Origin of the sequence: Rothia sp. HMSC075F09 (genome assembly GCF_001810515.1) — a bacterium.
Classification (GTDB): domain Bacteria; phylum Actinomycetota; class Actinomycetes; order Actinomycetales; family Micrococcaceae; genus Rothia.
This window is the reverse complement of the sequence record NZ_KV801798.1, coordinates 35,432-93,102: the sequence shown is the minus strand read 5'-3', so window position 1 is coordinate 93,102 and position 57,671 is coordinate 35,432. Positions and strand designations below refer to the sequence as shown.

Sequence of the window (57,671 nt, the reverse complement as noted above, 5' to 3'; positions counted from 1 at the left end):
CGCAGCAGCGCCATGGTTTCCACCAGGGTGCCGAAGGCTTCAGCCGCGCGGGCGGCAGTGTCCTGAACGTTCTGCGCCGCAGAAGCCTCAGGAGTATTAGAGGTATCAGTCATAACAATCTTCCTCATCGAAAAAATGACAAACATAGCGCGCCGCGCCGACCCCCACACGGGGAGCCGGCGCGGCACACCTTACAAGGTTTTAGAGGTTCCAGTGCGAAAGCGCGCTCGTCATATGAGCCGGGATCTTCGAACCCAAACGCGGGAACATACGCAGCTCCTCAACGTAACGCTCAGCATCCAACGGACGCGGGTAGGTGACAAACGCCTGCTCATTCGCATAATCGAATGCCGCCTGAACCGGCACGCCCGGGGTGAAGGTCAGGCTCATAGCCAGCGGCGAGCCCTCGCCCTCGCTGTACGAGTCGGTCTTCAGCGCCGGAATGTCCAGCAGGGTTTCGGGAATCAGCTCGAAGGTACGGACCTGCTCCCAGAAGCCGTTGCGGCGCACGTGGGTCAGGGCGTCGTAGTAGGAACCGAGGGCGCGTACACGAATCAGCACGGTAGTGGCGTCCTTTGCGGTGCCGTTCTCGCCGAAGAGGTGCTCGACGACCGGCGCCAGACGCTGAGCGACCTGAGCCTCGGTCAGAACCAGGTTACCGGCTGCCAGCTGAGTCTCCGAGGGAACCAGCGGGCTCTGCACCGCGGCGGAGGGGGTGTCCGGCTCAGCCACGATGGTGGGCAGCTGGTTGAGCTCGCTCAGCGCGGATGCCGAGATGCTGGAGGAGATACCTGCCGGGGTGCTCTCCGGCAGGGCAACCGGGGTGGTCGCCGCAGCGGGTGCCGCCTCTGCTACAGGTGCTGCCGGTGCAGTCTGAGCGGTAGCCTCGGAGGCGGGCGCAAGCGCTACGGGAGCCTCAGCAATCTTAGCTGCGGGGGTCACCTCAACGATCTTGAGCTCAGCGACCTTCTCAGCGGGCTCTTCCTGAACGCCGGTAGCCTTCGCAGCGGCACCGGCGGTGCCCACTGCGGCAGCTGCGGCAAGAGCACCAGCCAGGCCGGGTGCCACAGATGCGCTCTCAGCGGCAGGCTCAACGTCTACGAGGGCAGGTTCCTCGGCGGGCGCTTCAGCGGAAGCGGCGGAGGTTTCCTTCTCGGGCAGCAGTTCAGAGTCGTCCAAGAACGCGGGCAGGGCGGGTTCTTCGGAGCTCTCTGCGACCGGCTCTTCTGCAGCTTCTTCAACGGGCTGGGTGCGGTCCAGGGTGAAGGACTCTGCGACCACGGGAGCGGCAGCCTTCTGCTCCTCGACAGCCGAAACTTCCTCAGCAGGTGCTTCCTCAGCGTCCAGCTTCTTCTGAGCGTTGGCAACGATGGCTGCCAGGGCGGCTTCCATATCTTCGCCGGGCTCATCAGAGTCCTCGGCGGATACCTCGGTTGCCTCAGCGGCAGACTCTTCAGCCTGCTCAGTCTCGGGCTCTACGGTAGCCGCACCGAAGACCGGGTCGTTCTCGTAATCGTGCTCGAACTCAGCCTCAACCGGCGCAAACTCAGTCTGGTCAGACTGGACAGGCTCGTCGGAAGCTTCAACAGCTTCCTCTACGTCTTCCTTCTCCTGCGCAGAAGCAGCAGAACCAGCCACTGCAGTACCAGCAGCGGCAAGACCTGCAGCAGTCAGCAGACCCGCGGAGGCGCCCTCTTCAGCAGTCTCAACGACAGGATCTTCAGAAGCTACGGCAGCTGCCTCAGCCTCGTTCGCAGCCTGCTTCTCAGCGAGTTCAGCCTCAAGCTCACGCTCAATAGCCTCACGTTCAGCCTCAATCGGGTCAACACTCTGAACAGCAGCTTCCTGAGACTCATCCTGCGAGGTAGCCTCAGCGGCCTCAGCGGTCGCAACGGGCTTAGCCTCAACAGCGACACCTTCCAGCAGGAAGCTCTCGCTAATAGTCTGACCATCCACAGCACCCAGGTACGATGCGTGAACCTCCAGACCGTCACCCAGGCGCGGCTTCAAAGAGACAGCCGCACGGTTCCAGGTTGCGCCGGCCTGCTGAGCCTCGGTGTACAGTGCCGCCACGGGTGCGAACCAGTCAATGCCGGGCACCACAATGCCGGTTTCGACCTCGCGACCGCGGTGCAGCAGACGGTAGTGCATATCCTCATCCACCTGGCGCAGTTCCAGGCTCATGGTGCCCGAACCGCGGGTGCGCATGAGCTCCGCCAGGCCATAGAGGGCACGCTGCTTGGGGAGAGCGGGCAGGGTTGCCGCACCCTCTGCGGGCTCGCTCAGGATGATGGACTCGGCAACCAGCTCTGCCTCGTCTTCGCTGAGCTTCTGCTCAGCTTCCTTCAACTCTGCAGCGGGCTCCTGAGCGGACTCTTCACGAGCGGAAGCCTCCTGCTTCTCGGCTTCCTTCTTATCGATGGCCTCTGCGGTCAGAGCGACCCCCTGAGAGGTACCCTTTTCTGCCTTCTCCTCAGCCTTATCAGCCTTTGCGGCGGAGGCAACAGCAGCGGCAGCAGCCACGGGTGCAGCAACAGCGGCAAGAGCAGGAGCTACAGAGGAGCTCTCGACGGGCTCGTCGTCCTCAGAACCGGAGCCTTCAGCCGCGGAGTCCTCAATCTTGGTAGCAGGCTCTTCCGTAGCGGTTTCTTCCGCGGTGCTGTCCTCAACAGCGCTTTCTTCAACAGCGGAAGTGTCAAAGATCAGCTCTGCGGTGTTCTCTTCTTCAGCGTCGAAGTCCTCAGCCTCGAGCGATTCAGAGACGGACGCTTCGTGCTTCTCCTCAACGGATACAGCGGAGAGCAACTCGGTCTCATCAGAGACCGCGTCTTCTTCCTCAGTAAGTTCAGATGCCAGCAGTTCAGGTGCCTCAACGACAGCCTCAATCGGCTCTTCCTCACCAGCGGCAACAGGCTCTGCAGCCTCTTCTACGCCTGCGGTAAGGTCAATGGTCTCCTCGGATTCGAAGTCTTCAGTAGCATCAGCAACAGGTGCGGGTGCCTCAGAGGCCTCAGCGTCTTCGACAGATTCAGCAGCTTCAGTGGACTCGGGTGCCTCAGCGGACTCTGCTTCCTCAGCAACTACCTCATCAGCGGGAGCTTCTTCAGCGATTACCTCATCGGAGGCGACCTCGCCGAAAGTCTCCTCTTCGCTATCGAGGGTGATGCCCAGGCGAGCAGCGTAGGCTGCCGCCAGGTCGTCCAGGCCGGCGTTCTGTGCCTCGGTGACAGCGGCGCGGGTGCGGGCAGTCTTCAGGTCTTCTGCGGTCAGGGAGTCTTCAGCACCTGCAGATACGTCCTCAGCGGCAGATGCAGAATGAGCGTTCTCAGACTTGTTCTCAGTAGCTTCTACAACAGCGTCGGCAACCTCAAGCTCTTCGCCACCCTCTGCCTCGTCTGCAGCCGCTTCAGCGACCTCAGCGGCAGTATCTTCGACATTCTGGGCACGCAGAGCACGCAGGTGCTCTTCAAACTGGGAACGTGCATCCGCTGCGACGTCCTTAGGCTCCTGCGCCTCGATAGATGCGTCCTCAGCTTCGGACTCTTCATCATCGCGCAGGAACGCGGGGGTAGCGGGCTGAGCAGCCTCAGCAACCGGGGCGACTTCTTCTTTAACGTCCTGGTCCTCAGTATTCTGCTCGACCTCAACAGGCTCCTCAGATTCCTGCGGGAAAGCACCAAGCGCAGCCAGCAGGCTACGACGCTCCTGCTCCTCCGCCTGTTCCTCGGTCAGCTCCTCAGCAGCGGAAGATTCTTCAACCTTCTCATCGCCGTGCAGGAGGGCACGCTTGAGATCCTCAACAGCGCGGTGCTCTTCATTCTGCTCTTCGTCGTGGTTCTGGTGGCGTGCGCTTTCAGACTTCACGAAGCGGCGCAGGGAGTCCTCCCACTGCTGCTGTTCCATAATCTTTTCGCTCAGTCGCGCGCTCTTAGGAGCGTCTTCGCTTGCCTGTTCTTTCTGAGCCTTAGCGGTTTCGGCGCTCTGTTCTTCGCGCGACTGTTCATCCAACTTCTTCTTGCCGATTCCAAAGAAGCTCATTGGGTGTCCTCCTCCGGCGTGCGCCGTGTGATGGTGCGCCATCTCCTTCAACCCCCGCAGGTGTGTGGGCACGGAGTCGGGAACATGACGCAGATGTCCTCATAATCCTTTTAATTCTATCGTGTGCATAGAGTTTCACCCCGCTACTCGGTGAGAGGTAACGGGGTGAAACTTGTACAGTTTTCAAGGCTTGATGCGGCTATATAGTCGTACTTTCAAGCCTGACTTATAAGCTTTCGAGAAGCTCTTTAGCGTGCCTCATCGCGGATGGGGTTCGCCGCCTTCGCAGCCTTCGCCAGCTCAAAACGGACGGCGCGCAGGGCAGTTGCCGCCATGACGCGCACACCAATGCCGATTGCCTGCTCGCTCGGGGCGTAATCGCCCTGGTGCAGATCGTAGGTGGGGTCGCCGGGGGCACGGGTGCCCAGGCGGAACATGGAGCCGGGAACTTCCTGCAGCATCCACGCGAAGTCTTCGCCGCCCATGGACTGCTCAACCAGCACAATGGAGTCTTCGTCCAGTTCGGCGCGAGCCGCGTTCTCCAGCATGGTGGTTTCCAGGTCGGTGTTCACGACCGGGGGCACTCCGCGGATGTGCTCCACACGCGCGGTCACGCCGAAGGGTACGGCAACCTGCTCGATGACTTCATCCAGCATGTTGCCTGCCTGACGCCAAACCTCAACATCCAGGCAACGCATGGTGCCCGCCAGGTAGCCCTCGGCGGGAATAGCGTTGGGAGCAACACCAGCACTGACCTGGCCCCAGGCGACCAGCACGCCCGAACGCACGTCGGTACGGCGGGTCAAGACTGCGGGAACCTGCACAGCAATCTGGCTCATGGCGTAGATGAGGTCCTCGGTCAGGTGCGGGCGGGAAGTATGGCCGCCGTGACCGCTCAGATGAATCTTGATGGTGTCAGATGCGCTGGTAATCGCGCCGATGCGGGTACCAATCTGACCCAGGTCCACCTTCGGGTCGCAGTGCAGGGCAAAAGCACGCGGAATGTCCTTGAGCAGACCCTGAGCAATCATCTGCACGGCACCGCCGGGAAGCTGCTCCTCAGCGGGCTGGAAGAGAATGCGGACGCTACGGCCCAGCGGGGTCTTCTCGTTCAGCTCGTGCAGTGCCAGCGCCACACCGAGCATAACGGTCTGGTGAATATCGTGACCGCAGGCGTGCATCACGCCGGGGACGGTGGAAGCGTAGGGCAGACCGGTCTGCTCAACAATGGGCAGAGCATCAATATCGGCGCGCAGAGCCACGGCAAAGGGACCGCTTCCGATATCGACGTAGCAGCCGGTGCCTTCGCAAGCAACAGGATTCATGCCGGCTTCTCGCAGTCGGTTCATGAGGCGCTCAGTGGTCACCACCTCGCGGAAAGAAAGCTCCGGGTTGGCGTGCACTTCGCGGCGGAACTGCACGAGGGTACCCATCATGCGCTCCACCCAGTCATCGAAGACGGGGGTGGACAAATCGTAGCGAGAATTAGCAAAAACCATACACAGTAGAATAACGCCGCTCGCCGGGGTTTACCTACCCGTTCCCTCTTTCTGACAGCCCTCGAGAATATCTATGACTTTATGACAGATTGTGAAGAGTTTTTGTGCGCGCCCGAGCCCCCGAAAATGCTCTGCCCCATCATTTCCCTCAGCCCTTTTCTGTCAAACAATTCAAGCCGCCACCCGGTGTGGGTGACGGCTTGAATCGTCAATGCTGTATCAGCTGATACCGCGTACTCAGATTAGAGCGAGCGGCTCAGGATTGCCTGCTTCACCTCGGCAATAGCCTTGGTGATCTGGATGCCACGGGGGCAAGCCTCGGTGCAGTTGAAGGTGGTACGGCAACGCCATACGCCTTCCTTGTCGTTGAGGATCTCCAGACGCAGGTCGCCTGCATCATCGCGCGAGTCGAAGATGAAGCGGTGTGCGTTCACGATAGCGGAGGGGCCGAAGTACTGACCGTCGGTCCAGAAGACCGGGCAGGACGAGGTACATGCTGCACAGAGGATGCACTTGGTGGTGTCATCGAAACGTGCACGGTCCTCAATGGTCTGCAGGCGCTCACGCTCAGGCTCGTTCGAGTCGTTGATGAAGAACGGCATGATTTCGCGGTATGCCTGGAAGAAGGGCTCCATGTCAACAATGAGGTCCTTCTCGCAGGGCAGACCCTTGATGGGCTCAACGGTAATCGGCTTGGACAGGTCAAGGTCCTTCAGCAGGGTCTTGCAAGCCAGGCGGTTACGGCCGTTGATGCGCATTGCGTCCGAGCCACAGATGCCGTGTGCGCAGGAGCGGCGGAAGGAGACGGAGCCGTCTACTTCCCACTTGATCTTGTGCAGAGCATCCAGCACGCGGTCGGTGCGGTACATGGTCAGCGGGAATTCATCCCAGTACGCCTCGGAGGAAACTTCCGGGTTGTAGCGACGAATCTTGATGACCACATCGTACGTGGGGATGGAGTCGGAGTCGCCGCCGGTCATACCCTCAAACAGCTTGACGGATTCCGGTTCGGGGAGTTCGTTTTCAGCCATTTTAGTACTTACGCTCCTTCGGCTCGTAGCGGGTGTAGACAACGGGCTTGGTTTCGAATCGCAGGCCCTTGACACCCTCAAACTCGGATTCGGGGTCGAGGTAGACCATCGAGTGCTTCATGAAGTTGACATCGTCACGCTTGGGGAAGTCCTCGCGGTAGTGACCACCACGGGATTCCTTACGGTGCAGTGCACCAACGGACATGACCTTTGCCAGCTCAATCAGGAAGCCGAGCTCAACAGCCTCGAGCAGGTCGAGGTTGAAGCGCTTGCCCTTGTCCTGGATGGCGATGTTCTTGTAGCGCTCTTCCAGTTCAGCAATAGTTGCCAGTGCTGCGCGGATGGTCTCGTCGGTACGGAACACCTGCATGTCAGCTTCCATAGCCTTCTGCAGGTCTGCGCGGATAGCGCCGACCTTCTCGGTGCCCTTACCTTCGAGGATGCCGTTGAGCATGTTGAGAACGCGATCTGCTGCGTCGTCCGGAACCGGTACAAACTCAGCGGATGCTGCGTACTCTGCTGCCTTGCGGCCTGCACGCTTACCGAACACGTTGATGTCCAGCAGGGAGTTGGTGCCCAGACGGTTTGCACCGTGGACGGACACACAAGCAACCTCACCAGCTGCGTAGAGGCCGGGGATGGTCTCTTCGCTGTTGTGGTAGACCTCGGTCTCGTTGTTGGTGGGGATACCGCCCATTGCGTAGTGCGCGGTGGGGAACACCGGGATGGGCTGGTGGTGCGGTTCCACTGCCAGGTAGGTACGAGCGAACTCGGTGATGTCCGGCAGCTTCTCGTCGATGTGCGAGGGCTCCAGGTGGGTCAGGTCCAGCAGCACGTAGTCCTTGTGGGGACCGCAGCCGCGGCCTTCGCGCACCTCGTTTGCCATTGCACGTGCCACGATATCGCGGGGTGCGAGGTCCTTAATGGTGGGTGCGTAGCGCTCCATGAAGCGCTCACCGTCAGCGTTACGGAGAATACCGCCTTCACCACGAGCACCCTCGGTGACGAGAATGCCCAGGCCAGCCAGGCCGGTCGGGTGGAACTGAACGAATTCCATGTCCTCCAGGGGCAGGCCTGCGCGCAGTGCGATAGCCATGCCGTCACCGGTGAGGGTGTGCGCGTTGGAGGTGGTCTTGAAGATCTTGCCACAACCGCCGGATGCGAAGATCACGGACTTAGCCTGGAAGACGTGAACCTCGCCGGTTGCCAGGTCGTAGGAGACGACGCCGGCGGGGCGGGGCTTGCCCTCTTCGTCCTTGACCAGGATTAGGTCGAGAACGTAGAACTCGTTGTAGAACTCCACATTGTGGCGAACGCAGTTCTGGTAGAGGGTCTGCAGAATCATGTGGCCGGTACGGTCAGCTGCGTAGCATGCGCGGCGCACAGCGGCCTTACCGTGGTCACGGGTGTGGCCACCGAAGCGGCGCTGGTCGATGCGGCCTTCGGGGGTTCGGTTGAAGGGAAGACCCATCTTTTCCAGGTCGAGCACAGCGTCGATAGCTTCCTTAGCCATGATTTCTGCTGCGTCCTGGTCAACCAGGTAGTCGCCACCCTTGACGGTGTCAAAGGTGTGCCACTCCCAGTTGTCCTCTTCAACGTTAGCCAGAGCGGCGCACATGCCACCCTGTGCCGCACCGGTGTGGGAGCGGGTGGGGTATAGCTTGGTCAGTACCGCGGTGCGAACTCGCTGACCGGCCTCAATGGCGGCACGCATACCTGCGCCGCCGGCACCGACGATCACTACATCGTACTTATGTACCTGCATGATGTTCTTTCTGTGTTTTAGATGTTTTCGTTTGTCTCGGATACGTCGCCGTTAGCGTGCCGAGCAGAAGCTGGGGAGCAGTTCAGCCGCTGCGCCGGAGGGGCAGGGGTCGAACGCGAAGATGGTGAGGGTACCAACCAGCAGGACGAATGCGCATGCTGCGAAGAGGATGACCTTCAGCCAAACGCGCAGGCGGTCCTTCTCTGCGTAGTCATCGATGATGACGCGGATGCCGTTAGCACCGTGCAGCATAGCCAGCCAGAGCAGCAGCAGGTCCCAGACCTGCCAGAAGGGGTTCGCCCACTTGCCGCCCACGAAGCCGAAGTCGATGGCGTGGATGCCGTCGCCGACCATGAGGTTGGAGAACAGGTGACCGAAAATCAGCACGACGAGTACGACGCCGGACAGGCGCATACCCAGCCAAGCGAACATCTCAAAGTTGTTGCGCTTGGAGGAGGAGCGGTTGTATTTCACACCGTCGATGCGGTTGTCACGCAGACGGGGTACATAGGTGCGGGGCTTAAGCGGAGTAGCCATAGTTTAGTGACCTCCCATGTGCGAGAAAACGATCGGCAGGTGACGTGCTGCGAAGCCAGCAACGGTGATTGCCCAGAGGAAAAGCACAACCCAGAGAATCTTGATGTGCGTGTAAGTTGCCTTCTGGCTGATTTCGACGTTGCCGTCCTTGTTCTTCGCCTGGATGTGCTCCACGTGTGAGTTGGTTGCCTTACCCCAGAAGTCAATGAGGATAATGCGGATACCGTTGAACGCGTGGTAGACGATGGCGGCGACAAGCGCGGTCTCACCCAGACCCATGATGGGGTTCTTGTACAGGCTCAGTACGCCGTTGTAGGCCTCCGGGGAGATACGCACGACGGCAGTATCCAGGATGTGTACAAGAAGGAAGAAGAAAATCGCGATACCGGTAATGCGATGAGCAACCCAGGACCACATGCCCCAGCGGCCGCGGTAGAGGGTTCCTTTAGAACCATTCAACACTGAATAACCTCCTGCTGCGACGGCGAGCTTCCGGGTTCTGAGGGGTCATTGTGACCCTCAGCTTCCGGGCACAGCTGTGTGCTCACCGACTGCTTTTGTTCGTCTGTTACTTCCAAGATATCAGGTAAATTCACAGCTTATTGACACCCTGTTTAGGGAATTTTTACAGGTTCTAAAAGTGAATTAGGGCATGTTTTTATTACCATATCGCCTACTTCCCTGTGTTTGTGCGGAACTTACCTTAACCTAACCTCAAACATCGCCTAAATGAGAGCCGCCTGACACTTTTTTGTTAAAACCTAAAAGAATTCGATATATGACAAATTGACCCGCTATTCTTGAAGCGATGAATACTGCACTCACTCGATTCCGCCCGCTCATTCCCGCCGGCGGTGTTGGCTCGCGTTTGTGGCCCCTGTCCCGCGCGCACGCCCCGAAGTTCCTGCTCGACCTCACCTCGTCGGGCAATTCTCTGCTGCGTGACACCTACGACCGTCTCATCGATCTCAGCAACGGTTCCGTCATGGTGGTTACCGGCACTTCGCACGCCAATGCGGTTACCCAGCAGATTCCTGAACTGCGGGCCGCTGACCTGGTACTGGAGCCCTCCCCCAAGGATTCGGCTGCAGCTATCGGCTTGGCTTGCGCCATCATCCACCGCCGCGAACCGGACGCTATCATCGGCTCCTTCGCAGCTGACCACGTCATCAGCCCGGTGGACGAGTTCCAGCGCGTGGTGACCGAGGCTGTCATCACCGCGGCAACCGGCAAGATTGTCACCATCGGCATTACCCCCACCGAGCCCTCCAGCGCATTTGGCTACATTCACGCCAGCGAGTCCCTGGGCATCGAGGGTGCACCCAACGCTCACGCGGTGGACACCTTCGTGGAGAAGCCGGACACCGCTACCGCACAGAAGTACCTGGATTCCGGTGAGTACACCTGGAACGCAGGCATGTTCGTGGCACCGGCAGCCCTGATGCTCAAGCACCTCGAGGCGAACGAACCCGAGCTGTACGCGGGCATCATGGAGATTGCTAACGCATGGGACACCCCCGAACGTGAGACCGTCATGGAGCGCGTGTGGGAGACCCTGCCGAAGACCGCTATTGACTACGCAGTGGCAGAGCCTGCCGCAGCTGCAGGCGACGTTGCAATGGTTCCCGGCTCCTTCAGCTGGGACGACGTTGGAGACTTCGACGCCGTGGCACGCCTGAACACCGAGAAGAGCGGCGAAGAGCTGACCATCCTCGGCGAGAAGGACAACGTCATTAACCACGGTTGCTCCGGCATTGTTGTTGCGAACACCGACCGTAAGATCTCTATCATTGGTCTCGATGACATCGTTGTGGTGGATACCCCCGATGCTCTGTTGGTCGCTCCGCGCTCCAAGGCTCAGGCTGTCAAGGACGCTGTGGGTGAGGTCAAGGCGCGAGGCCTGAACAACCTCCTTTAAGTTTTTAGCCCCGAGTAGGTACGTGAACCCTATTCGAGCAAAAGACACCTCTAGAAACCGGCTCTCTTCTTTTCAGAAGGGAGCCGGTTTTTCTTATGCCCTGATGAGACACTTCGCGGGTCGGTTCAAGGCTTTCGCATAGTGGGGCCGGGAAGGAATCCCCCTTCGAATGAGAAGAGCGCAGGACGCCCTGCAGGCCCGACGCAGACTGCACTTCCAGACTCTGATATGAGCCAAGGAGTAGCTTCTATAGAGAACCATTCTCATGTTAATCTTGGTGCATGCACATGACCCGTAAGTTTTTCCTCACCCGCGCCGGCGCACTCGGCGCAGTAGCCGCCCTCGCCCTGACCGCATGCGGCTCCCAGACCACCCAGAACGCACAGACCAGCCCCAGCGCTTCCACCTCCGCGAGCGCAACCCCCGCACCCATCACCGAAGGCAAGGGCGCGGCAAGCCGAGTCGCCATCACCTACGACGGCGGCGTACTCGTCTACGACGCTAAAGATATGAAGTTGCTCGCCGACATCCCCAAGGAAGGCTTCTTGCGCCTCTCCGACGCTGGCGATAACCGCCACCTCGTCGTTGCAGACGGTAACAGCTACACCTTCCTGGACACCGGCGTATGGTCCGTAGCGCACGGCGACCACTCGCACTACTACACCACGTCCCCGTCGCTGTCCTCGCTGTCTCTTGCGGCTGACCACACCGGTCACGTCATCAAGGACAACGGCAAGGTCGCGGCATTCGCTGACGGCACCGGCTCCTTCGCCGTGTACGACCCGGCGAAGCTGACCCACGATAAGCGCACCGCTTCCTCCCTGGAGACCACCACCGTCACCCTGCCGCAGCCGCACCACGGCTTCGCAATCCCGCTGCCCAACGACCAGTACCTGGTAGCGGTTGGCGACTCGAAGACCCGCACTGGCGCCGCTGTTGTGGACGCACAGGGCAAGACCGTCATCGAGAGCCCCGCCTGCCCCGGCGTTCACGGTGAAGCCATCGCCAAGGACGGCGCGTTCTCCATCGGTTGCACCGACGGCGCGCTGGTCTACAAGGACGGCAAGTTCACCAAGATCACCAACCCCGAGGACCCGTACTCGCGCTCGGGTAACCAGGCCGGTAAGGCTGACTCCCAGTACGTTCTGGCGGACTACAAGACCGACAAGGACGCTAAGCTGGAGCGCCCCGAGAAGTTCTCCATTATCGACACCGTTGCGGCAACTCGCACCGTCTACTCCCTGCCTTCTGGCGTGAGCTACACCTTCCGTTCGCTGGCTCGCGGTCCCCAGGGTGAGGCGCTGCTGCTGACCACCGACGGTAAGCTGCGCGTCTTCGATCCGGCAACCGGCACTGAGCTGGAATCCGTACAGCTAATGGAGGCGTGGACCGAGTCTGAGACGTGGCAGGATGAGCGTCCGGCACTGTGGGTGGACGGTAAGACCGCCTACGTGACCGACCCGGCGACCAAGAAGCTCATTGCGGTATCTCTGTCGAACCCGGCAGCGCCGAAGGAGCTGATGAGCGTGGAGCTTCCGAAGACCCCGAACGAGATTCTGGGTGTCTCTTCCTCGAACGCTGCACCGGTTGAGGCTGAGGCACACGGCGCTGAAGCGCACGGCTCTGCTTCCTCCTCGGCTTCCGCTGATGCGCACGAGTCTGGCGAGGCTCACGAGGGCCACTCCCACTAGGGCTCTCACGCTGAGGCAAACCTAGCGAAAACGTAAAGAGAGATGCGACCGATAAGTTATCGGTCGCATCTCTCTTTACGTATGCCGGGTTTATGCGCCAGCCACTAACGCAGCGGCAGAACCCCAATCTCTTCCCAGTTCTGCCCGTCGTAGGAGTAGCAGTGCAGGTGATCCACGGTGAAGGTGCGTTGCTCGGCGGGCAGAGCATCAAACACCTCACGGGCGTTCGCCACCTGCTCTTCCGTGAGCCCGTGACCCAGGGTCACGTGCGGCACATAGGGGAAGGATGCCGCACCGGCACCGAATAGCTCAACCAGCTTCTGGTGAATCTGCTCGAACTCGGCCCTACCCGCCTCCAGGTTCAGGTACTCCACCTCGGTGACCGGGCGGAAGGAGTGTACCGAACCCCAGCGCGCCTCAAAACGCGGCATGTCCAGCGCCTCGCGGAACTGCGGGGAGTGCACCTCAGCCATTAGAGACTCGTTCAGCTCCGTCAGGTACACGGTCACGTGGGTGCTGATAGGCGCCACCGCACCACCGGCTACCGCGCGCTTCCACTCTTCCAGGCGCTGAACATTCTCACCGCTCACGTGCGCAATAACGCTCAGGTAGCGGCGACCGGGTTTCAGGGTCGGGGATACAGGAGCCGTCGTGGGGCTCGAAGAGTTCTCTTGTGCTGTCATCTCAATCGTGCAGGTAATGCGGCGTCTCAGCCGGGCAGGCTGAACAGCGCGCTAGATTGCGGCGGCAGGCAGGAAGCCAACCTTCTTGTACACGTTCTCAATGGTGACGGTAGCGATCTCGCGGGCAGCGGATGCGCCCACAGCCAGCAGGCGGTCCAGCTCGGCGGGGTCGTCCATCAGCTCGAGGGTACGCTCACGCACCGGGGTGAGGCGCTCCACCACAATATCGGCAAGGTCGACCTTCAGGTGGCCGTACATCTTGCCCTCGTAGCGTGCCACGATCTCGTCGATGCTCTCGCCGGTCATTGCCGAGTAGATGGAGAGCAGGTTGGAGACGCCGGGCTTAGCCTCGCGGTCGTAGGCGATGACGGAGCCGTCATCAGTCACGGCGGACTTAATCTTCTTCTGGGTTGTCTTGGGGGTGTCCAGAAGCTTGATCAGGCCCTTGTCGGTGGCTGCAGACTTGGACATCTTCGAGGTCGGGTCCTGCAGGTCGTAAATCTTAGCGGTTTCCTTCAGAATCACCGGCTCGGGTACCACGAAGGTCTCACCGAAACGGGAGTTGAAGCGCTGAGCCAGGTTACGGGTCAGCTCCAGGTGCTGACGCTGGTCCTCGCCCACGGGCACGCCGTCCACCTGGTAGAGCAGGATGTCGGCAGCCATCAGAATCGGGTAGGTGAACAGACCCACGGAGGCGTTCTCAGCGCCCTGCTTCTGAGACTTGTCCTTGAACTGGGTCATACGGGACGCCTCACCGAAGCCGGTGAAGCAGTTCAGAATCCACGCCAGCTGGGCGTGCTCGGGCACGTGCGACTGCACGAACAGCGGGGTGCGGGTCGGGTCGATACCGGAGGCGATGTACTGCGCCGCGGTCAGGCGGGTACGCTCACGCAGCTCCTCGGGGTTCTGAGGAACGGTGATGGCGTGCATATCCGGGATAAAGAACAGACATTCGTTATTCGGGTCGTCCTGCAACGCCACCCAGTTGTTCACAGCACCAATGTAGTTACCCAGGTGCATCGAATCAGCCGACGGCTGCGCACCCGAGTAGATACGCGCCTTCTGCTGAGAGGCGTTAGGGATGAGGGACTTATCCTGCTTCTTTTCGTCTGCCATAGTTATTTCCTGTGCAGTTCTTCCTGTGCGGTGCTGCGGACGGTGCAGCACATCTTCAAAAACTTATCTGTAGGTGGGTCCGCGTCTTACTCACCGATGCGGTAGTCAACCACGAGCGGCGCGTGATCGCTGAAACGCTCATCGTAGCTTGCCGCACGGTCCACGACCGCTTCCACGGCGCTTTCGGCGAGCGCCGGGGTCGCCATGTGGTAGTCGATACGCCAGCCAGCGTCATTATCGAACGCCTTACCGCGGTAAGACCACCAGGTGTAGGGGCCGGGCACCTGACCCGCCAGCTCACGAGCCACATCGCGGTAGCCGATATCGCCGAAGAAGCGGTCAAAGTAGGCGCGTTCCTCCGGCAGGAAGCCGGCACGCTTCTGGTTAGCCTTCCAGTTCTTAATGTCCAGCTCGGTGTGGCCCACGTTCAAATCGCCCACGATGAGCACGTGGTCCGAGTGCTTTGCCAGCTCAGGCATGCGCACCAGCATGCGCTCCAGGAAGCGGTACTTATCGTCCTGCTTCTGGGTACCGACCTCGCCGGAGTGAACGTAGGCGCTGACAACGGTCAGGGTCTTACCGTTGGGCAGAACGTAGTCCGCCTCAACCCAGCGGCCCGAATCGTCAAAGTACTCTTCGCCAATATTCGAGCGGGTCGCCACCGGCTGGTTCTCCAGAACTTCACCGGCCGAGTTCGGGGTGCGGCGGGTCGCCACCAGCACGCCCGCACGGCCCTTCGCGGCAGCCTCCGCGTGCAGAATATGCCACTGGGATTCGTCCAGCAGCTCACGCACGATAGCGTCGGGGGCGCGCACCTCCTGCAGGCAGAGAATGTCGATGTCACGGCTCGCCAACCACGCCGCCATATCCTTCTTGTAGGCGGCTCGGATACCGTTCACATTCACGCTCGCCACGCGAAGCAGACCGCTCGGGCGCGGTGCAGGGGTGTTAGAAAAATGCATAGTCTTAATTATGCCAGTTTGAGGGAAGAGAAATTTTCACTCGTGCGCGTTTTTTCTCTGGCTGAACGGTAAACTATTGGGTGATGAATTCACACTCCTCACATACCACCGACCACGGTGCCCCCTCACATTCTGCGGGCACCACCGCATCCGAAAGTACCGCTCACAACGCTGAGAGCCGCTACGAGCTACCCCCGATTCCCGGCCCGAAGTACGAGCAGGTCATCCACTACATTGAGCAGCGCTACATTATTCCCGGCAAGCCCGGCGATAAGCTACCCACCGAACGCATGATTCAGCAGAACTTTGGGGTGAGCCGCCAGACGGTTCGTAGCGCCCTGAAGGTTCTGATTGAACGCGGTCTGCTCTACAACGTGCAGGGTTCCGGCACCTACGTTGCCGAGCGCACCGACGCCACCTACATTCCGCGCGTGGACACCTTCGTTGACGATATGCGCCGCCGCGGTTTTGAGGGCTCCACCCGCATGATTGCGACCCGCTGGGTGGACGCCACCGAAGAGATCTCCACCCACCTATCCGTGCCGGTGGGCGAGCAGGTGCTGTTCGTGCGTCGTCTGCGTCTTGCCAACCACGAAGTCATTGGCTTTGAGCGTTCCTACTTTGTCAAGGCCGCCGCAAGCAGCATCCTGGACGCCATGATGGCGGAGATGTCCGGTGCGATGAGCTCGCTAGACCAGCTTGCCGACACCCCCAACGCCATTAAGCACGCCCGCGTACGCACCAGCGCGGCGCTCTTCACCGACGCCGACGCCGAGGCGTTCAACCACCAGGTTCCCGTGGGCGAGGCGGCGTTCAAGGTCTGCGCGACCGGCTACACCGAAGAAGGTAGCCCCGTCGAGTACGCAGAGACCCTGTACCTTGCCGATGCTTACTTCTACGAGATGATTCTCTAGCATCTGCCTTTTCGATTGTGATGACAGTGTGAAGGGCGGTGCCCCGGTAGAACAATCTACCGGGGCACCGCCCTTTTGAGTTATCAGCTCTGAAATGTTGCGAGCCTTACGCCGCCTGACGCTCCGCAGTCTCAACCACGTTCACCAGCAGCTCCGCGCGGGTCATCGGGCCCACGCCGCCGGGGTTCGGGGAAACCCAGGACGCCTTCTGCGCAGCTTCCGGGGAAACGTCGCCGAAGAGCTTCTTCTTGCCGGTCTCCGGGTCCTCAGCGCGGGAAACGCCAACGTCCAGCAGGATTGCACCGTCCTTGACCTGGTGAGCCTTCAGCACGTGCGGAACACCCACAGCGGCAACAATGACGTCAGCCTCGCGCAGCACCTCGTCCAGGTTCTCGGTACCGGTATGCGCCAGGGTTGCGGTTGCGTTCACCTCGCGGCGGGTCAGCAGCAGACCCAGCGGGCGACCCACAGTAATGCCGCGGCCGAGCACCACAACGTTCTTACCGTTCCAGTCGATACCGTGGCGCTTCACCAGCTCAATGACACCGTTGGGGGTGCAAGGCAGCGGGGAATCCAGCGGCTCAGAAACGTTCAGCACGAGCTTGCCGAGGTTGGTCGGGTGCAGGCCGTCAGCGTCCTTCTCGGGGGCGATGCGCTCCAGCACGCGGTTGGTGTCCAGGTGCTTGGGCAGGGGCAGCTGCACAATGTAGCTGGTGCACGCCGGGTCGTTGTTCAGCTTGTCGATCTCTGCGTCGAGCTCTTCCTGAGTGATGTCACCGGGCAGGTCCACACGGATGGAGTTAATACCGATCTCTGCGCAGTCGCGGTGCTTAGCGCCCACGTACGAGCGAGATGCGGGGTCGTCACCGACCAGCACGGTACCCAGGCCGGGGGTAATACCCTTAGCCTTGAGCGCCTCGACGCGCTCCTTCAGCTCTTCCTTGATGGCTGCGGCGGTTGCGTTACCGTCTAGAATCTGGGGCATTGTTTTTCCTTCCATAGATTGCGGCGGGTTCGCCGAAACGGACGGTCTGTGTGTTGGGCTCTAGGGTGTGCCCCTAGAGGTACCACTCCCCCGCTACGTCCCTCGACGGGTGTAGCGGGTAGAGCGGCAAAAAGTAAGAGGGCGAAATAACCCCGCCCGCTCAGCACTCGCGAAGGGATGTTGAGCGAACGGGGTCATTCATGGGTCTACCAGTTCTCGCTGCCCTGGTAGAGGGGGTACTTGGCGCACAGTGCCTCAACGCGGGCACGCAGCGCAGCGATGTCCGGGTTCGGCAGCAGTACGGAAGCGATAATGTCAGCAACCTCGGTGAAGCCCTCGGCGTCGAAGCCGCGGGTCGCCAGAGCGGGGGTACCGATACGCAGACCGGAGGTCACCATCGGCGGGCGCGGGTCGTTCGGCACGGCGTTACGGTTGACGGTAATGCCAGCGGCGTGCAGCAGGTCCTCTGCTTCCTTGCCGTTGAGGGCGTGGTTGCGCAAGTCAACGAGCACCAGGTGAACGTCGGTACCGCCGGAAGCGATCGACACGCCGGCGTCCTTCATGTCCTGCTGTAGCAGGCGGTTCGCCAGGATCTGTGCGCCCTCAACGGTGCGCTTCTGGCGGTCCTTGAACGCATCAGATGCGGCAACCTTGAACGCGGTAGCCTTCGCAGCGATCACGTGCATGAGCGGGCCACCCTGCTGACCGGGGAACACGGCCGAGTCAATCTTCTTCTTCAGCTCCTCGGTGCAGAGGATGAAGCCGGAGCGGGGGCCGCCCAGGGTCTTGTGTACGGTGGAGGACACCACGTGTGCGTGCGGGACGGGGTTCGGGTGCAGACCCGCAGCCACCAGGCCCGCGAAGTGAGCCATGTCCACCCACAGGTACGCACCGATTTCGTCAGCAATCGCGCGGAACGCGGCGAAGTCCAGCTGACGGGGGTACGCGGACCAGCCGGCGATGATCAGCTTGGGGCGCTCGGCAAGAGCCAGTTCACGCACCTGCTCCATGTCAACGCGGCCGGACTCGTCCACACCGTACGCCACGACGTGGTACAGCTTGCCGGAGACGTTCAGCTTCATGCCGTGGGTCAGGTGGCCACCGTGCGCCAGGGACAGACCCATGATGGTGTCGCCGGGGTTCAGCAGCGCGTGCATGACGGCATTGTTCGCCTGCGCACCGGAGTGGGGCTGAACGTTGGCGTGCTCAGCACCGAAGAGTTCCTTCACGCGGGAAATAGCGAGGGACTCAACGATGTCGACGTACTCGCAGCCGCCGTAGTAGCGGCGGCCGGGGTATCCCTCAGCGTACTTGTTGGTCAGCACCGAGCCCTGGCTTTCGAGGACGGCACGGGGGACGAAGTTCTCGGATGCAATCATCTCGAGGGTGTTCTGCTGGCGCTTGCGCTCCAGCTCAATGGCTTCTGCAACCTCGGGGTCGAGGTCGGCGAGGGGCATCTCGAGGATCTTCTGCTCGGACATTACGCTCCTGGGAGTGTTTTTACATTATCTTCGGTCGCTCATCATCGGGGCAGCCGCGGCGGGCGCCGGGCGGTCTTCAGGAGGCGGCGGGCGCCTCCAGTTGAAAACCCTGAATGAAAAAATATGAGCTACACCTCATAATACCGTAAAGCCCGCTTTCCTTCGAGAAGGAAAACGGGCTTTACAAAGCATCACGATGAAGTTTTACGGCGCCGGTATGGTACCGGTGCGGGACGCTTGGCACGCCCCGGCGGGCCTATCGGCAAGGCGGCGCAGGTCGGTGAGTCCTAAGCCTGGCGCAGGATGGCGGAGGCGTACTCCAGGTAGGCCTCGCGGGCGCTCTCCTTCTTACCGCCAGCCACCAGCTGGGTCTGCACCACGTAACCGGTCAGCACCGACAGTACCGCGGCACCGATAACGGTCAGCCACTCTTCAAGCTCCTCGTCGGTGAAGTCCAGCTCAGCGGCACCCCAGGCGCGGTAGCGTTCCAGGGACTGATCGCGCAGGTAGCTCAGCTGTTCGGACACCACGGTCGCCAGCTGCGGCATTGCCACGGCCTCGCCCCAGGTGACGAGTAGGTGACGGCGAATTTTGGGGGTGTCCAGCACCTTCAGGCACCCGAACACGTAGTCCCAGGGCTGTTCGGCGCGGATGCGGTCGAAGGGCGCCATGTCCATGCGGGCTGCCGCCAGGATAATCTCATCCTTGGAGGAGAAGTGGTTATAAATCGCTCCAGCAGACAGGCCAGTGGCCGCAATAATCTCGCTCATCGAAGCCTTCTGATAACCCTGCTTGATGAAGCATTCGCGGGCGGTCTCTACAATCTGAGAACGCCTGTTCTTTTTGTATTCTTCGCTGACTTTAGGCACACCCTAATCCTAGCGAATTTTTAGCCAATCCGTGCGCATCCTGGTCGCTGTTGACGCGCCCTCATGCGCAAATCCGGCGCAAAATAGAGCAAAAATTCTATAAATACGACTGCCCACAATACGGATGCTCCACCGCAGATGTTCCAACACGAATGTCCCAGGTGGAGAGTATGAAAAAGCGGGGCATCCCAGGCTCACCAGAAGGTTCACCCTAGAATGCCCCGCTCACAGCGGGCAGCTCAGCGCAGGCTGAGCCCGCTACACATTTTTAGTGGAAGAAGTGGCGGGTACCGGTCAGGTACATGGTCACGCCAGCAGCCTTAGCCGCCTCGATAACTTCCTCGTCGCGGATCGAACCGCCCGGGTGCACGACGGCACGCACGCCGGCGTCCAGCAGCACCTGCAGGCCGTCAGCGAAGGGGAAGAACGCGTCGGATGCGGCAACCGCACCGCGGGCACGCTCGTTACCTTCACCGCCGAGAGTGTTCGCGCGCTCCACCGAAAGCTTGCAGGAATCCACGCGGTTCACCTGGCCCATGCCGATGCCCACGGCGGCACCGTTATCGGCAAGCAGAATAGCGTTGGACTTGGGCGAACGCAGTGCACGCCACGCGAACTCGAGGTCACGCAGGGTTGCCTCGTCAGCCGGCTCACCGGCAACCAGGGTCCAGTTCTTCGGGTCGTCACCCTCAGCCTGTAGGCGGTCAGCCTCCTGGAAGAGTGCGCCACCGGAAATGGGGCGGTACTCGATAGCCTCGCGGGCAAAGTTCTCGGGCAGAACCAGCAGGCGCAGGTTCTTCTTCTCACGCAGGATCTCCAGCGCCTCGGGCTCGAAGCCGGGAGCCACGATCACCTCGGTGAAGATGCCCTTGACGGTCTGAGCCATAGCGGCGGTCACCGGGCGGTTAGCGGCAATCACGCCGCCGTATGCGGACAGCGGGTCGCAAGCGTGCGCCTTCGCGTGAGCGTCCGCAATCGGGTCAGCCGCGCCGGGGGTTGCCACAGCAATACCGCAGGGGTTGTTGTGCTTGATAACGGCAACAGCCGGCTCGTCGAAGTCGTAAGCGGCACGCAGAGCGGCGTCAGCGTCAACGTAGTTGTTGTAGCTCATCGCTTTACCGTGCAGCTGCTCCGCCTGAGCAATGCCGGGGGCAGCGGCGGGGTCAACGTACAGGGCGGCACGCTGGTGCGGGTTCTCGCCGTAACGCAGGGTCTCGCTGCGCGCAAAGCCCAGGCCAGCGTACGGGGGCCAGAAGTTAGCGTCCTCATCCTGCAGGAACTGGGATGCGGTCCAGGTAGCCACAGCGGTATCGTACGCGGCGGTGTGGGCGAATGCGCCGGCAGCAAGGCGGCGGCGCTCGTCCAGGGAGAAGCCACCGTTCTTAGCGGCCTCAACGGTGCGCGCGTAGTCGGCGGGGTCCACAACAATTGCGACGGCGTCGTGGTTCTTCGCGGCAGCGCGAACCATGGAGGGGCCACCAATGTCGATCTTCTCGATGATGGCGTCCTGATCGGCACCGGATGCGACGGTCTCAACGAAGGGGTACAGGTTCACAACCACCAGGTCGAACGCCTCAACGTCTAGCTCTTCGAGGGTGTCGATGTGCTCCTGCTTGCGGCGGTCAGCCAGAATACCGGCGTGGATGCGCGGGTGCAGGGTCTTCACGCGGCCTTCGAGGCACTCGGGGAAACCGGTCACTTCGGTGACCTCGGTGACGGGTACGCCTGCTGCCGCGATGGTGGATGCAGTGGAGCCGGTGGAGACCAGCGCGACGCCAGCCTCGTGCAGGCCGCGGGCGAACTCCTCCAGACCGGTCTTGTCGTAGACGGAAATGAGGGCGCGGCGCAGGGGCACGCGATCGAGCTCAATGAGAGACACAAATACTCCGATGCTTTAGACGTGCACGCCGGTTCTCGGCGGCACAGCTGGTGGATGGACGTAGCCTGCCCGGATAGACAGGATATGTGTGGGGGTATTCCCCGCCGCTGTGCACCTTCCCCTCAGGGGTACTCGGGTGCCACAACGGAACGTGTGTGGGCGGCGGGGTGTGAGCTCGGCTCATTCCGCCGCAAAAATCTAGTGGGCGGAATTAACTGTCGGATGCAGCGCCGTCAGATGCAGCGCCGTGAGATTCAGCCAGGGATGCGATGGTCTGCACGAGCAGGCGGCGCTCCTGCACCTTAATTCGTTCGTGCAGGGTTTCTTCGGTGTCGTCATCCAGAACGGGCACTGCCGCCTGGGCGAGGATGGGGCCGGTGTCAACGCCCGCATCCACAAAGTGGACGGTCAGGCCGGTAATCTTCACACCGTGCGCTAGGGCGTCACGCACGCCGTGCGCACCCGGGAAGGAGGGCAGCAGGGCGGGGTGGGTGTTAATAATGCGGTTTTTGAAACGCTCGACCAGCTGCGCGTCAACAATGCGCATGAAGCCGGCGAACACAATGTAATCGGGGTTGTAGGAAGCGATCTTTTCTTCCAGCGCGCGGTTCCAGGAGGGGCGGTCGGCGTAGTCGCCGGGCTGCACCAGGAAGGTGGGTACGCCCGCCGCCTGGGCACGTTCAATGCCCAGACAGGGCTTGTCGGCGCCCACTGCCGCAATGTCGAGGGGAAGCTCGCCCGCTGCTACAGCGTCGAGGATGGACTGAAGATTCGTTCCGGAGCCGGATACCATAACCACAATTCGCACCCGACTAGTATAACCCGTCTCACACCCTTATCCAAAGGGGGTAAGAGGTTCACAACACGCCTAAAGCCCAAAGGCGAGCACAAAGAAACCCCGGCGAGACGAATCCTCACTGGGGTTCACCGGACGCAAACTCAACAGGTCGCAAACTCAATAGGTCACGGGCAGACGGGGCGGTACCCTTATAGGTATGTCTACTCCCCCGCAGAACACCCCGAACAACACTCCGAACGACACCCCGCAGCAGCCCACCCCGAACAACGGTGCACCGCAGAACCAGCAGGTTCCACCGCGAGCGCCGCAGCAGGCACCGCAGAACATGATGCCGCAGCCTCGGGGACCTCAGGGCAAGAAGCCGCGCAAGCCCATCGACCCCATCGAACAGCAGAAAGCGAATATTCGCACCTCGCTCATGCTGATTGTTGCCGCGCTGGTGATTTTTGCGGCGTCTTCCTTCGTGCTTTCCACGATGCCGCTTTTCTTGGCGCTCTTCCTCTTCGCGCTCGCCGGCATTACCCTGAGCATTATTGCGATTGTGCGCACCGCAATCTACCGTGGCCCCTGGTTCTTCTACATTGCCGCAGGCGTCAGCATTATCTACGGCGCTATGACCCTGCTCGGTGGCATTGGCCTCGCCTTCATGCCCGGCGCGCAGGAGTACCGTGAGTGCCGCGCCGCCGCGCTGACTCAGACCGACATGTCCACCTGCGACGAGAAGTTCCAGGGCACGATGGACAAGCTCACCGGCGCGTCCAGCTCTTCTTCCCCTCGCTAAGAATGCAGTGCGCTAGTTCTTCTTACGCGGGTTAGAACCCTGGGCGCTAGAACCCTGGGACTTCGAGGAGATGACATCCAGCGGGGGCAGCTCCACGGTAGACGCCTCATCGGTCACCAGCGGAAGCACTCCGGTCTGACTACGAACCTCAAAGATGCGCTTCATCGCCTGATCAGCAGAGAGGACATCCAGTTCGCGATCCACAAAGTCGCGCTCTGAGTCCTTCTTCTGCTTCTTGCGTGCCGCCTTAGCCGCCTTCTTCGCCTCGCGCTTCTGCTCACGCTCATGCGCGCGGTCATTGGCACGGTCCCGAGCGGAATCCTGCGCGGCGGATGCGGCGTGAGCGGCATCGGCTGAGCTATCCTGCGCTGAGTCATCTTGCGCTGCGGCGGGCTGCTCAAGACCAAAGCCGAAGTACGCCATAATGCGGCTCGCGCGGCCCTTCGAACGCAGCGCCTGCTCTGCGGGCTCTTCGACAGCGTCCTCACGCTCAACAGGTTCAGCAGCCTCGTAGACGGGCTCCTGAATCAGCTCGCGGGTCTGCTCATCGGAGGGGTCGTGAGCGTACAGGGCGGGCTCATAAGCAGTGTGTTCATAAGTAGCGTGCTCGCTGGAGGCAGGCTCAACAGAAGCTTCGATACTCTCGTAATCCTCAGCATGCGCAGAGTCAGCATGTGCAGAGCCAGCATGTGCAGAGTGCAGGTAATCGACCTGCTGAACGGCCTCAATCGGCTCGTACTCCTCAGCAGAGCTCTCCTGCGCAATAAGCTCTTCGGAGACAGACTCCTGAGTAGCGTCCGCAGTGGATTCTGCTACTACAGGATCTTCAGCCGCCTCTTCGCGCTCTGCAACAATCTCAGCGAAAGCATCCGCCGCCGCACGCTGCGCCAGCTGCTCAGTCGTCTCTACCGGAACGGCAACCACAGGCTCCTGCGGATGCACCGGAACGTGACCGGTCGCCACCTCAGATACAACAGACTGCTCAGATGCTACAGACCGCTCGGGCTCAGCAACGTGCTCGGAAGCCTGCGCACGTGCCGCCTCCTCAGCTTCACGCTCAGCGGCTTCACGCGCAGCCGCCTCTTCAGCTTCACGCTCAGCGGCTTCCTCAGCCTCACGCTGTGCACGTTCCGCACGCTCCTGGGCACGCTGCTCACGACGCTCCGCAAAACGCTCACGACGCTCCGCAAAACGCTCACGGCCCTGTGCAAAACGCTCACGGGCCGAAGCAGTAAAACTCATCAGACGCTCACCCAGGTTCGGGCGCTCATCCGCAAAACGAGGCAGCTCACGGCTACTATCCGGCACCAGGGCACGGCTCAGCAACATACCGAAAGTCACGCCGGCACCCACCGTCAACGCGGTATGCGCCGCAAAAGTCAGCGGCTCAGCACCAACCTCCGTAAAACGACCAATGCCCAGAGAACCGTACGAAATCCAGCCCAGCCACAGGGCACCAAACGACGTCATAATACCGGTCATCACACCCAGCACCACTGCAGAAATCAGCGCAGACAGCGGGCGGAACGGAACCTTCAGAGCAACCCACTCATCCAGGTGATCCTCACCCTCACGCAAGAACCACCAGCCAGCAATCGCACCGGCAACCAGTGGCACCAGCAAACCCACCAGACCAAATGTGCCCAACGACTCGGGCACAGCGCCCAAAATCGGAAGCATCGGCAAAGTACCAGCATCGCTACTGGTCAAACCAACCGAGGTGCCCGCACCAAAGGAGAAACCGGCACCGGTCGACCACGCAATCGCGTAGATTACCAGGTTCGGCAAGAAACCCAGCTGCAGCAGAGTCACCGCAGTATCACCCACAGCGCCCGCGTGCAGCTCCTGGTAGGTGGCAACGATCTGCGACCAGCCCGCCAAAATACCGATACCCAAAAGCACCGCACCCAGACCAATCAGCGCCACAAAAGCAACCACCGCAGCACGCACCACAGCCCACGCGTACGAACCCGCCCAACGCGAATACTGACTCATCTGCGAAATCTGCTCCGCAGTATCAACACCCACCATGCGCGAGAGCGAACGCGCCTCACGGTAGCCACCCCACATCAGACCAGCCACCACAATACCCAAAGGCACCAGGGCAGCATTCAACGCCTGAAGAGGCTGAGGATGCGGACTCGCCCAACCGTACATCGCCGAACTAATCAGCGCATAGGTCACCGAACCGGACAGCACCGGAATCAAAAACTCACCCTCATACGAGGCACGCGCCAAGCGACGACCCGAACGATAACAGAGCAGCAGCGGCAGAATACTCAAACCCAGCGGCACCAGCGTCATCGTGCCGGCAGAAGCACCAAAAGCAGCCGCAAGATCCAGGGGAACACCGTGAATCAGAAGCCACAGGTGCGCCGACATGGCGGCCACGGAGGAGAACTCCATGTCGCCAAAACCCTTGGTCGCCCACACGGCAGACATCGCCGCAAACACGGCAACAGCAGAGAACAGGGCAGTAACAATTAGCTCAACAACACCCTGAAGCCACAGAGGCATGGGCATGGAATAACGCGAGATAGGTGAGGTGCTTTTCATCGTCCTTCAATCATGCCACGAATTAACGACGAAACCCGCCTCCGATTAACACTCGAAAGCGGGTTCTCACAACTATTCGCACAGGTATTCATACAGACACGCACGCGAGGGCGCACATACGGCGAAGTTTTAATTCTCAGTCCACGGGTTGGAAGCCTGAACCCCCCAGGCGCGGTACACCTGCGCCTTAGAAGAAATCAGCTCCAAATCATAGGCACTCGCGCTCGCCGCCATCAGACCCTCCAGGGCGGCGGTAGGCAGCGGACCGGCATCATCACGACCCACGGCGTGCACGCCGGGCGGTGCCTGACGGCCCGCCCACTCGAGGCTCACACGCGCATCCACGTTAATAACGTGGTCGCCAAAGCGCTCAAGAAGTTCGGTAATCCAGCGATCAGTTTCCGGGTAAGGGTACAGGCCCTTCAGCTCACCAATACTCAGCACAGAAATGTACATGTGTCGGAACGAGCGGCGGCGCAGAAAAGCGACCACGGCGGGGTCTGGATCCGCCTTACGGATCTCCGCAAGAACGTCGGAGTCCAGGAGCATACCGGAGAAATTCATACCCCTAATGCTACGCTACGCGCAGACCGGCGTACTCAATAGCGGGGATGCCCTCGGGGTTAGGCAGAAGAAGGAAGTTCAGGAACTCGTCGCGCTTAGAAGAAATGCGGGAGTAATCGTCAATGCTGACTGCGGTGTATCCGCCTCGCGCGGGGACAGCTGCGGCACGCAGGCTTTCCTGGTAGGAGCGGGAGGGGTTCAGAGAGATTGCTGCTTCGGTTGCAGAGCCGTTGTACATATGACAACCTGCGCCGTGAGTGGCGCGATCCTTTCGCGTTGCTCTTGTCTGTACCGGTTACCACCGCTTGAGGTGGCGAATACAAACCGCTTCGTCATCCGAGCCACCCGTGAACATGGGGTTGGCGTTCGACCATAGTCGGAGCTTATCAGTCGAAACTCTTGAAGCTGGGTTCAGCTTACAGCATTTTCTCAAGTTAAGTAAAGCGTTTTTTGAAAGAGATTTAGATTATTGGTGTTTTTGCTTGTGAGCGAGTTTTGAGTGGCAGGAATTTTTGATACGGCGCGGAATATCTTATGTGAATACCTCTGTTTTTATGCATCAAAAACGCATCCTGCACACCCACCCGGCAATGACCGGCGACAAGGCGCAAGCCCGCACGATACGCGATAATGAGCTGGTGAGCGCCAACAATCCTTTCCCCGAAATTCCCGTCACCGTACCGCAGATCATTCGCCAGGCCGGGCACCGCACCTACCAGCGCGGTGTCGCCTACCAGCGCAACCGCGAAGTCATCCGCTACAGCTACGACGAAGACGAACGCACCCTCACCGGGCTCGTCAACGGAAGCACCATCATCCCCTACGAAGTGACCGTCCGCTTCTTCCCCGCCGTCAGCGGCTCCGCAACCTTCACTGCCCGCTGCACCTGCCCCGTACTCACCGACTGCAAGCACGCCGTAGCGCTCATGCTCACCGCGCTCGACCGCGCCTCCGTAGCGAAAAAGGCACTCAGCGAACACCCCGGACCGGTCGGCGTACCCGGTGCCGCGGCAAAGGACGCGGCAGAGGCAAGGGGATCCGCAGATTCAAAGAGCGCGGACGTTGCGGAGGCGAAGAAAGCCGCCGACCCGCTCGCGGCGCTACGCGCCTCCGGTGCACTCACCACCGCGGCGAAGCTGCCCGCGCCCGATGCAGCGACTGCCGAGCCCGAAAACCCCCAGGGAAGCTTTGCGCTCAACGAGCTAGGCGCCTCCCCGAGCCTGCAGGCAGAGGCATCCGCCACCAAAATCTCGGCATGGCGGCGCGACCTCTCCTCCGTTCTGTCCGCACGTCAGGACCTTTCCGGCATCGATTCGCTACGGGTCAGCGGCGCGCTCGACCTGTCGATGAGCGTCTCGGGATCCTACGCGCGCGGCCGCAACATGCCCGGGGCGACCCCGGCCATCAACCTACTCGCGCGCCCGCTCATGCGCTCCAAAACCGGCCGCTGGGTCAAGGGCGGCCTCACCTGGGACACTTTCGCCTCGAGCGTGGGCGGGCCGGTCGGCCGCCACGACATCTACCCGGAGCACGAGCGTTTCTTCGCCGAGCTCTACTCGATTGCCCGCCCCTGGCAGAACATGTACTCCTCGCACCGCGACTGGATTTCGCTCAGCGCCGCGGGCTCTGCCCTGCTCTGGGATGTGCTCGCACGCGCCGAGGAAATCGGCCTGCCGCTACTAATCAACGGACGCGAGGTGGAGTACGCCATCCTGCCGCCCGCGCGGGTGCGCCTGCGCGCCGCCGCCCTGCCCGAGGACTCCGAAGAGAACCCGGACGGGGGCCTACTCCTCGAGGCCGCGCTGAGCTGGGAGGGGCGCGAGGGCGAGCTGCTACGCCAGCTCTGGCTGCCCGCCGCGCACTGCCACCCCATCGGCACCCCGCGCACCGGCTTCTTTGCCCTGGGCGGGCTCGCCCAGCAGGAGTACGAGCAGGCGGCAAAGGCGGTGCACTGGAAGACCGCGCGCCCCGGCGCACTGGACGAAGTGGGCCGCGAATCTTTCGTGCAAAAGGACGCGCAGGAGGCGCCTACTGAGCCCTCTACCCCGACCATTAACCCGGCACAGGATGAACGGGCGCAGGGTGAACGGGTGCGCTACTCCCCCGCCGTACCCGAACTGCCCGAGGGCGTGGAGCTGGCGCTCATCCCCCTGGTCGAGCCGCTCGATGCCGCCTCCGAATCGCTCATTAGCGCCGGAACCGTGCACATTCCCGCCGCGGAACGCGCCACGTTCCAGACGGAGTACCTGCCCGCGCTCAGCCGCTCCATTCCCTCGCTGACCCCCGATCCGGCGCTGGCGCTACCGCGCGTGAAGCCGCCGCATCTGGTGCTTGAAATCAGCTTTGACGAGCAGGTACGCCACGATGCGCAGCTGAGCTGGCGTTGGGAGTACCCGCTGAACCCCTTCGCGGAGGACAGCACAGAGGAGGCGAGCGCGCAGGATTCTGCGGGTGCCTCCGATGTACAGTCCCTGCCCGTTTTCGGCTACCCCGGTGAAGAGGGCGGCGAGGTTCGCGACGAGCGTTTTGAGGCGCGCGTACTGCGTTCGGTGCGCGCCATTCTTGCCGCCCACCCGGCGCTTTCCGGGCTGGAGGAGCGCCGCATCGAAGGCTGGGAGACCCGCGAGCTGCTCAGTGCGATTCTGCCGAAACTTCGCCGTGTTTCCGCTGTTCAGGTGCGTTTTAACGGCACCCCGCCACAGTTCGTGGAGGCAACCGACGCACTCATTGAAATCACCGTGAGCGAGGGCAATTCTCGTGACTGGTTCGGCCTGGGCATTGCGGTGAAGGTCAATAATTGGACCGTGCCGTTCGCCCAGATTTTTGAGGCGCTCGACCGCGGGGCGGACCGTATTCTGCTCGGTAACGGCACCTATTTCTCGCTGCGTCGACCCGAGTTTAAGACCCTGCGCACCCTCATCGCGGAGGCTCGCGAACTCGACGATGCGGGCGGCGAGCTGCGCATTAACCGTCACCAGGCGGGGCTGTTCTCTGAGCTGGAGTCACTGGCGGCGAGCGTGCATACGACCGCACGCTGGGATGCTCAGGTGCGTTCGCTACTGGAGCTGGTTGAGGGACTGGAGGATGCCGAGGAAAGCACCGAAGAGAACTCTGAAAAGGGCACTGAAAAAGCACTCGACAAGGGCACTCAGGGGTTCCCCTCACCTCAGAAGGCATCCCGTCGGGTTATCGCTCAGCGCCCGGTACCCACCGGCCTGCAGGCAACCCTGCGCCCCTACCAGGTGGAGGGTTTCCAGTGGCTGTCGTTCCTGTACGAGCAGCGTCTGGGCGGTATTCTCGCCGACGATATGGGTCTGGGTAAGACCGTGCAGGCTCTCGCCCTGCTCGCCCACGCGATTGAGGAGCACCGTGCCGCCTCCGAACGTACCACCGAGCGCGGTGAGAGCATCGAGCCGTTCGCACCTTTCCTCGTGGTTGCCCCGACCTCCGTCATCACCAACTGGGCGGCGGAGGCGGAACGCTTCCTGCCCGAGGCGAAGGTCGTGACCATCACCGAAACCACCGCCGGTAAGACCCCACTTGCCGAGCGGGTTGCCGGGGCGCACCTGGTGCTGACCAGCTACACGCTGCTGCGCATGGACGAGGACGCATACACCGGTTACGCCCGCACGCTAGGCCGTACCGTTGACGAATTCGCGGGCGAGCAGTCCGCCCCCGAAGGCTGGGGTGCGCTCCTGCTGGACGAGGCGCAATTCGTCAAAAATACCGGCACCCGCGCCTGGTCTATCGCCCGCGCGATGCCCGCCCGCACCAAGATCGCGATGACCGGCACGCCCATTGAGAACAACCTCATGGAGCTGTGGGCGCTGCTGGCGATTGTGGCGGACGGCCTGTTCCCCTCAGCCCGTGCGTTCCGTGACCTGTACGCTCGCCCGGCGGAGTCCGGCGAGGACCCGGCGCACGCCGCGGCGACGGCTGCTCGTCTGCGCCGGCGCATCCGCCCGCTCATGCTGCGTCGCACCAAGGAGCTGGTGGCGGTGGAGCTTCCGGCGAAGAACGATACGCGCGTGAACCTGCCGCTGGCTCCCGGTCACCGCCGCATCTATGACACGCATCTGCAGCGTGAACGCCAGAAGGTGCTGGGTCTACTGGAGGATATGGATAAGAACCGGTTCACGATCTTCCAGTCGCTGACCCTGCTGCGCCGTCTGGCGCTTGATGCCGCGCTGATTGATCCGGAAGCCTACGCCGGGGTGTCGTCGGTCAAGCGCGACTACCTGGTTCAGCAGCTACCCGACCTGCTCGAGAAGGGCCACCGCGTGCTGGTGTTCAGCCAGTTCACCGGCTACCTCAAGAGCATTTCGGCGCGCCTGGCGGAGGAAGGCATCGGCCACCTGTACCTGGATGGTTCGACCCGCAACCGCGCCGAGGTCATCGAGGCGTTCACGAGCGGTCAGGAGCCGGTATTCCTCATTTCGCTCAAGGCTGGCGGTTTCGGTCTGAACCTGACCGAGGCGGATCACGTGTTCATCATGGATCCGTGGTGGAACCCCGCCGCCGAGCAGCAGGCGGTGGACCGTATTCACCGCATCGGCCAGGACAAGGAGGTGCACGTCTACCGTCTGGTCGCCGAGGGCACGATTGAGGAGAAGGTCATGCAGCTCAAGGAGTCGAAGGCCGCGCTCTTCGATGCGGTGGTCGGTGAGGGCGAGTTCGCCTCCGCGGCGGTGACGGCTGAGGATGTGCGCGAGCTCTTTGCGCCGGCTGTCGAGCGGTAGCCGCCCTCCAATCTGAGCGGTAGCCACCTTCCAGACTGAGCGGTATTTCTAGCACCCGTCATTTTTTGTCATCTGGTTACGCCTCAGGCTAGATTCACGCCCGATTCTGGCCCGGCTCTTCTCAACGGGGGCTCTGGGGCGTAGCCTTGTAGAACTATCCAAAGCAACTCTTCGGGAGGCGCCGCCTCCCCCACTCTAAGGAGCATCATGAGCTACAACGTACCGAACGTAAAGTTCAACGACGGCCGATCCATTCCGCAGCTGGGCTACGGCGTGTGGCAGGTTGAGGACGAGGTCGCCGAGAAGGTCGTGGCCACCGCCCTGGAGACCGGCTACCGCCACATCGACACCGCCGCTATTTACGGCAACGAGGCGGGCGTAGGCCGCGCTATCGCTAACTCCAACGTGGCTCGCGAGGACATCTTCCTCACCACCAAGCTGTGGAACTCCGACCAGGGCTACGAGAGCGCGTTCGAGGCGTTCGAGGCTTCCCTGAAGAAGCTGGGCACCGACTACGTTGACCTGTACCTGATTCACTGGGCTAAGCCGCAGCAGGGCCTGTACCTGGATTCCTGGCGTGCGCTGATTGAGCTGCAGAAGCAGGGTAAGGTCCGTTCGATTGGTGTTTCGAACTTCCCCGAGGAGCAGTTGCGCGAGATTATCGAGGAGACCGGCGTGGTTCCGGTCATCCACCAGATTGAGCTGCACCCCTATTTCTCGCAGGAGGCGCTGCGCGCCGTTCACGCCGAGTACGGCATCGCGACTCAGGCGTGGAGCCCGCTGGGCAACGGTAGCGACCTGCTGCAGAACCCCGTGCTGACTGAGATTGCGGAGCGTCACGGCGCAACCCCCGCGCAGGTTGTGCTGGCGTGGCACCTGGCTAAGGGCACCGTGGCTATCCCGAAGTCTGTGACCCCCTCCCGCATTGAGGAGAACCTGGCGTCGGTGAACGTGAAGCTGACCGCCGAGGACATCGCGGCTGTGGATGCGCTTTCCACCCCCGAGGGTCGTATTGGCGCTGACCCGGCGAACATCGACTTCTAAGGTGTAGCTCGGGCGTAGAGCTCGAATCGAACCTACATAAAGCCCCGACAGGCACAGATAGTGTTTGTCGGGGCTTTTGTGCGCTCTTGCGGGAGCTAAGGTTTTAGAGAATGCTCATTCGCGGATTGCTCAACAGGTCAGCGAACGCTTGCGCTCTCCCCCGCTAGTTCTCGTCCTCCACCAGCAGGGAGAGGGAGATGCGGCGGCGAGCCGGGTCGACCTCCACGACGCGCACCTGCACGATGTCGCCGCTGCGCACAATATCGTGCGGGTTCGCCACATAGCCGCGGCTCATCTGCGAGATGTGCACGAGGCCGTCCTGGTGCACGCCAATATCCACGAACGCACCGAATGCCGCCACGTTCGAGACGGTGCCCTCGAGCACCATGCCGGGGCGCACGTCCTCGAAGTGCGAGACGGACTCGGAGAAGCGGGCGGTGCGGAAGCTACCGCGCGGGTCCAGGCCGGGGCGGCGCAGCTCGGCGAAGATGTCCTCGACCGTGTACACGCCGGCGGTGCCTTCGTCTGCGCTCGCCTGAGTATCGCTATCCTGCACGTAGTCGGCGGGGTTCAGCCCGGCGAGCGGGTCGGTCCCATCCGAGGTAGCCAGGGCGCCGGCAACCCAGTGGGCGCCGTTGCGTGCCTGCGCGTCGGCAATAATGCGGCGCGCGAGCGGGTACGCTTCAGGGTGCACGGCGGAGGCGTCCAGCGGCTCCTCACCGCCGCGGATGCGAATAAATCCTGCCGCCTGGCGGAAGGTTTTCGCGCCCAGTCGCGGCACGTTCAGCAACTGCTGACGGTTCGCGAAGGCGCCGTGTTCGGTGCGGTAGGCGACGATGCGTTCGGCGGTTGCGGTGCCCACTCCCGCCACGTGCGCGAGCAGCTGCACGGAGGCGCTGTTGAGGTTCACGCCCACGGCGTTCACGCAGTCTTCGACGGTGTCGTTGAGGGCGCGGCGCAGGGCGGCGGGCGGCACGTCGTGCTGGTACTGGCCCACGCCGATGGACTGCGGGTCGATTTTGACGAGCTCGGCGAGCGGGTCCTGCAGGCGGCGTGCAATCGAGACGGCGCCTCGTACGGTCACGTCGTAGTCGGGCAGCTCGGCGGCTGCGAGCGCGGAGGCGGAGTAGACGGAGGCACCCGCCTCGGAGACGGTCACCTTCTGGGGTGCTTCTGCGTCTTCCTCACGCAGGGTGCGAATCAGTTCGCTGGCGAGCTTGTCGGTTTCGCGGCTTGCGGTGCCGTTGCCGATGGCGATGAGTTCCACGCTGTGCTCGCGGCAGGCGGCGGCGAGCTCGCGCAGTGCTTCTGCCCACTGGTTGCGCGGGGCGTGCGGGTAGACGGTGCCCACGCGCAACGGCTCACCGGTGCCGTCAACCACGGCGTATTTCACGCCGTGGCGCAGGCCAGGATCCAGGCCGAGGGTGGTCTTGTGCCCGGCGGGCGCGGCGAGCAGAATATCGCGCAGGTTGGAGGCGAACACCTCTGTCGCGTGCTGTGCGGCGGCGTCGAGTAGCTGGTGGCGGATGCGTTCGGCAAGGCGCGGGCGCAGGTGGCTGCGCCATGCGGTGCGCACGGTGGCGGCGAGCCAGCCGAGTACGCGGTCTTCGTCGTCGACGGTGTTGAGCACCTGCACGGGGATGCGTAGCGCGGCGGCGACCTCACGCTCATATGCAGAACGGACGTTCTCGTAATTTTCGGCGGCAGCCTCAGCTTCAGCGCGGGCGGCACCGCGCAGGCGGCTAAGCGCCATGGGGGCGGGTGCCACATCCACCTTGAGGCGCACCACGCCGGCGCCCTTAGCGCGGTGCAGCGCCAGCACACGGTGCGGCGGAATGGAACGAATACGGTCCGAGAAGGCGAAATAGTCGGAGAACTTCGCACCGATGCTTTCCTGACCGGCAATCACGCGGGACTCGATTACGCCACCTTCACGCAGGCGCTTGAGGAGCTTTTCGCTCAGCACCGGGTCGGTGAGGGCGCGGTCAACCAGGATTGCGCGGGCACCGTCGAGGGCCTCTTCGGCGCTGTGAATCTGCAGGGCTTCGTCCGCCTCTGCAACCTCAATGCTCTCGTCCTCATCATCCCCATCGTCCCCGTCGTCTTCGGTGCCGTCGGTAATGTACGCGGCAGCGATGGCGTGCGCCTCGGCGAGGGGCACCTCCAGCAGGTCTTCGACGAGGGAATCAAGCCCGGCGGCACGCGCCATCTGGGCGCGGGTCACGCGCTCGCTGCGGTACGGGGCGTAGATGGCATTCACGTCTGCAATGGTGGCGGCGTTCATGAGCGAGGAACGCAGCTGCAGCAGGGTGAGCGGGTCGATGAGGCCTTCATCGGCGCGTTCGGTGAGCGCTTCGAGCACGCGGTTGCGGCGCTCTTCGAGGGCGCGGAGCTGGCCCAGGCGCGACTGGATGGTGCGCAGCTGGGTGTCGGTGAGTGCGCCCGTTGCTTCTTTGCGGTAGCGGGCGATGAAGGGTACGGAGTTGTCGGCGTCAAGCAGCGCCACGGCTGCGCGGATGCGGTGCGGCGCAATGCCGGTTTCTACGGCGAGCGCGTTAATGAGGTGCTCGGCGGGCTGCTCAGCTGTGCCGCCGGTTTCGTGTTTTTCGCGGTGTGCGGCGCTGCTGGGTTCGTTGCCGGCGGCGCTACTAGGCGCGGGGTCTGCAGCTCGATCCGCGCGCGGGCGGATGCTGCTCGGGAGGGGGTGTTCGCTCATCCTTCCAGTTTCGCATATTTCGCCGCGGCTCATGGGTTGGCAGGTAATGCTGAGGAAAGAGTCAGCGCGGGGCGTATTTTGCTCGCCTGTGCGGGTGCGGGTAAGCGTATTTTTCCACCGTATCTTCTAGCGCAGATTACGAGTCTTTACGCACATTTTGCCCTGTGGGTGCGCTAAACATTGTCATCTTTCCGTAAGAAACCGTGTTAGGGGTTCACATATTTGAATAGTGCTAAGTTTCAGCGATAAATTTAGATAAAAGAGCATATTTTTTTGAAAAAATATCTCTTATTCGTGCAGATAAGGGGTGGCCTCACACCACGCAAACACCCTTATCTGCGTGCACACATTCAGGGTTTCGGCGGCACGGTACGACAAGGTGCCGCCACATCCCGCAGATGAAAGAGGGACCCATGCGCGAACAAGCCGCGCTATCAAACGCTCCGGAGGGCTACTTAGATTTTCACGACGAGTACGCGGAACTCATCGCCGAACTCGCCGCGCTGGGGTTCACCCCTACCCAGGTTCTCCGCCGCCTCAACTTTCTGTACCCGCGCATCAACAAGAAGTACCTGAACTATGCGCTGAGCTCCGGCATCTGGCAGTTTGGCCCGGTCACGGCAGACGCCCCGAGCTACACGGTGCTCGCCTGCGGCCTCTGGTACGTTTTCGCGGAAGCCTACGATCTGCCTCCGGAGCCCGAGTACACGGCGCTGATTCTTGATTGCGATATTATTCACGACCTGCCGCCCGCGCTGGAGGCACGCCACTTCAACAATGAAGACATTGCACACGTTCTGGCGAAGATTGGCGCAACGCTCAAGTACCTTGCCGCACACCCCTACTCCCAGCTGGAGGAAGAAGCCTACGCGCAGACCCTCGAGGACATCCGGCAGCGAGGCGTGAAAGAAATCGGCACCGAGGGCGGTAGCCTGTACACCCTGCTCGCCTCCAGCATGGAGGGCGAATCCGCGTGGCCTGCCCCCGCACAGACGGTCAACGATTACCTCGGCGACGGCGACTGGTCCCTGGGCATGCTCCGCACCGGCATTTACCCGGCGGAGGCGCTCGAGAACGAGTGGTATATCGACGCCGCGGCGGTACCCGAGGATTTTGCACCGAAGACTCTGAGCCTCTTTTTGAGCTATTGCGCCCGCTACGACCGCGAGCCGACGGCGCTGAACTACGGCTACTGGTCTACCATTCCCACGCTCATTGAGCAGGTGCCGCCGCTGGGTGCGGTACGCGCCAAGTTCGGTTCCTGGCAGACGACTCTGCATCGCGGACGCACGCAGATTGCCCGCGAGCTACGCCTGTGGACGAGGAACGAAGCCAGCGTAGCTGCCGTGGAGGCGAGCGCCACTGAGTCGAACGAGGCCGAGGTGAGCGCGGCGGAGGAGCTTGAGCTCCTCGATGCTGAGCTGACTAACACTGAGCTGGCTAACGCTGAGCTCCCCGAAGCAGAACTAGCAGAGCTGGATACCCCGGACGCATCCCCTGCGGGCGCTCCCGCAGAACCGGCGGAACCGGCAGAGCCCGCGCGTCTGAGCGCCCGCGAACTCACCGAGCAGGGCATCGGCGTGGTGCAGACCGCCCACACCAACCTGGCGGCGTACCACCGCACCCAGTGGGAGCAGACGGTGGAAGTCTTCGGCGAACGCCTCGCGCAGCTTGCCTGGAACCGCCGTCTGAGCACCTACTACTTCTTCGACGGAGCCTGCCTGGAAGATGCCGACCCGACCCCCGTGGTGACGGTTTTCCGCTCCCCCACCGGTTTCCTCTGCGAGCTTGAACCCACCGTCGAGGCGCTGCCCGCCTTCGACCCGGAGTTCCTGCAGGAGCACGGCTGGAGGCACCCGGTACCGGTGCATGCGCTGTGGAACCTGCACGCGCTCGACCCGCTGGAGGCTGCTGCCGCCGTCATTGAGGCGATGCGTTCGGGTTGCGGTTGTGAACGCTGGGATTTCTACCGCACCGATGATGACGACGACCCGCTGGCCGAAGAGGCTGAGGTGGCGCCTCTCTAAGCGCACTCCCGCGAGCCTCTCGTCGGGTTCATCCCTGGAGACAGCGAAAGCCCGCGTCCCCCGCTCCCTGAGAGGAGCAGGTGACGCGGGCTTTACGCATGCACCGGTAGCCGGTGTACTAGTAGCCGGTACCGATAGCCGATGTGGCTTAGCGTGGGTTGCTTAGCGTGGGTGTTTAGCGTGGGTGTTTAGCGTGCCGAGAAAATCTCGGATGCCTCCACAATCGCAATCTGCGCGGTGCGGGTAGAGATTGCTTCGTGGCGGCGTGCATCCGCACGGCGCTTGAAGAACCAACCAATACCCAGAATCGCGAACCAGACGGGCATCGCGAGCAGACCCCTGAGGGTTTCTTCATCCATGGCCAGCACACCGATGGTGAAGGCGAAGAACACCAGCGACAGCCACGCGGAGAAACGGCCGCCGGGCAGACGGAACTTCGACTTCTCGTGACGTGACGGGAACTTCTTGCGGTACATCAGGTAGCTGACCATAATCATCGCCCACGCAAAAATCACGAGTACCGCAGCCACGGTGGTGACCAGGTTGAACGCGCTAGAGATTGAGTCACCCGCGTAGAGCAGCACGATGGAGGACAGCAGCATCACGGCGGAGAGGAACAGCGCGTTACGCGGCACACCGTTCTTAGAGATCTTGCCCAGGAACTGCGGGGCGCTGCGCTCGCGCGCCAGGCCGAATGCCATGCGCGAGGTGGAGAAGATACCGGAGTTCGCCGAGGAGGTTGCGCTGGTAATCACCACAAAGTTGATGATGTGCGCGGCGATGCCCAGGCCCGCCAGGGTGAACATGGCGACGAAGGGGCTCTTATCGGGGCTGACGAGGCGCCAGGGGGTAACCATCAGGATGGTGACGAGCGCGCCCACGTAGAAGACCATAATACGTACCGGCACGGCGTTGATTGCCCTGGGCAGGGTCTTTTCGGGGTCCTGGGTTTCTGCGGCGGTGGTACCGACAAGCTCGGAGCCCATGAACGCGAAGACGGCAATCTGGAACGCGCCGAGGAAGCCAATCAGGTGGTTGGGGAACATACCGCCGTCGTTCCAGAGGTTGGCGACGGACGCCTGCGCGCCACTGGGTGAGGTGAAGCCGATAGCGACCATGCCGCCACCAACGATAATCAGGGCGACGATGGCGACAATCTTAATCATGGAGAACCAGAATTCGATTTCGCCGAAGTTCTTCACGGACACCAGGTTCAGGGTCAGCAGAACGCCGATGACGACGAGCGCCGGGATCCAGGCTTGCAGGTCGGGCCACCACAGACGCAGGTAGCCAACAATTGCGATGATGTCCGCGACGGCGGTGACCACCCACATGAACCAGTAGGACCAGCCGAGGAAGAACCCGGCCATGGGGCCGACGAGGTCGGTGGTGAAGTCGGAGAAGGACTTGTACCTCAGGTTGGAGAGCAGAATCTCGCCCATAGCTCGCAGCACCAGGAAGATGACGGCGCCGATGAGCATATACACGAAAATCACGGAGGGGCCCGCCAGGGAGATGGCGCGACCGGAGCCCATGAACAGGCCGGTGCCGATGGCACCGCCGATGGCGATGAGCTGGATGTGGCGGTTGCTTAGACCGCGGTGTAGTCGCTCTCCCTGCTCGGGAGCTTTAGGATTCAGGCTGACGTTGTTCTGTTCAGTCACGACGTCCTCTTTTCAGCGGTTGTACCCCGTACCGCATGTGCCGTTACTGGAATAAGAATCGCTAGATCGCAGCAGGCACGGTCACTGTATGAATATGCGGCCATTAGCTTGCGGGGCGTCCCCGGATTTCGGGGCGAGGCTGGGTCTCTATCAAATACCGCGCGGCATTCGGAAGTGTCACGCTATCGATTGACGCGGAGTTTTTCTGAGAGCTCTCACAGCTACTTGGATAGTTATTCTACAGGTGTTAAGTGCAAGAAAACAGGATTTACGGCAAAAATGTGACCTGTTTCTATTATTCACGTCATATCAAGCGGTGTAAAAAATGCCGCCTCGAACGTAAACAGGCAAGCACGAGGGCACGCGAAAGCCCCGCCTCCGCATCTCAAAGAATGCAGAAACGGGGCTTACACACAGCGCCGCAGAAACACTACATAAACGCCGCAGAAAGAACAGAAACTACTTCTGACCAGCCTTGTCAGCAGCCTTGTCAACAACATTGCCAGCAGCCAGCACACGAGCACGCTTCGCCGCGTGGCGGCGGGTCAGAATCTCGTAGCCAATAGCCAGAGCAATGAACCAGATGGGGGTCAGCGCCAGACCGATTGCGGTGTCCGGGTACAGGCTCAGGGCGTAGACCATGACGGCGAAGAAGACCAGACCAAACCAGCTCATGCCAATACCCCAGGGCATCTTGTATGCGGATGCCTCGTGGCGTTCGGGGAACTTCTTACGGTAGACCAGGTACGCAATCAGGATCATGCTCCAGGTGAAGATACCCATCATCGACGCCACGGAGGTCACCACGGTGAACGCCTCCATGATGCCGCTACCGGCGTACAGCATGACCAGGCTAAACAACAGCATCACGGTGGTCAGGTACAGGGCGTTAGCAGGCACACCGTTCTTGGTGAGCTTACCCAGCGCGGAGGGTGCGGCGCCGTCGTGCGCCAGACCGTAGACCATGCGGGAGGTCGAGAAAATACCGGAGTTCGCCGAGGACGCCGCGGAGGTCAGCACCACAAAGTTCACCAGGGAGGCGGCAACAGCAATGCCCGCCAGGGAGAACATGCCCACGAAGGGGCTCATGGACTTATCCAGCTTGTCCCAGGGGGTGACGGCGAGGATGGTCAGCAGCGGCAGGGCGTAGAAGAGGCCAATGCGGAAGGGTACCGCGTTAATTGCCTTGGGCAGGGTGCGTTCAGGGTGTTCGGTTTCCGCCACGGCGGTACCGACCAGCTCAGCACCCACGAAGGCAAAGAGCGCAATCTGGAAGGCGCCCAGGAAGCCCGTCAGGCCCTGGGTAAAGATACCGCTACCGGAGGGGCCGGGGCGATCCCAGAGATTTGCCACGGAGGCGACGGTACCGTCGGGCGCGGTGAAGCTAAAGGCAACCATGAGCGCACCAACAATAATGAGGGCGACAATGGCGACGATTTTAATGACTGCGAACCAGAATTCGATTTCACCGAAGTTCTTCACCGAGGGCAGGTTCAGCAGCAGCAGAGCCACGATAACGGTCAGCGCCGGAATGAAGGCTGGGATTTCCGGCCACCAGTATTTGATGTAGCCGGTAATGGCAATGACGTCCGCGATACCTGTGACGACCCAGAAGAACCAGTACGACCAGCCGACGAAGAAGCCGGCGCGCAGACCGAGGATGTCGGTAATGAAGTCGGTGAAGGACTTGTACTTGGGGTTGGAGAGCAGAATCTCGCCCATGGCGCGCAGAACAAAGTAGATGACGCTACCGATAATGGCGTAAACAAAGACGATGGAGGGGCCGGTCAGGGCGATGGTCTTTGCTGAGCCGAGGAAAAGGCCGGTGCCGATGGCGCCGCCAATTGCGATCAGCTGGATGTGTCGGTAGCTTAGTCCGCGCTGGAGCTTGGAGTGCTCCGCTTCGGAGTCTAGGCCGGTGACGGAGTTGTGCTGCATTGGCTGCTGTGTCACGTATTTCTCTTTCCTGCGTCGATTCGCCCTAAATTTCACTCGGGGGCGAGTCCGGGTGGTTGGTATTCATACATAATCCTGAACGGCGCGCCAGGAGGCGGTTCCCGCGCTTCCCGAGCCGGCGCGGTGCGCTTGGGCTTGTGGGCTCCGATTTTGCGGGGCTTCCGACTTCTTGCATCGCCGATAAAAGATTATGCAGAGAATGCATAATTTCAAATTTTACCCCCTCATACCCACACAAGTACAAGGAATACAACATCACCAGATTTTTGAGACGGGGCGATTGAGACGGGACGAGCCTGTGGCATCCCTCAGCCTTCACCCGAAACACGCCCCGTATCACCCTTAGATCACACCCCTTCTCTGCAGGCTTCTGCCGGGTTTTCAAAAAATATTTAGAAACTTTACGTGTAAAACTTTACACGGCGAGAAACCGGGTCTAGAGTAGAAACCGTTCAACAAAAACCTAACCAACCAACTACAGAACAGAAGGACAACATCATGAGCAAGTTCTCCAACGCAGCACTGCGACTCACCGCCGGCGCACTCATCCTCGACGCAGGCGTCAAGAAGCTCAAGGCAGACGAAGGCACCTACGCCTTCCTGCAGCAGATGGCGGCAACCGGTGTTCCCGCAGTCTCCAAGCTGGACGCAGCAACCTTCGGTAAGCTCATCTCCGGCGCAGAGACCGCACTCGGCGCAACCCTGCTGACCCCCTTCGTCCCCTCCCGCCTGGCGGGTGCAGGCCTGACCGCATTCGCGGCAAACCTGATGACCATGTACTTCCGCAACCCGGACATGCACGACAAGTTCTTCCGCCCCACCCAGGACGGCCAGCAGCTCGCAAACAACATCGTGATGCTCGGCGCGGGTCTGGCCCTGCTGGGCTCCAAGAAGTAAGGCCCTCCTCTTAGCTCACTCCTCAAGCAACCTCTCTTTAGTGCGGTGGGAACCTTCCGGTTCCCGCCGCACTTTTGTATGCGCGCAGAATTTCTACGCCCGCTGGTTTTCTACGTTTCGCAGACCGCGCACGCTCCCTACCCCGCGCCCGGTTAGCTCAGCGTCACGCCAGCCAAACATCACCCACCCGAGCAAACCGCGAAACCGCACGGTATAGCGGCGCTACGCTATTCTTTTAGGTATGTCTACTGAGAACACGCAGCCTAGCCAGGCACCCGAATCCACCGAAGAGAAGGCCAAGAAGCCGGTTCCCGAGGAATTCTTCCGCCAGCCCTACTCCTTCGTCCGCCGCGGCGACCGCCTCACCGCGCGCCGTCAGAAGGCGTGGGACACCTACTCCCCCACCCATGTGCTGGACATTCCGCGCCTGCGCACCGACACCTCCGTCGCACCCGAGGCAACCTTCGACCCGGTCAAGATTTACGGCCGCGAGGCGTACCAGGTCGTCGAGATCGGTTCCGGTCTGGGCGAGGCGATTGTGCACCGCGCAGCTGAGGTGCCCGAGGCGAACTTCCTCGCCGTTGAGGTGTACACCCCCGGCATCGCGGACCTGCTGCTGAAGATGGGCAACGCTGGCGTGGAGAACGTGCGTGTGGCTCAGGCGAACGCACCCGAACTGCTCGACAACATGCTTGAGGAGAACTCCGTGGACGAGCTGTGGGTGTTCTTCCCGGATCCCTGGCATAAGTCCCGCCACCACAAGCGCCGCCTGGTGTCCCCGGCGTTCGCTGATAAGGTTGCGCGCGTGCTCAAGCCCGGCGGCATTTGGCGCCTGGCGACCGACTGGGAGGAGTACGCCCTGGTCATGCGTGAGGTTCTGGAGGCGCACCCCGACTTTGAGAACGTGAATCCTGGCGCCGGTGCGACCGAGGAGGATCCGCTGGGTGGTTGGGCTCCGCGTTGGGAGGGTCGTACCCTTACCAGCTTTGAGCGTAAGGCTCAGGAGGCGGGCCGCCGCGCGCACGATCTGACCTACCGCCGGAAGTAAGCGAAGCAGCGCTAGTACGCGACTTATACGTTAAGGAGGTGAGGCTCCCCGGTCATTCGGGGAGCCTCACCTCCTTGTTCATATACGAAATATTCTATAGATAAACCCTATGCTTCATCAGCCGACGCATGTTTCAAAGCCTTCTCGTAGATAAATCGATAGGAATCATTTCTAAATTTTTCAAAATCTTCCAATTTCTCTATTTCTTTCGAAATATTAATCTGCATGGGTTCACCAGTGAGTTCTTCAAGAACCGAGAAATTTCCTATAGGGACATAATACAGAGGGTACTCAATAAGACCGGTTTCTTTAATGGAGCACCCTTTTAGCTCGCGTTCCCCCATGGAATATATACTAAATGGACTTATCTTATTTTTTTCAAGACCCATCATTACAAGGTAAGCCAAATAGGGCGACAGAATCATTCGATGCGCCTGAGATTGCTCTGCAATCCTAAATCCAAGATCAACGTCACACCCAATAAAATCTATGAAATAATCTTTTTGAATATCTCGGAGATTAATTCCACGATGACTGGAGAGTTCCAGTGCGACGGTACCTTCAATGCCTAAACTTCCTGCCAGACTTTTTGCTCCCTGCTTACCTTTTAGATTGTTATTCCATTCCTTAGGCATAAGATTCCAGCGATAATCCCAGGGGTTCCCTTGCGAATTAAGAAGAAAAGCATAGCTACGCAGTTTTAGGGTGTATGACGAACCAGGAATCTGACTGGGAGAAACTGATTCAAGAGATGCAATAAATTGCTGCAACGCTTCTCCAATAGCTATCGGCTCAGGTTTGCCGTCGTCTCCAATAGGTATCGTTCGGAGATACACCAGCTCATCGCCCCTGACTCTCCATAAGAACCACCCTGCATCGACAGCAGATTCAACCTGATGATTCGACTCCCTCAGACCTTTATCGAAGCTTTCCATAAAGGTTGATATTACGCCAACACCAGAAATAGGATATTTAATTTTTAAAGCAGTTGATTCACTAATATCAACACCACACACTAAAAATGCAGGTAAATTTTTTCCAATACCCATAATCCACCTTAGCATTTACTGTTTATCAGCATCCAGCAAACCCTGACACATATCCATAATCGCAGAGTAAAATAAAACCAGGAGGAGCACACCAGCGACAATCACAGACAGAATCAAACATTCTTCTTTTCGAAGTGAATGTTCATGAAACCACGGAACAAACCCAGCCGAGAATAAGACTAGAAAAATTGAACTCATAAACACAGAACTTTGAAGCCTTTGAACATTTTTAAATTTTTTATCAGCAATGCCGGCTAAAGTAGACATCTGATCATTGATGTATTCCATCTTGTCAGTGTGCGATATGCTATCCAGGATCTTCGCATCAGCATTATAAGAACCGTAGAAAAATATATTACCAGCCCTGCCAGAAACGCTCATGTTTGGCCTCTGATAAAAACCAATCTTAAATGAAATAATTACAGTACTTACGAAAAATGCAGTCCAGATATATGTCCATGAATTCCAAAAGTTACCGACTTTCTCGGTGGCCGGGATAAGTGCGCCATAAGCCGCTACAATAAAGCCCTGGACAGCCAACAGCATCTGGATTCTTACGTCAGCATTTTTAATCCAATCAGAGAAGTACTGAACAAGTCTCCACCTCTCCTCATAACTCACACCCTGCTCAACCGGAGCTGGTTTTTGAGCCTCAGCCGGTGCCCGATTTTTATCAGTTGCTGCATCGTCAGCCTCTGCCTGATTCTCAGTAACTTTCTGCTCTTTGATAGCTACTGGCTTCCACTGCATAAAGGTGTTCCAGACGAACAAATTTTTCACTCTGCCAACCCCTCTTCCATCTCAATACCCCGAACTTGTTAGTCCAACTATGCTATCTCCAACTATATAACCAAGCAGGTGAGGCTCCCCGATCATTCGGGGAGCCTCACCTCCTTGTGTGTGGGTCTGAGTGCATGCGGGGCGGGGGTCTACCCTCCCTCTCGCGGCGTATACACAAAGACGCACAAGCCTATATGGGTGGCCGACTAGCGCAAATGAGCTAAAACAGCCGAGCCGTTTATCCAAGTGTAGCGGGTTTAGCCGGTTTAACGCTGCGGTTTCGTATCATCCGCCGTAGCCGGCTGGTGACGCTGACGGTACAGCACTACAGCCGAAGAACGCTGACGAGGCGCCGGGCGGGTACCGCGGGCAATATGCACCACGTCGCCACTGGTACCGGCGGCGAACACGCGCTCCGCCAAGCCCAGCTTCACCTTCGCATCCTCAACCTGACGCTGCAGCGCCGCAATCTGCTCCTGTTGCTCCTCCACGAGGGATTCCAGCTCAATAATGCGGCGAATACCCTCCAGGGAGACGCCCTCCTGCGAGAGCTGCTGAATCTGCTGCAGACGGTTCACGTCACGCTGCGAATAGCGGCGCGCCTTGCCGGGCGCACGCGAAGGCTGGACCAGGCCGATGCGGTCGTACTGGCGCAGGGTCTGCGGGTGCATGCCCGCCAGCTCAGCCGCCACAGAAATCACGAAAACCGGCAGGTCCACGCTGTGCAACGGCTTGCCGCTACGGGACTTAGATGATGATTCTCGAGATGCCATGGTTTACTTCGCCTTCTTCAACAGATCCTTACGCGGGTTCTCCTGCGGTGCCAGTTTTACGAACTTATCGAATGCCTCCTGCGCCTCTGCGCTCAGCTCGGTGGGCAGTACAATCTCCGGGATGACCAGCAGATCGCCGTCGCCGCCCTTAGCCTTGAAGCCGCGGCCCTTGGCGCGCAGTCGGCGGCCGACCTGGCCGGGTGCCAGGCGCAGCTTCACGGTGGATGCGTCGGGCAGGGGCACCTCGATCACTGCGCCGTCAACAGCCTCGGCGAGGGTGACGGGTGCGCGCATAATCAGGTTGTTTCCCTCGCGAGAGTACACGGAGTCATCGGAGACGCGCACGGTGACCTTCAGGTCGCCGCCGCGCAGGCCCTTGCCGCGCAGGCGGACCTTCTGGCCGTCCTTAATGCCTGCGGGGATGCGCGCCTCGGTGTGGGAGCCGTCCGGCAGGAACACGGTCACGGTTGCGCCGGTGTATGCCTGAGCGAGGCTGATGCGGGTGCTGGTGGTGCTTTCTTCGGGGGCTGCGTGCTGTGCGCCGCCGAAACCGCCGCCACCCATGCCGCCGAAGTCGGCGCTGGTGAAGCCTGCGGAGCGTCGGGAGCCGCCGGCGCTACCGCCGAAGAGGCCGCCGAGCAGGTCGTCAATGTTGATGCCTGCGCCGCCGTTGCTGAAGCCGCCGAATGCGTCCGCGCCGGGGTAGCCGGTGTAGCTGCCACCGCCGAAGCCGCCGCCTCCGAATCCGCCCATGCCAGATGCGCCGTAGCGGCGAATCTGGTCGTACTCTTCGCGCTGCTTCTTATCGGAGAGCACGTCGTATGCTTCCGAGATTTCCTTGAACTTCTTCTCTGCTGCGGCGTCGCCGGGGTTCAGGTCCGGGTGGTACTTGCGGGAGAGCTTGCGGTATGCCTTCTTGATGTCGCTTTCGCTTGCGTCTTCGCTGACACCCAGTGCCTTATAAAAGTCGTCGGTTAGCCAGTTTTCACTTGCCATGTTGTGTTTCTCCTTCTGCGGTGATGCGCCGCCCTCCTCGGTTACGGGACGGCTTGCAGGGGCACCGCGTGCTTGTCTTAATGCTCTATATAAAAGTTTAGTCTACTTGACTCAATTTTGAAAGGGCTGGGCCCAAAAAATAGCACCCCTACAAGCCTCTTGACCGCCGCAACAGCTCGCCACAGCCCGGATAAATAACCCTGGCAAACAACAGGGCGGGCACTCCCCCACCAGGGAGAGCACCCGCCCGTCGTTAGTTATTCAGCCAATGCTTAGCCGGCCACCTTACGGTGCGACAGCCACAGCCACCTGAGCGGTACGAACCACACGGTCGTTCACGCGGTAGCCGTAACGCAGAACCATGGAGACATGATCCTCAGCCACCTCGTCGGTGGGCTGCTGCAGAACAGCTTCGTGAATGTTCGGGTCGAAGGCGTCGCCTACTTCACCGAAACGCTCCACACCCTGCTTGCCGAGCAGCTCTTCGAGCTTGGTAGCAATGGAGGCGAAGGGGCCTTCCTGCAGGTCGCCGTGCTTACGTGCGGCGTCGATATCGTCGAGCACCGGCAACAGTGCGCCGACCAGGTCACCGATTACGAAGTTTCGCAGCTGCTCCTTTTCGCGGGCGGTGCGGTTCTTGTAGTTGGTGAACTCTGCCTGCAGGCGAAGCAGGGAGTCCAGGCGCTCCGCGGCGAGTGCCGCATCCGCAGATTCTGCTTCTACGGCGTCCTGGAGCTCAGCCTCGACGGCTTCCGCAGCTTCCTCGGGGCTTTCGACCGATTCAGCTTCGGGGTGGCCTTCCGCTGCGGGGGCGTTGAATGCCTCCTCCAGCGGGTCGGGGGTGGTGTTTTCCTGCTCAGCCATGATTACTTCTTCTCGTCTTCGTCGATAACCTCGGCGTCGACAACGTCCTCATCAGCGGCGGGCTTGGACTCGGATGCCTCAGCCTGAGCTGCTGCGTAGAGTGCCTCGCCCAGCTTGGACTGGGATGCCTGCAGCTTCTCGAATGCGGCCTTCACTGCTGCGTCGTCGTCGCCCTCGAGTGCCTTCTTCAGCTCGTCGACATCGCCCTGAACCTCGGTCTTGACGTCCTCGGGCAGCTTGTCGCCGTTCTCCTTCAGGAGCTTCTCGACGGAGTATGCGACGGACTCAGCTGCGTTGCGGGTGTCAGCAGCCTCGCGGCGTGCCTTGTCCTGCTCAGCGTGTGCCTCTGCGTCCTTGACCATGCGGTCGATGTCGTCCTTGGAGAGGGAGGTGCCGCCGGTGATGGTCATGGACTGCTCAACACCGGTGCCCTTGTCCTTTGCGGAGACGTGGACGATGCCGTTTGCGTCGATGTCGAAGGTGACCTCAATCTGGGGCACGCCACGGGGTGCGGGGGCGATGCCGGTCAGCTCGAAGGTACCCAGGTTCTTGTTGTCGCGAGTGAACTCACGCTCACCCTGGAAGACCTGAATGGTCACGGAGGGCTGGTTGTCCTCTGCGGTGGTGAAGGTCTCGGAACGCTTGGTCGGGATTGCGGTGTTGCGCTCGATCAGCTTGGTCATCACGCCGCCCTTGGTCTCGATACCGAGGGAGAGGGGGGTGACGTCAATCAGCAGAACGTCCTTACGGTCGCCCTTCAGCACACCTGCCTGCAGTGCTGCACCCATTGCCACGACCTCGTCGGGGTTCACGCCCTTGTTGGGCTCGCGGCCGGTGAGCTCCTTGACGAGCTCAGCAACAGCGGGCATACGGGTGGAGCCACCGACCAGAACGACCTCGGAAATCTCGGAGATGGACACGCCAGCTTCCTTGATTACGTCGAGCACGGGCTTCTTGGTGCGCTCGAGCAGGTCGTGGGTCAGTTCCTCGAACTTTGCGCGGGTCAGCTTCTCATCCAGGTGGATGGGGCCCTCGGGGGTCACGGACAGGTACTGCAGGGAGATGTTGGTGCTGGTTGCGCTAGACAGTTCCTTCTTAGCCTGCTCAGCTGCTTCCTGCAGACGCTGCAGCGCGATCTTGTCCTTGGACAGGTCTGCGCCGGTGTTTGCCTTCACCTGTGCGAGCAGCCACTCGACTACGCGCTGGTCCCAGTCGTCGCCACCGAGGCGGTTGTCACCGCTGGTTGCGCGAACCTGGATGGTGGAGAAGCCGTCGTCGTCCTTGCCAACTTCCAGCAGGGAGACGTCGAAGGTACCGCCACCGAGGTCGAAGACCAGGATGAGCTCGTCTTCCTTGCCCTTGTCCAGGCCGTATGCGAGTGCTGCGGCGGTGGGCTCGTTGACGATACGCAGGACGTTCAGGCCTGCAATCTCGCCGGCTTCCTTGGTTGCCTGACGCTCAGCGTCGTTGAAGTATGCCGGGACGGTGATGACAGCGTCGGTGACGGTGTCGTTCAGGAATGCCTCTGCGTCGCCCTTCAGCTTCATGAGGATACGAGCGGAGATTTCCTGCGGGGTGTACTTCTTGCCGTCGATCTCGGTGGTCCAGTCGGTGCCCATGTGGCGCTTGACAGAGGAGATGGTGCGGTCGACGTTGGTCACTGCCTGACGCTTTGCGACGCTACCGACCAGAACCTCGCCGTCCTTGGAGAATGCGACGACGGAGGGGGTGGTGCGGGTGCCTTCTGCGTTGGCGATAACTACGGGGTCGCCGCCTTCGAGAACCGAAACGACAGAGTTGGTGGTACCGAGGTCAATGCCTACTGCACGTGCCATATGTTTATTCACTCCTTAGGTGTTAGTGCCCCGCTTCTTCTAATGCGAGGCGGGTTAGTTTGAAAGTTTTGGAGGCGGTCGGTGCTACGCGTGCCGCCCCGTGTGGGGTGGTCTGCGCGGCTCCTTGAGCCTCATGTACTCAAGTATGCACTCCCTTAGCGAGGGTGTCAATAGACTTGAGCGAACTTTACTCAACTTTTTTGTGTGGAGTGGCGTGAGGGGTGGAGTTTTTGGGGTTCTGGAGGGGCGTTTTGCGGGCGATTTTGGGACGGCGGCGAGGCGCGAATGGGCGGTTTTACCGCGGAATTCCGGGGTTTTTGGGCTGGGTGATGGCACGGCGAGGCGATTCAGCGCACGGCGGACATGGGCGGCGCGATTGGGCGAAAAATTTTTTAAAAAAGGAGTGAAAAACCTGAAAATTGGGGTGCCAGAGGGACTGGAAGGTGGCGCAGGGGCACCGTATATAGGGTGCGCAGGGTGATTTTTGACTCTGGAGGCTGGGCATCTAGCAGCGTTGCTAGGGGTGCGCTTGGTGCAGACATCTCAACTGCAGGCGTCCGTCTGAATATATAGAAGACCTACCTGCAAGCTCCATCGCTCATTCTTTGAAGGTATCTCCGCTTGTCCGACCCGTAATTTTTCAACATTCACCTGTGGCTTGAGGATGACTGCCTACTGTATCCTGATTACGACCATATCCTCTCAAAGTAGACAGGAGAACCCAAATGTCCAAAATGGACAATAAGCAGGCTCAACAAAACTACGGGCAATCCCATTCCTTAGTAGCATTTATTCAGCACCACCCATATATATCCCTTGCCATCCCAAGTTCAATCTTTATATTTGCTTCCCTCGCACATCTCCTTGTAAACGATAAGACCTTTCAAACGATCTTTCAGGCGATAGTGTATATATCGGGAATAATTATTGGAGCAATTCTTCTTTTAATTGCAGATAATCAACGCAAAGCAGATTCTTCAAAAATTAATTTAATTTTCCTCTATGGAATTTTCCCCGCAGCCCTACTGGGATTTGTATATTTTTCCAAGATTATTGGGGATGCATCAGCAATATTCGCTATTGCAACCCAGGTGGCGCTTGCAATTTATGCAAAAACAGGCAAAAGTAAAGAATCTGACATCCAAGAAAACCTATCGGATTCTTCTCCTAAATTTAGTCAGGAAAATTCATCTGCATCTATTCAGAATAATTCCCCCATATCCATTCAAAACAACAACAATTCACCCATATCCATTCAGAATATAATAAATACTACTGACGAGCGATCTGAGCGGGAGAGAAACACTGCCAAAGCTTGCGAAATACTAGCCTCAAAAGATTCAACGTCTCGAATCTCCGCAGTAAAAACACTGGCAAAAATAGCTGATTCTTGGCTGGAAGATAGCCCAAACTGTAAAAAGGATGAGAAAAAATGTCAGGACATCATCGAGATTCTTTGCACATATATTAAGTCACCGTTTGATCTAGTATACAGGCGACAAAATCTTGAGTATTCCCAAAGATTAGAAGATATGGAGGATCAATCCAAGCTTCTTGCAGAACAGACAGTACGCCGAACCATCTTTGAAGTAATTAGTCGCCAAATAGATAAATATTGTAAATCTGACGACAGTTCTTACCCTACCAACCCTCGGTTATCCAAGATATGGGAGGAAGTTGATTTAGACTTCTCCTATGCACATATTTTCTACAGTCTAGATAATTTAACTTTAAAAAATGCCAAATTTAACTATTCCCATTTTTTTGGAGACGCAAACTTTAATCACTCAACATTCAAAGGAAAAACATACTTTCAGGGAGCTAAATTTTATAACGATGTCAGCTTTGAAGAAACAACGTTTGAAGGAGATGTCGACTTTTCATCCGCAGATTTCCAAAAGCCTCATTTAGATCAAGTAGATTCTCTAGCAACCATGATTAAGTCCTCCCAGAAACACCCGCTCGCGATGCATAATGCTGATGCGTTATATAAGCATTTGCGAAAAGAAAGATTCGCATCTCCAGGTAAAACAGTATTTTATGAATCTAAATTTTATGGGGCGGCAAACTTCCAATGTACATTATTCTATGGCTGGGCCGATTTTCAAGAAGCAGAGTTTCACGAAGACGTTGAGTTCTTATCTTTTGTTTACAAAGGAATGCAATTCGAGCAAACACGATTCAACTATAAGAAAGAAACTGACTTCTTCTTCCTCCCTAAAGATAGAAGACAAAATATGCTGAAGCCTCAAAAATATATTGAAATAGAAAAACTCATACCCATTGAGTCTATCTTGTTTGATCCAGATTCTGAAAAAAATAAATAGAAAATACATCAACGTTAAATTATTTATAAGATAAATGCTGAAATAGTTATGCCCTCACCATACGGTGGGGGCATTTTATACAGTTGCCCAAACCAAAAATGATAATCCTCTCCCCTATGCTGGATATAAGCCAGCACCGGAGCAGGAAGGGCACACCACCATGAACCTCAACAAACTCTTAACTGCGCTACGGCAACACAAAAACACCCCGGCGCACAACCTGCCGGCTAAGCGGCACGAACGCTACACGCACGCCCTCGAACAATTCCTCGACGGCCAGCCCGCCGTACGCCTCGGCGGGGCGTACACGCTCGTAAACCTCGCAGACGAGTGGCTCACCGATGCATCCCTCCCCGAGCAGGTGCGCCGCGAAGAAGCCCAGACCATCGTCGACGCGCTGACCGAGTGCATCCGCACGCCCTACCCCCTCGCGCAGAAGCGACAGGTCCTAGAAGCAGACGAGGCCCCCGAAGACTACGAAGGCGACTTTACGCGCGATCAGGAGGCACTACGCGAAGAGCAGCTGGTGCGCCGCACGGTCTTTATGGAGTTCAGCCGCCGCCTCGCCGCAATTACCGAGAACAACAAGACTGGCAACAGGGGAAGCAAGCACGCAGTGCCGTCGGTATCACCCATGTGGGCTGACCTGCGCTTCGACTTTGGCGGTGCGCCCATCTTCTACCCGCTACAACAGCTGTACTTTCAGAACGCCGACTTCGCCTCCGCAACCTTCTACGGACAGGCGGATTTCTCTGGTGCAACCTTCCACGGTGACACCAGCTTCTCCGCGGCGCCGTTCACGGCTGACGCATCCTTCCAGGGCGCGAACTTCACCGACTGGGTAGGCTTCAGCGCCGCGCACTTCGCAGGCGCAGCAGAGTTCAGCGGGGCACGCTTTGCGGACGCGGCAAGCTTCGCAACCGTAACCTTCACCGGCGAGGTCGACTTCTCAGATACGGTCTTCTCGGCTGCGGCTGACTTCGCGGTATCCACCTTCAACTCCGATGCCAACTTCTCACGATTGAACACCGCGGGCATAGCCAGCTTCGCGGCGGTCACCTTCGACGGAAAGGCAGTATTCACCGCCTCCACGTTCCACGATGAAGCACACTTCGCCGCATCGGTCTTCAATCGCCCCGCGGTGTTCTCCAAGTCGCTTTTCGGCGGGGCCGCGCGCTTTGCCGGTGTAGTCACCAAGCAGTCCGCAATGTTCCGCGGCACGAGCTTTGCGAGCGCGGCGGACTTTAGCGGGGCGTCCTTCACGCAGTACGAGGATTTTGGTGGGGCGCGGTTCGACGGCGACGCCACGTTCAGCCGGGCGTCTTTTATTGCGCTTCCGAGGACGCGCTATGAGATGGACTTCCCGCAGCGAGCGAACTTCGATAACGCGGCCTTCGCGCAGGATGCCGACTTTAGTAAGGCGACGTTCACGGCCCATGTCGGTTTCTACAAGGCGACGTTCGCGCGGGAGGTGAGCTTCAACGGGGCGAGCTTTGAGGGCGCCTACTTCGCGGATGCGACGTTCGGTCAGCGGGCAGATTTTAGGCAGACTAGCTTCATGTATGTTAAGCCGTCCTTTGAGGCTTTGGAGAGGCGGCTGCAGAGGGCACGGTTCTCGGCACAGGCAGATCCGCGGGATTACCTGTTCGAGGCACGCCCGGAGAGCCCGCACGGTTTCAGCTGCGGCACGGCGAACCTTCTTAATAGAACGTTCATTCTCCCTGTCGGTGCGGTGCTGTACGACCCGGACTCCTGGGACGAGCGGCAGAAGGAATACACGCGCCTGAGTGAGCCCGCAAAATAATTACGCGCAGGCCCCGCCACGTTGAATATGTGGTGGGGCCTTTGTTTATGACAAATAGAAGCTCAGGTCAGACAGTTTTGCACTATGCTGAAGAGTGACCATTCCTTTCAAAGGAGATAGAGATAGGGATATGACTAAACCGATTAAAGATTCCAAAAAGCCGCTGCAGGAACCTAACTGGTGGAGTAAGTACTGGTTTTATACAGTCCTCATTTTGTTAGCCGTGATTGGGGTTCCCAGCGCTTTTTTCGTTCCCACGCTAATCCCTGGGCTCATCAATGATGGCAATAGCATTGTGTCCGTTCGTCAGGGTATTCTCGCAGTCTTAGCAGGAGCCCTTACCATGCTCACGCTCTCGGAGACCCATCGCAAAAATAATCATGAGAAGAACAAGAACGAGCGTGACCATATCCGCCAGGTACATGCAGAACGTCGTAACCGCTACACCAAAGCTGTAGAACAACTAGCTAACGAGAAAGCAGCTGTCCGGTTGGGCGGTATCTATACCCTTGTGGGTTTGGTCGATGAATGGCTTGCAGATGAGAGCCTCACCAAAGACAAACAGAAGGAAGAGGGTCAGGTTATTATCAATAACCTTTGCTCCTATATTCGTTCGCCCTTCCCTCTGGCAGAGGAAATTGAAGAATATGAAGCCCGCAAAAGACTTGAAGAACTCAAGAAAAAAGAATCTGAGAATACCCTTATCGGAGCAGAACCGCTTACACTTATGGCTCTATCTGAACGTTTCACAAATACTCAGAACTATAAAAAGCCTGAAGATATCACCACAGACTATGCAAAGTTCCACGAAGAGCAGGACGTACGCCGCACTATCTTCGTTGAGATGAGCAAGCGCAGTAGCTCCTTCTCTAGGAATGAGAAGGACGACGTATTCAAGACCACTCGAAGAACCTGGAGTGACTTTGATTTTGATTTCAGCCGAGCACCCATTTTCTATCCTCTCAACGAAATCACGATTGAGAAAGGTAATTTTTCTTCTGCCAAGTTCTACAATAGTGCGGACTTCCGCTGCGCGACATTCACCCAGAACGCGAACTTCAGCTGGGTGACATTCACCCAAGACGCGTACTTCATCGGGACGACATTCACCCAAAACGCGGACTTCCGCTGCGCGACATTCACCCAAAACGCAGGCTTCATCGGGACGACATTCACCCAAAACGCGGACTTCCGCTGCGCGACATTCACCCAAATCGTGCACTTCAGCGCGGCGACATTCACCAATAACGTGGACTTCAGACAGACGACCTTTGAGAGCATTGAGCCGATTTTCGTTACAGAAAAAGGGAAAGCCCGATTCTCTACAGACATAAACTGGCAGGGCTCTGACTTCTCGGCCACGCGGGGCAATATATCTATCAACTGTGGAACCGCTTCTTTTCTCGGTAAGTCGTTCACTATTCCTCTTGAAACGGTGCTCTTCGACCCCGATTCCTGGGACGAAGAGAAGCAGGACTACACCCGCTTCAGTGACCCTGCAGAACCTCTAGATAATTCCGATGGCGGAGAAGAAAACAAAACCGAATAGTACTCACACCTAAAGGCCCCGCCGGCCCCACGTCGGCGGGGCCTTTTCGTGTCCGGTTCTGGTAGCGACAGCCCCGGCGGCGGCAGTCCGCCAGGGAGCGCATCCACCCGTCACATCGCCGCCCGCAAATCCACCCCAATCACCCACCGAACCTGCCCACGCCTCACCCCACCGATACACTAGAACCATGTACCGAATCATGACTGTCTGCACCGGCAACATCTGCCGCTCCCCCGTCGGCGAATACCTCATCCGCCAGCACGCCCAAGAAGCCGGCGTGCCCGTCACCGTCACCTCCAGCGGCATCAGCAACGAAGAAGAAGGCAACCGCATCGACCCGCGCGCCGCCGCACAGCTCACCACCCGCGGTATCGACCCGTCCGCGCACCGCGCCAGCGTCTTCACCGTCGAGGACTTCGACCGCAACGACCTCATCCTCGCCATGGACGCACCCCACTACCTGCGCCTCAAAGCCCTCGCCCGCAACGAGGACGACAAGGCCAAGATCCGCATGATGCGCAGCTTCGACCCGAAGGTCACCACCACCCACCTGGACCAGCTCGGCATCTACGACCCCTGGTACGGTAGCGAACGCGACTTCGTGTACACCACTAGCCTCATTGACGCTGCCGCACGCGGCCTCATCGACCACCTCAAGCAGGAAGGCGACGCGCAGTGAGTCAGCGTATTCCCCTGAACCAGAACCGCCGCGTCACCGGCACCGCCGAAATCCTGGAACTCTGCAAAGACATGCTGCGCCTGGAGCACGGCATCGGCAACGACTTCGACATGGACACCGCCGAATTCACCGAATTCCGTGAGCAGTTCCTTGCCGACTTCGCGCAGATCCCGCTGATTATCGGCATTGACGGCCGCAGCGGCACCGGCAAGACCAGCCTCGCCGCGCAGCTTGAGCAGGAGCTCACCGCCGCCGGACACAGCGTGCACGTGCTGCACCTGGACGACTTCTACCCCGGCTGGGACGGCCTCTTCGACGGCGTGGAGGCGTGGGACGCACTCTCCGTGCAGCTGACCGAAGGTATTGCCGGGACCTACACCCCGTGGGATTGGGAGGCGGGCGCCCCCGGTGAGGTGCGCACCGTCGACCCGGCGGCTACGCAGGTCATCATCTGTGAGGGTGTCGGCGCGATTGCTGGTGCTTGCGAGGTGCGTATCCTCGCCACCGCCCCGGACGAAGTGCGTTACGAACGCGCCATGGCTCGTGACGGTGACACGTTCCGCCCGCACTGGGAACGCTGGACGAAGCAGGAGGAGGCGCTGCTCGCCGAAATCCCGGAGGACTACGCGACCGTGGACTTCATCTACGACAGCGCGGCGCAGTAGCAACCGTCTACAAGACAGTAGGGCCCAATGCTTCGTGTATCTCGAGGCATTGGGCCCTACGGCTATTCAGAGGCAGTTTTATTCAGGCATGGGAGCCGGGCTGGCGGATTCCATGCGGTCTTTATCCCAGTAGGTTGAGGTATTGCTCGGCGCGTGCGTGGAGGTCGTACCGTCTTTTTCGTTACCCGGGTTGTTGTTAGAAAGCACAGCAAAGATTACGAGCAAGACACAAGCTATAAGCAACAGGATGCATAGCAAATATTTGTAATAGTGATTGCGCATCTGAGGTTGTCCCTCCGGTTGTATCGCGTGGTATGACCAACGTAGATTATGCAGTTGAACCTAGCAATGCTTCTCAAGAATATTTCTCAAATATTTCTTCAGCGCTGGGGGTTGAGCGGCAGGCTAAGCCAAGCCGCTCAAGGGGCGGTGTTATCCGTAAGCGACATCAGGGTGTCCGAAGCGAAGCGAGGACGGGTGCCCCTGTAGGAGCGAGGATAACACCGTCCCTTTGCTGTACCTGCGCAGGTGAGCGCCGCCTTCCAAGCCAGCCAGAAGGCTGAGCACGAAGGAACCAAGCGGAGCCCTCCCAACCCAGCTCAAAAAAATATCAAACATTTAACTTACGAAGCCACGCCCAATTCTGCTACCGTGAACAAGTTGTGCTTCCAGCCTGCGCAAGCTCACCCCCGGATCCGGTACCGCCGCATCCACGTCTTGTAGAGCCGCAGGCGCCGTTGCACGCGCATCACACAGAAAGAAAAACTAAGACTAATGTCTTCGAAGTCGGTTAAGACCTCCTTCGGGCTATCGCCCCTTTTCATTGTTGTTCTGGCGCTGTTGACCGCTATCGCGCCGCTCGCTACGGATATGTACCTGGCGGCGCTGCCCGCAGTCGCTGAGAATCTGAACACCACCAGCACGAACGCCTCCCTGACGTTGAGTGCGTTCATGGTGGGTATGGCGCTCGGCCAGCTGGTCGTGGGCCCCCTGTCGGATAAGACGGGCCGCCGCAAGCCGCTGCTGATCGGTGCGGTCATCTGCTTTATTGCGACGGTGGCGTGTGGTTTCGCGCCAAATATTGAGCTGCTGATTTTTGCGCGTTTCATGATGGGCTTCACCGGTTCGATTGGTGCGGTGCTGGCGCGTTCTATCGTGGCTGATACGACTGAGGGCCTGGCGACCGCTAAGCTCATGGGCGTCATGATGATGATTAACGGCTTCGCGCCGGTGCTTGCGCCGCTGTTTGGTGGCTGGGTGCTGTCGTGGGGTAGCTGGCGCGATATTTTCCATGTGCTCGGTGTGGTGACCGCGATTATGATGCTCGGCGTGATCTTCGTGATTAAGGAGACCCTGCCGGTGGAGGAACGCTACCAGGGTACCGCCCTGAGCGTGTACTCGGAGCTACCGAAGGTCTTCAAGATTCGCCGCTATCTGGGTTTCATGCTGACGATGTGCTTCGCGTTTGGTGCGCTGTTCTCGTATATTTCCGGTTCGACGTTTGTGTTGCAGAAGATTCTGGGCTTGTCCGAGACTGAGTTCACGATCGTGTTCGGTGTGAACTCGATTGGTATTGTGCTGTTCAGCGCGATTGCGACGAAGCTGGTTGGTCGTGTGGCGCAGCGCCGCATTGTGAATGTTGGCGTGGTGAGCCTGCTGGTGGTGTCTTCGCTGCTGTTGGTTAGCTTCCTTGTCGGTATTTCGCTGGTGCCGACGCTGGTTCTGCTGTTCCTGCTGACCAGCTCGTGCGGCCTGATTTTTGGTAATGCTTCGGCGTTGGCGTTGAACGAGGCGCGCCACATGGCGGGTAGTGCTTCGGCGGTGATGGGTACGGTTCAGGCGATGCTGGGTGCGTTGGCGGCGCCGCTGGTGTCGTTTGCCGGTGAGCATGAGTACCTGCCGATGGGCTTCTCCATTTTTGGTTTCGCGGTCCTGACGGCGCTGGTGCTGTGGACTACGCCGCGTAAGGATTCGGACTACTCGGCTGACGGTGAGAGCCACAGTGCTGGTGAAGGTCAGGGTGCTCCGGCGGGCCACTAGCCTGTTGTTGTTTTTTGTGTAGCTAAAGCCCCGGATGGGCAACCTGCTGAGGGTTGCGCATCCGGGGCTTTGCTGTATTTGCTGTAGCAGTTAGGGAGGCGCTTGTACTCTTCCTTCGCTCCTACAGGGGCACCCGCCCTCGCTTCGCTTC

At 59.8% G+C, this 57,671-nt stretch carries 42 protein-coding genes and 1 riboswitch (1 of these 43 cut by a window edge); of the genes, 15 read left to right on the top strand and 27 right to left on the bottom strand.

The features are described from left to right. The 7 genes from HMPREF2749_RS07830 to sdhC all read right to left on the bottom strand — a co-directional run. Positions 1 to 113: the beginning of a nucleoside triphosphate pyrophosphohydrolase gene (locus HMPREF2749_RS07830; RefSeq protein WP_049346817.1), read on the bottom strand. 634 nt of this gene lie to the left of the window's left edge; only the first 113 of its 747 coding nucleotides appear in the window; its start codon is at positions 111 to 113; its stop codon lies off the left edge, out of view. A gap of 88 nt (positions 114 to 201) precedes the next feature. Further along, positions 202 to 4,038: an ornithinee aminotransferase gene (locus HMPREF2749_RS07825; protein ID WP_070594004.1), complete on the bottom strand. Its 3,837-nt coding sequence runs from the start codon at positions 4,036 to 4,038 to the stop codon at positions 202 to 204. 248 nt (positions 4,039 to 4,286) lie between these two features. Next, a complete protein-coding gene (locus tag HMPREF2749_RS07820) occupies positions 4,287 to 5,537 on the bottom strand; it encodes an amidohydrolase (protein WP_070594002.1) in 1,251 nt (416 codons plus the stop codon). A gap of 242 nt (positions 5,538 to 5,779) precedes the next feature. After that, complete coding sequence (locus HMPREF2749_RS07815; RefSeq protein WP_005506828.1) at positions 5,780 to 6,568, bottom strand: succinate dehydrogenase iron-sulfur subunit; 789 nt, start codon at positions 6,566 to 6,568, stop codon at positions 5,780 to 5,782. 1 nt (position 6,569) lies between these two features. After that, the gene (gene sdhA / locus HMPREF2749_RS07810; RefSeq protein ID WP_005506821.1) at positions 6,570 to 8,333 is read right to left on the bottom strand and encodes a succinate dehydrogenase flavoprotein subunit; all 1,764 of its coding nucleotides are present in this window, start codon (positions 8,331 to 8,333) and stop codon (positions 6,570 to 6,572) included. Positions 8,334 to 8,384: 51 nt separating this feature from the next. Then, entirely contained in the window at positions 8,385 to 8,870 is a 486-nt protein-coding gene (locus HMPREF2749_RS07805; RefSeq protein ID WP_005506820.1) for a succinate dehydrogenase hydrophobic membrane anchor subunit, read from the bottom strand. A 3-nt stretch (positions 8,871 to 8,873) separates the two neighbouring features. After that, positions 8,874 to 9,332, bottom strand: a complete 459-nt coding sequence (gene sdhC, locus HMPREF2749_RS07800) for a succinate dehydrogenase, cytochrome b556 subunit (protein WP_005506819.1) — start codon at positions 9,330 to 9,332, stop codon at positions 8,874 to 8,876. Between the two features lie 346 nt (positions 9,333 to 9,678). Between sdhC and HMPREF2749_RS07795 the strand changes: the two genes are divergently transcribed. Together HMPREF2749_RS07795 and HMPREF2749_RS07790 are read left to right on the top strand one after the other, a co-directional pair. Further along, complete coding sequence (locus HMPREF2749_RS07795; RefSeq protein ID WP_049346824.1) at positions 9,679 to 10,788, top strand: mannose-1-phosphate guanylyltransferase; 1,110 nt, start codon at positions 9,679 to 9,681, stop codon at positions 10,786 to 10,788. 287 nt (positions 10,789 to 11,075) lie between these two features. Further along, entirely contained in the window at positions 11,076 to 12,479 is a 1,404-nt protein-coding gene (locus HMPREF2749_RS07790; RefSeq protein ID WP_246823517.1) for a hypothetical protein, read from the top strand. A 104-nt stretch (positions 12,480 to 12,583) separates the two neighbouring features. Here HMPREF2749_RS07790 and HMPREF2749_RS07785 read toward each other — a convergent pair whose 3' ends face one another. The 3 genes from HMPREF2749_RS07785 to HMPREF2749_RS07775 form a co-directional block, all read right to left on the bottom strand. After that, positions 12,584 to 13,162, bottom strand: coding sequence for a 2'-5' RNA ligase family protein (locus tag HMPREF2749_RS07785; protein ID WP_049350034.1), 579 nt, complete (start codon positions 13,160 to 13,162; stop codon positions 12,584 to 12,586). A 51-nt stretch (positions 13,163 to 13,213) separates the two neighbouring features. Then, complete coding sequence (gene trpS / locus HMPREF2749_RS07780; RefSeq protein ID WP_049338682.1) at positions 13,214 to 14,278, bottom strand: tryptophan--tRNA ligase; 1,065 nt, start codon at positions 14,276 to 14,278, stop codon at positions 13,214 to 13,216. A gap of 86 nt (positions 14,279 to 14,364) precedes the next feature. Beyond that, positions 14,365 to 15,240 (bottom strand): exodeoxyribonuclease III, encoded by an 876-nt coding sequence (locus HMPREF2749_RS07775; protein ID WP_005506814.1) that lies wholly within the window; start codon positions 15,238 to 15,240, stop codon positions 14,365 to 14,367. A gap of 80 nt (positions 15,241 to 15,320) precedes the next feature. Here HMPREF2749_RS07775 and HMPREF2749_RS07770 point away from each other — a divergent pair, with 80 nt between their 5' ends. Continuing rightward, entirely contained in the window at positions 15,321 to 16,154 is an 834-nt protein-coding gene (locus tag HMPREF2749_RS07770) for a GntR family transcriptional regulator (RefSeq protein WP_049352140.1), read from the top strand. Between the two features lie 106 nt (positions 16,155 to 16,260). Here HMPREF2749_RS07770 and HMPREF2749_RS07765 read toward each other — a convergent pair whose 3' ends face one another. The 5 genes from HMPREF2749_RS07765 to purN all read right to left on the bottom strand — a co-directional run bounded on the left by HMPREF2749_RS07765 (position 16,261) and on the right by purN (position 22,161). Further along, positions 16,261 to 17,139 carry a bifunctional methylenetetrahydrofolate dehydrogenase/methenyltetrahydrofolate cyclohydrolase gene (locus tag HMPREF2749_RS07765; RefSeq protein WP_005508973.1) on the bottom strand — a complete coding sequence of 293 codons (879 nt, stop codon included), beginning with the start codon at positions 17,137 to 17,139 and terminating at the stop codon, positions 16,261 to 16,263. A gap of 206 nt (positions 17,140 to 17,345) precedes the next feature. Next, positions 17,346 to 18,620, bottom strand: coding sequence for a serine hydroxymethyltransferase (gene glyA / locus HMPREF2749_RS07760; protein ID WP_070594000.1), 1,275 nt, complete (start codon positions 18,618 to 18,620; stop codon positions 17,346 to 17,348). A gap of 287 nt (positions 18,621 to 18,907) precedes the next feature. Then, a complete protein-coding gene (locus HMPREF2749_RS07755; RefSeq protein WP_070593999.1) occupies positions 18,908 to 19,489 on the bottom strand; it encodes a TetR/AcrR family transcriptional regulator in 582 nt (193 codons plus the stop codon). A gap of 268 nt (positions 19,490 to 19,757) precedes the next feature. Further along, positions 19,758 to 21,368: a bifunctional phosphoribosylaminoimidazolecarboxamide formyltransferase/IMP cyclohydrolase gene (purH, locus tag HMPREF2749_RS07750; protein WP_070593997.1), complete on the bottom strand. Its 1,611-nt coding sequence runs from the start codon at positions 21,366 to 21,368 to the stop codon at positions 19,758 to 19,760. Between the two features lie 211 nt (positions 21,369 to 21,579). Then, positions 21,580 to 22,161 (bottom strand): phosphoribosylglycinamide formyltransferase, encoded by a 582-nt coding sequence (gene purN / locus HMPREF2749_RS07745; RefSeq protein WP_044150744.1) that lies wholly within the window; start codon positions 22,159 to 22,161, stop codon positions 21,580 to 21,582. Between the two features lie 202 nt (positions 22,162 to 22,363). Between purN and HMPREF2749_RS07740 the strand changes: the two genes are divergently transcribed. Beyond that, positions 22,364 to 22,948: a 4-hydroxyphenylpyruvate dioxygenase gene (locus HMPREF2749_RS07740; RefSeq protein ID WP_049362023.1), complete on the top strand. Its 585-nt coding sequence runs from the start codon at positions 22,364 to 22,366 to the stop codon at positions 22,946 to 22,948. A gap of 12 nt (positions 22,949 to 22,960) precedes the next feature. Here HMPREF2749_RS07740 and HMPREF2749_RS07735 read toward each other — a convergent pair whose 3' ends face one another. From HMPREF2749_RS07735 to HMPREF2749_RS07725, 3 genes are all read right to left on the bottom strand, one after another. After that, complete coding sequence (locus HMPREF2749_RS07735; RefSeq protein WP_070593994.1) at positions 22,961 to 25,504, bottom strand: cell division protein PerM; 2,544 nt, start codon at positions 25,502 to 25,504, stop codon at positions 22,961 to 22,963. Between the two features lie 129 nt (positions 25,505 to 25,633). Then, positions 25,634 to 26,068 carry a PIN domain-containing protein gene (locus tag HMPREF2749_RS07730; protein WP_070593991.1) on the bottom strand — a complete coding sequence of 145 codons (435 nt, stop codon included), beginning with the start codon at positions 26,066 to 26,068 and terminating at the stop codon, positions 25,634 to 25,636. A gap of 10 nt (positions 26,069 to 26,078) precedes the next feature. Further along, on the bottom strand, positions 26,079 to 26,306 hold the full coding sequence (locus HMPREF2749_RS07725) for a hypothetical protein (RefSeq protein WP_005506796.1): 228 nt from the start codon (positions 26,304 to 26,306) through the stop codon (positions 26,079 to 26,081). Between the two features lie 35 nt (positions 26,307 to 26,341). Next, positions 26,342 to 26,473, bottom strand: a riboswitch (SAM riboswitch). A 185-nt stretch (positions 26,474 to 26,658) separates the two neighbouring features. On the opposite strand from HMPREF2749_RS07725, the gene HMPREF2749_RS07720 reads away from it, so the two are divergent. Both HMPREF2749_RS07720 and HMPREF2749_RS07715 read left to right on the top strand, forming a co-directional pair. Next, positions 26,659 to 30,807, top strand: coding sequence for a DEAD/DEAH box helicase (locus HMPREF2749_RS07720; protein WP_070594167.1), 4,149 nt, complete (start codon positions 26,659 to 26,661; stop codon positions 30,805 to 30,807). Between the two features lie 207 nt (positions 30,808 to 31,014). Then, the gene (locus tag HMPREF2749_RS07715) at positions 31,015 to 31,851 is read left to right on the top strand and encodes an aldo/keto reductase (protein ID WP_070593990.1); all 837 of its coding nucleotides are present in this window, start codon (positions 31,015 to 31,017) and stop codon (positions 31,849 to 31,851) included. Positions 31,852 to 32,014: 163 nt separating this feature from the next. On the opposite strand, the gene HMPREF2749_RS07710 is transcribed toward HMPREF2749_RS07715, so the two are convergent. Next, positions 32,015 to 34,567, bottom strand: coding sequence for a helix-hairpin-helix domain-containing protein (locus tag HMPREF2749_RS07710; protein ID WP_210395349.1), 2,553 nt, complete (start codon positions 34,565 to 34,567; stop codon positions 32,015 to 32,017). A gap of 413 nt (positions 34,568 to 34,980) precedes the next feature. Between HMPREF2749_RS07710 and HMPREF2749_RS07705 the strand changes: the two genes are divergently transcribed. Then, positions 34,981 to 36,594, top strand: a complete 1,614-nt coding sequence (locus tag HMPREF2749_RS07705; protein ID WP_070593988.1) for a dehydrogenase — start codon at positions 34,981 to 34,983, stop codon at positions 36,592 to 36,594. 188 nt (positions 36,595 to 36,782) lie between these two features. Here the strand turns inward: HMPREF2749_RS07705 and HMPREF2749_RS07700 are convergent, their stop codons facing one another. After that, positions 36,783 to 38,258 carry an amino acid permease gene (locus HMPREF2749_RS07700; RefSeq protein ID WP_049350024.1) on the bottom strand — a complete coding sequence of 492 codons (1,476 nt, stop codon included), beginning with the start codon at positions 38,256 to 38,258 and terminating at the stop codon, positions 36,783 to 36,785. 459 nt (positions 38,259 to 38,717) lie between these two features. Further along, entirely contained in the window at positions 38,718 to 40,196 is a 1,479-nt protein-coding gene (locus tag HMPREF2749_RS07695) for an amino acid permease (RefSeq protein ID WP_049362017.1), read from the bottom strand. 516 nt (positions 40,197 to 40,712) lie between these two features. On the opposite strand from HMPREF2749_RS07695, the gene HMPREF2749_RS07690 reads away from it, so the two are divergent. Further along, positions 40,713 to 41,111: a hypothetical protein gene (locus HMPREF2749_RS07690; protein WP_070593986.1), complete on the top strand. Its 399-nt coding sequence runs from the start codon at positions 40,713 to 40,715 to the stop codon at positions 41,109 to 41,111. Between the two features lie 241 nt (positions 41,112 to 41,352). After that, positions 41,353 to 42,159: a tRNA (guanosine(46)-N7)-methyltransferase TrmB gene (gene trmB, locus HMPREF2749_RS07685; protein ID WP_005508988.1), complete on the top strand. Its 807-nt coding sequence runs from the start codon at positions 41,353 to 41,355 to the stop codon at positions 42,157 to 42,159. Between the two features lie 107 nt (positions 42,160 to 42,266). On the opposite strand, the gene HMPREF2749_RS09265 is transcribed toward trmB, so the two are convergent. The 6 genes from HMPREF2749_RS09265 to dnaK all read right to left on the bottom strand — a co-directional run bounded on the left by HMPREF2749_RS09265 (position 42,267) and on the right by dnaK (position 48,456). Next, positions 42,267 to 43,208: a hypothetical protein gene (locus HMPREF2749_RS09265; RefSeq protein ID WP_141747371.1), complete on the bottom strand. Its 942-nt coding sequence runs from the start codon at positions 43,206 to 43,208 to the stop codon at positions 42,267 to 42,269. Between the two features lie 15 nt (positions 43,209 to 43,223). After that, positions 43,224 to 43,988 (bottom strand): Pycsar system effector family protein, encoded by a 765-nt coding sequence (locus HMPREF2749_RS07675; protein WP_070593982.1) that lies wholly within the window; start codon positions 43,986 to 43,988, stop codon positions 43,224 to 43,226. A gap of 266 nt (positions 43,989 to 44,254) precedes the next feature. Further along, a complete protein-coding gene (locus tag HMPREF2749_RS07670; RefSeq protein ID WP_049355825.1) occupies positions 44,255 to 44,761 on the bottom strand; it encodes a heat shock protein transcriptional repressor HspR in 507 nt (168 codons plus the stop codon). Positions 44,762 to 44,764: 3 nt separating this feature from the next. Continuing rightward, a complete protein-coding gene (locus HMPREF2749_RS07665) occupies positions 44,765 to 45,757 on the bottom strand; it encodes a DnaJ domain-containing protein (RefSeq protein ID WP_005508991.1) in 993 nt (330 codons plus the stop codon). 285 nt (positions 45,758 to 46,042) lie between these two features. Then, complete coding sequence (locus HMPREF2749_RS07660) at positions 46,043 to 46,621, bottom strand: nucleotide exchange factor GrpE (RefSeq protein ID WP_070593979.1); 579 nt, start codon at positions 46,619 to 46,621, stop codon at positions 46,043 to 46,045. A 2-nt stretch (positions 46,622 to 46,623) separates the two neighbouring features. Beyond that, positions 46,624 to 48,456 carry a molecular chaperone DnaK gene (gene dnaK / locus HMPREF2749_RS07655; RefSeq protein WP_070593978.1) on the bottom strand — a complete coding sequence of 611 codons (1,833 nt, stop codon included), beginning with the start codon at positions 48,454 to 48,456 and terminating at the stop codon, positions 46,624 to 46,626. Positions 48,457 to 49,181: 725 nt separating this feature from the next. Here dnaK and HMPREF2749_RS07650 point away from each other — a divergent pair. From HMPREF2749_RS07650 to HMPREF2749_RS07625, 6 genes are all read left to right on the top strand, one after another. Next, positions 49,182 to 50,783 (top strand): pentapeptide repeat-containing protein, encoded by a 1,602-nt coding sequence (locus tag HMPREF2749_RS07650; RefSeq protein WP_070593975.1) that lies wholly within the window; start codon positions 49,182 to 49,184, stop codon positions 50,781 to 50,783. Between the two features lie 160 nt (positions 50,784 to 50,943). Further along, the gene (locus tag HMPREF2749_RS07645; RefSeq protein WP_070593973.1) at positions 50,944 to 52,587 is read left to right on the top strand and encodes a pentapeptide repeat-containing protein; all 1,644 of its coding nucleotides are present in this window, start codon (positions 50,944 to 50,946) and stop codon (positions 52,585 to 52,587) included. Between the two features lie 130 nt (positions 52,588 to 52,717). Then, complete coding sequence (locus HMPREF2749_RS07640) at positions 52,718 to 54,136, top strand: pentapeptide repeat-containing protein (protein ID WP_070593971.1); 1,419 nt, start codon at positions 52,718 to 52,720, stop codon at positions 54,134 to 54,136. Positions 54,137 to 54,335: 199 nt separating this feature from the next. After that, positions 54,336 to 54,815, top strand: a complete 480-nt coding sequence (locus tag HMPREF2749_RS07635; protein ID WP_246823516.1) for a low molecular weight protein-tyrosine-phosphatase — start codon at positions 54,336 to 54,338, stop codon at positions 54,813 to 54,815. After that, complete coding sequence (locus tag HMPREF2749_RS07630; protein ID WP_070593967.1) at positions 54,812 to 55,480, top strand: nucleoside/nucleotide kinase family protein; 669 nt, start codon at positions 54,812 to 54,814, stop codon at positions 55,478 to 55,480. The genes HMPREF2749_RS07635 and HMPREF2749_RS07630 overlap by 4 nt, the downstream gene beginning before the upstream one ends. Positions 55,481 to 56,227: 747 nt before the next feature. Then, on the top strand, positions 56,228 to 57,520 hold the full coding sequence (locus HMPREF2749_RS07625) for a multidrug effflux MFS transporter (protein WP_371325938.1): 1,293 nt from the start codon (positions 56,228 to 56,230) through the stop codon (positions 57,518 to 57,520). Positions 57,521 to 57,671: the final 151 nt, after the last annotated feature.

Excerpts from the sequence above, each read along its gene's own strand:
- HMPREF2749_RS07645 (WP_070593973.1), top strand. The coding sequence starts at position 50,944 with ATGAACCTCAACAAACTCTTAACTGCGCTACGGCAACACAAAAACACC.
- HMPREF2749_RS07705 (WP_070593988.1), top strand. The coding sequence starts at position 34,981 with ATGCGCGAACAAGCCGCGCTATCAAACGCTCCGGAGGGCTACTTAGAT.
- HMPREF2749_RS07650 (WP_070593975.1), top strand. The coding sequence starts at position 49,182 with ATGTCCAAAATGGACAATAAGCAGGCTCAACAAAACTACGGGCAATCC.
- HMPREF2749_RS07660 (WP_070593979.1), bottom strand. The coding sequence starts at position 46,621 with ATGGCTGAGCAGGAAAACACCACCCCCGACCCGCTGGAGGAGGCATTC.
- HMPREF2749_RS07790 (WP_246823517.1), top strand. The coding sequence starts at position 11,076 with ATGACCCGTAAGTTTTTCCTCACCCGCGCCGGCGCACTCGGCGCAGTA.
- HMPREF2749_RS07765 (WP_005508973.1), bottom strand. The coding sequence starts at position 17,139 with ATGCCCCAGATTCTAGACGGTAACGCAACCGCCGCAGCCATCAAGGAA.
- HMPREF2749_RS07670 (WP_049355825.1), bottom strand. The coding sequence starts at position 44,761 with ATGGCATCTCGAGAATCATCATCTAAGTCCCGTAGCGGCAAGCCGTTG.
- HMPREF2749_RS07820 (WP_070594002.1), bottom strand. The coding sequence starts at position 5,537 with ATGGTTTTTGCTAATTCTCGCTACGATTTGTCCACCCCCGTCTTCGAT.
- HMPREF2749_RS07725 (WP_005506796.1), bottom strand. The coding sequence starts at position 26,306 with ATGTACAACGGCTCTGCAACCGAAGCAGCAATCTCTCTGAACCCCTCC.
- HMPREF2749_RS07825 (WP_070594004.1), bottom strand. The coding sequence starts at position 4,038 with ATGAGCTTCTTTGGAATCGGCAAGAAGAAGTTGGATGAACAGTCGCGC.
- HMPREF2749_RS07785 (WP_049350034.1), bottom strand. The coding sequence starts at position 13,162 with ATGACAGCACAAGAGAACTCTTCGAGCCCCACGACGGCTCCTGTATCC.
- HMPREF2749_RS07665 (WP_005508991.1), bottom strand. The coding sequence starts at position 45,757 with ATGGCAAGTGAAAACTGGCTAACCGACGACTTTTATAAGGCACTGGGT.
- sdhA (WP_005506821.1), bottom strand. The coding sequence starts at position 8,333 with ATGCAGGTACATAAGTACGATGTAGTGATCGTCGGTGCCGGCGGCGCA.
- purN (WP_044150744.1), bottom strand. The coding sequence starts at position 22,161 with ATGGTATCCGGCTCCGGAACGAATCTTCAGTCCATCCTCGACGCTGTA.
- HMPREF2749_RS07815 (WP_005506828.1), bottom strand. The coding sequence starts at position 6,568 with ATGGCTGAAAACGAACTCCCCGAACCGGAATCCGTCAAGCTGTTTGAG.
- HMPREF2749_RS07775 (WP_005506814.1), bottom strand. The coding sequence starts at position 15,240 with ATGCATTTTTCTAACACCCCTGCACCGCGCCCGAGCGGTCTGCTTCGC.
- glyA (WP_070594000.1), bottom strand. The coding sequence starts at position 18,620 with ATGTCCGAGCAGAAGATCCTCGAGATGCCCCTCGCCGACCTCGACCCC.
- dnaK (WP_070593978.1), bottom strand. The coding sequence starts at position 48,456 with ATGGCACGTGCAGTAGGCATTGACCTCGGTACCACCAACTCTGTCGTT.
- HMPREF2749_RS07720 (WP_070594167.1), top strand. The coding sequence starts at position 26,659 with ATGACCGGCGACAAGGCGCAAGCCCGCACGATACGCGATAATGAGCTG.
- trpS (WP_049338682.1), bottom strand. The coding sequence starts at position 14,278 with ATGGCAGACGAAAAGAAGCAGGATAAGTCCCTCATCCCTAACGCCTCT.
- HMPREF2749_RS07805 (WP_005506820.1), bottom strand. The coding sequence starts at position 8,870 with ATGGCTACTCCGCTTAAGCCCCGCACCTATGTACCCCGTCTGCGTGAC.
- HMPREF2749_RS07715 (WP_070593990.1), top strand. The coding sequence starts at position 31,015 with ATGAGCTACAACGTACCGAACGTAAAGTTCAACGACGGCCGATCCATT.
- HMPREF2749_RS09265 (WP_141747371.1), bottom strand. The coding sequence starts at position 43,208 with ATGGGTATTGGAAAAAATTTACCTGCATTTTTAGTGTGTGGTGTTGAT.
- HMPREF2749_RS07635 (WP_246823516.1), top strand. The coding sequence starts at position 54,336 with ATGACTGTCTGCACCGGCAACATCTGCCGCTCCCCCGTCGGCGAATAC.
- HMPREF2749_RS07795 (WP_049346824.1), top strand. The coding sequence starts at position 9,679 with ATGAATACTGCACTCACTCGATTCCGCCCGCTCATTCCCGCCGGCGGT.
- trmB (WP_005508988.1), top strand. The coding sequence starts at position 41,353 with ATGTCTACTGAGAACACGCAGCCTAGCCAGGCACCCGAATCCACCGAA.
- HMPREF2749_RS07690 (WP_070593986.1), top strand. The coding sequence starts at position 40,713 with ATGAGCAAGTTCTCCAACGCAGCACTGCGACTCACCGCCGGCGCACTC.
- HMPREF2749_RS07740 (WP_049362023.1), top strand. The coding sequence starts at position 22,364 with ATGTCTACTCCCCCGCAGAACACCCCGAACAACACTCCGAACGACACC.
- HMPREF2749_RS07730 (WP_070593991.1), bottom strand. The coding sequence starts at position 26,068 with ATGAATTTCTCCGGTATGCTCCTGGACTCCGACGTTCTTGCGGAGATC.
- HMPREF2749_RS07640 (WP_070593971.1), top strand. The coding sequence starts at position 52,718 with ATGACTAAACCGATTAAAGATTCCAAAAAGCCGCTGCAGGAACCTAAC.
- HMPREF2749_RS07710 (WP_210395349.1), bottom strand. The coding sequence starts at position 34,567 with ATGAGCGAACACCCCCTCCCGAGCAGCATCCGCCCGCGCGCGGATCGA.
- HMPREF2749_RS07695 (WP_049362017.1), bottom strand. The coding sequence starts at position 40,196 with ATGCAGCACAACTCCGTCACCGGCCTAGACTCCGAAGCGGAGCACTCC.
- HMPREF2749_RS07735 (WP_070593994.1), bottom strand. The coding sequence starts at position 25,504 with ATGAAAAGCACCTCACCTATCTCGCGTTATTCCATGCCCATGCCTCTG.